General features: G+C 62.0%; 51 protein-coding genes (2 of these 51 running past the window's edge). 30 read left to right on the top strand and 21 right to left on the bottom strand.

Annotated features, from left to right (window positions below; genetic code table 11):
- The 11 genes from urtA to ureC form a co-directional block, all read left to right on the top strand.
- Positions 1–506 carry the final stretch of an urea ABC transporter substrate-binding protein gene (urtA, locus tag M1D99_RS26805; protein WP_186730036.1) on the top strand. It extends 760 nt beyond the left edge of the window, so the window shows 506 of its 1266 coding nt (coding positions 761–1266); its start codon lies off the left edge, out of view; its stop codon occupies positions 504–506.
- Positions 507–673: 167 nt separating this feature from the next.
- On the top strand, positions 674–2176 hold the full coding sequence (urtB, locus tag M1D99_RS26810) for an urea ABC transporter permease subunit UrtB (RefSeq protein WP_434572672.1): 1503 nt from the start codon (positions 674–676) through the stop codon (positions 2174–2176).
- Complete coding sequence (gene urtC / locus M1D99_RS26815; RefSeq protein ID WP_434572674.1) at positions 2176–3255, top strand: urea ABC transporter permease subunit UrtC; 1080 nt, start codon at positions 2176–2178, stop codon at positions 3253–3255. Before urtB ends, urtC begins: the two co-directional genes overlap by 1 nt.
- Positions 3252–4112 (top strand): urea ABC transporter ATP-binding protein UrtD, encoded by an 861-nt coding sequence (urtD, locus tag M1D99_RS26820; protein WP_250964081.1) that lies wholly within the window; start codon positions 3252–3254, stop codon positions 4110–4112. The genes urtC and urtD overlap by 4 nt, the downstream gene beginning before the upstream one ends.
- A gap of 133 nt (positions 4113–4245) precedes the next feature.
- Positions 4246–4944 carry an urea ABC transporter ATP-binding subunit UrtE gene (urtE, locus tag M1D99_RS26825; protein ID WP_434572676.1) on the top strand — a complete coding sequence of 233 codons (699 nt, stop codon included), beginning with the start codon at positions 4246–4248 and terminating at the stop codon, positions 4942–4944.
- A gap of 30 nt (positions 4945–4974) precedes the next feature.
- On the top strand, positions 4975–5817 hold the full coding sequence (locus tag M1D99_RS26830) for an urease accessory protein UreD (protein ID WP_434572678.1): 843 nt from the start codon (positions 4975–4977) through the stop codon (positions 5815–5817).
- Between the two features lie 196 nt (positions 5818–6013).
- Positions 6014–6316, top strand: coding sequence for an urease subunit gamma (gene ureA / locus M1D99_RS26835; protein ID WP_003186301.1), 303 nt, complete (start codon positions 6014–6016; stop codon positions 6314–6316).
- A gap of 9 nt (positions 6317–6325) precedes the next feature.
- On the top strand, positions 6326–6859 hold the full coding sequence (locus M1D99_RS26840) for a GNAT family N-acetyltransferase (RefSeq protein WP_434572680.1): 534 nt from the start codon (positions 6326–6328) through the stop codon (positions 6857–6859).
- Positions 6860–6866: 7 nt separating this feature from the next.
- Positions 6867–7400 (top strand): GNAT family N-acetyltransferase, encoded by a 534-nt coding sequence (locus M1D99_RS26845; protein ID WP_053118001.1) that lies wholly within the window; start codon positions 6867–6869, stop codon positions 7398–7400.
- Positions 7397–7705 (top strand): urease subunit beta, encoded by a 309-nt coding sequence (locus M1D99_RS26850; RefSeq protein WP_046064368.1) that lies wholly within the window; start codon positions 7397–7399, stop codon positions 7703–7705. Before M1D99_RS26845 ends, M1D99_RS26850 begins: the two co-directional genes overlap by 4 nt.
- Positions 7706–7861: 156 nt before the next feature.
- Complete coding sequence (ureC, locus tag M1D99_RS26855; RefSeq protein ID WP_063325175.1) at positions 7862–9562, top strand: urease subunit alpha; 1701 nt, start codon at positions 7862–7864, stop codon at positions 9560–9562.
- A gap of 145 nt (positions 9563–9707) precedes the next feature.
- Here ureC and M1D99_RS26860 read toward each other — a convergent pair whose 3' ends face one another.
- The 3 genes from M1D99_RS26860 to M1D99_RS26870 all read right to left on the bottom strand — a co-directional run bounded on the left by M1D99_RS26860 (position 9708) and on the right by M1D99_RS26870 (position 16346).
- Positions 9708–14756, bottom strand: coding sequence for an NEL-type E3 ubiquitin ligase domain-containing protein (locus M1D99_RS26860; RefSeq protein ID WP_434572683.1), 5049 nt, complete (start codon positions 14754–14756; stop codon positions 9708–9710).
- A gap of 111 nt (positions 14757–14867) precedes the next feature.
- Entirely contained in the window at positions 14868–15167 is a 300-nt protein-coding gene (locus M1D99_RS26865; protein WP_434572685.1) for a chaperone modulator CbpM, read from the bottom strand.
- 240 nt (positions 15168–15407) lie between these two features.
- The gene (locus M1D99_RS26870) at positions 15408–16346 is read right to left on the bottom strand and encodes a DnaJ C-terminal domain-containing protein (protein WP_434572687.1); all 939 of its coding nucleotides are present in this window, start codon (positions 16344–16346) and stop codon (positions 15408–15410) included.
- A 295-nt stretch (positions 16347–16641) separates the two neighbouring features.
- Here M1D99_RS26870 and M1D99_RS26875 point away from each other — a divergent pair, with 295 nt between their 5' ends.
- Complete coding sequence (locus M1D99_RS26875; RefSeq protein WP_434572689.1) at positions 16642–17916, top strand: Hsp70 family protein; 1275 nt, start codon at positions 16642–16644, stop codon at positions 17914–17916.
- A gap of 135 nt (positions 17917–18051) precedes the next feature.
- On the opposite strand, the gene M1D99_RS26880 is transcribed toward M1D99_RS26875, so the two are convergent.
- The 4 genes from M1D99_RS26880 to M1D99_RS26895 form a co-directional block, all read right to left on the bottom strand.
- On the bottom strand, positions 18052–19065 hold the full coding sequence (locus tag M1D99_RS26880; protein ID WP_186707795.1) for an AI-2E family transporter: 1014 nt from the start codon (positions 19063–19065) through the stop codon (positions 18052–18054).
- 233 nt (positions 19066–19298) lie between these two features.
- Complete coding sequence (locus tag M1D99_RS26885; protein WP_186707797.1) at positions 19299–19571, bottom strand: PsiF family protein; 273 nt, start codon at positions 19569–19571, stop codon at positions 19299–19301.
- Between the two features lie 205 nt (positions 19572–19776).
- The gene (locus tag M1D99_RS26890; RefSeq protein WP_458131053.1) at positions 19777–20667 is read right to left on the bottom strand and encodes an esterase/lipase family protein; all 891 of its coding nucleotides are present in this window, start codon (positions 20665–20667) and stop codon (positions 19777–19779) included.
- 118 nt (positions 20668–20785) lie between these two features.
- Complete coding sequence (locus M1D99_RS26895) at positions 20786–21424, bottom strand: FMN-dependent NADH-azoreductase (protein WP_458131054.1); 639 nt, start codon at positions 21422–21424, stop codon at positions 20786–20788.
- A gap of 138 nt (positions 21425–21562) precedes the next feature.
- Between M1D99_RS26895 and M1D99_RS26900 the strand changes: the two genes are divergently transcribed.
- Positions 21563–22504, top strand: coding sequence for a LysR substrate-binding domain-containing protein (locus M1D99_RS26900; protein ID WP_458131055.1), 942 nt, complete (start codon positions 21563–21565; stop codon positions 22502–22504).
- A gap of 57 nt (positions 22505–22561) precedes the next feature.
- Positions 22562–23092 carry a ferritin-like domain-containing protein gene (locus M1D99_RS26905; protein ID WP_186707806.1) on the top strand — a complete coding sequence of 177 codons (531 nt, stop codon included), beginning with the start codon at positions 22562–22564 and terminating at the stop codon, positions 23090–23092.
- A gap of 129 nt (positions 23093–23221) precedes the next feature.
- Here the strand turns inward: M1D99_RS26905 and M1D99_RS26910 are convergent, their stop codons facing one another.
- Positions 23222–25297 carry an AsmA family protein gene (locus tag M1D99_RS26910; RefSeq protein ID WP_458131056.1) on the bottom strand — a complete coding sequence of 692 codons (2076 nt, stop codon included), beginning with the start codon at positions 25295–25297 and terminating at the stop codon, positions 23222–23224.
- 376 nt (positions 25298–25673) lie between these two features.
- Between M1D99_RS26910 and M1D99_RS26915 the strand changes: the two genes are divergently transcribed.
- The 11 genes from M1D99_RS26915 (at position 25674) to M1D99_RS26965 (ending at position 34687) form a co-directional block, all read left to right on the top strand.
- Positions 25674–26168 carry a hypothetical protein gene (locus tag M1D99_RS26915; protein WP_186707810.1) on the top strand — a complete coding sequence of 165 codons (495 nt, stop codon included), beginning with the start codon at positions 25674–25676 and terminating at the stop codon, positions 26166–26168.
- A 157-nt stretch (positions 26169–26325) separates the two neighbouring features.
- Complete coding sequence (locus M1D99_RS26920; protein WP_434576625.1) at positions 26326–26958, top strand: TetR family transcriptional regulator; 633 nt, start codon at positions 26326–26328, stop codon at positions 26956–26958.
- A 275-nt stretch (positions 26959–27233) separates the two neighbouring features.
- Positions 27234–27764 carry a hypothetical protein gene (locus M1D99_RS26925; protein WP_434572701.1) on the top strand — a complete coding sequence of 177 codons (531 nt, stop codon included), beginning with the start codon at positions 27234–27236 and terminating at the stop codon, positions 27762–27764.
- On the top strand, positions 27761–29170 hold the full coding sequence (locus M1D99_RS26930) for a PAAR domain-containing protein (protein ID WP_458131057.1): 1410 nt from the start codon (positions 27761–27763) through the stop codon (positions 29168–29170). The genes M1D99_RS26925 and M1D99_RS26930 overlap by 4 nt, the downstream gene beginning before the upstream one ends.
- Positions 29167–29556 (top strand): hypothetical protein, encoded by a 390-nt coding sequence (locus M1D99_RS26935; protein ID WP_339478432.1) that lies wholly within the window; start codon positions 29167–29169, stop codon positions 29554–29556. The genes M1D99_RS26930 and M1D99_RS26935 overlap by 4 nt, the downstream gene beginning before the upstream one ends.
- Positions 29557–30050: 494 nt before the next feature.
- Positions 30051–30434: a DUF6124 family protein gene (locus M1D99_RS26940; protein WP_434572704.1), complete on the top strand. Its 384-nt coding sequence runs from the start codon at positions 30051–30053 to the stop codon at positions 30432–30434.
- A 488-nt stretch (positions 30435–30922) separates the two neighbouring features.
- On the top strand, positions 30923–31423 hold the full coding sequence (ureE, locus tag M1D99_RS26945; RefSeq protein WP_057448286.1) for an urease accessory protein UreE: 501 nt from the start codon (positions 30923–30925) through the stop codon (positions 31421–31423).
- A complete protein-coding gene (locus M1D99_RS26950) occupies positions 31420–32094 on the top strand; it encodes an urease accessory protein UreF (RefSeq protein WP_434572707.1) in 675 nt (224 codons plus the stop codon). Before ureE ends, M1D99_RS26950 begins: the two co-directional genes overlap by 4 nt.
- Before the next feature lie 9 nt (positions 32095–32103).
- Positions 32104–32718, top strand: a complete 615-nt coding sequence (ureG, locus tag M1D99_RS26955; protein WP_060739393.1) for an urease accessory protein UreG — start codon at positions 32104–32106, stop codon at positions 32716–32718.
- A gap of 30 nt (positions 32719–32748) precedes the next feature.
- Positions 32749–33321: a HupE/UreJ family protein gene (locus tag M1D99_RS26960; RefSeq protein ID WP_434572709.1), complete on the top strand. Its 573-nt coding sequence runs from the start codon at positions 32749–32751 to the stop codon at positions 33319–33321.
- A gap of 232 nt (positions 33322–33553) precedes the next feature.
- A complete protein-coding gene (locus M1D99_RS26965) occupies positions 33554–34687 on the top strand; it encodes an AGE family epimerase/isomerase (RefSeq protein ID WP_434572711.1) in 1134 nt (377 codons plus the stop codon).
- Between the two features lie 137 nt (positions 34688–34824).
- Here the strand turns inward: M1D99_RS26965 and M1D99_RS26970 are convergent, their stop codons facing one another.
- From M1D99_RS26970 to amaB, 8 genes are all read right to left on the bottom strand, one after another.
- Positions 34825–35589, bottom strand: a complete 765-nt coding sequence (locus M1D99_RS26970; protein WP_186707822.1) for an SDR family oxidoreductase — start codon at positions 35587–35589, stop codon at positions 34825–34827.
- Between the two features lie 852 nt (positions 35590–36441).
- Complete coding sequence (locus M1D99_RS26975; RefSeq protein WP_018606262.1) at positions 36442–37158, bottom strand: ABC transporter ATP-binding protein; 717 nt, start codon at positions 37156–37158, stop codon at positions 36442–36444.
- A complete protein-coding gene (locus tag M1D99_RS26980) occupies positions 37155–38027 on the bottom strand; it encodes an ABC transporter ATP-binding protein (RefSeq protein WP_434572714.1) in 873 nt (290 codons plus the stop codon). The genes M1D99_RS26975 and M1D99_RS26980 overlap by 4 nt, the downstream gene beginning before the upstream one ends.
- On the bottom strand, positions 38024–39304 hold the full coding sequence (gene livM, locus M1D99_RS26985; protein WP_186707824.1) for a high-affinity branched-chain amino acid ABC transporter permease LivM: 1281 nt from the start codon (positions 39302–39304) through the stop codon (positions 38024–38026). Before livM ends, M1D99_RS26980 begins: the two co-directional genes overlap by 4 nt.
- Positions 39305–39306: 2 nt before the next feature.
- Positions 39307–40221 (bottom strand): ABC transporter permease subunit, encoded by a 915-nt coding sequence (locus M1D99_RS26990; protein ID WP_053117953.1) that lies wholly within the window; start codon positions 40219–40221, stop codon positions 39307–39309.
- Between the two features lie 253 nt (positions 40222–40474).
- Entirely contained in the window at positions 40475–41611 is a 1137-nt protein-coding gene (locus M1D99_RS26995) for a branched-chain amino acid ABC transporter substrate-binding protein (protein ID WP_186707826.1), read from the bottom strand.
- A 370-nt stretch (positions 41612–41981) separates the two neighbouring features.
- Positions 41982–43265, bottom strand: coding sequence for an L-pipecolate oxidase (gene amaA / locus M1D99_RS27000; RefSeq protein WP_434572717.1), 1284 nt, complete (start codon positions 43263–43265; stop codon positions 41982–41984).
- A 158-nt stretch (positions 43266–43423) separates the two neighbouring features.
- Positions 43424–44914, bottom strand: a complete 1491-nt coding sequence (amaB, locus tag M1D99_RS27005) for an L-piperidine-6-carboxylate dehydrogenase (RefSeq protein ID WP_434572719.1) — start codon at positions 44912–44914, stop codon at positions 43424–43426.
- A gap of 179 nt (positions 44915–45093) precedes the next feature.
- Here amaB and M1D99_RS27010 point away from each other — a divergent pair, with 179 nt between their 5' ends.
- The 3 genes from M1D99_RS27010 to nadE all read left to right on the top strand — a co-directional run bounded on the left by M1D99_RS27010 (position 45094) and on the right by nadE (position 48308).
- Positions 45094–46002 carry a LysR family transcriptional regulator gene (locus tag M1D99_RS27010; RefSeq protein ID WP_411386352.1) on the top strand — a complete coding sequence of 303 codons (909 nt, stop codon included), beginning with the start codon at positions 45094–45096 and terminating at the stop codon, positions 46000–46002.
- 247 nt (positions 46003–46249) lie between these two features.
- Positions 46250–47476, top strand: coding sequence for a nicotinate phosphoribosyltransferase (gene pncB, locus M1D99_RS27015; protein WP_186707835.1), 1227 nt, complete (start codon positions 46250–46252; stop codon positions 47474–47476).
- Between the two features lie 4 nt (positions 47477–47480).
- The gene (gene nadE / locus M1D99_RS27020) at positions 47481–48308 is read left to right on the top strand and encodes an ammonia-dependent NAD(+) synthetase (protein ID WP_458131058.1); all 828 of its coding nucleotides are present in this window, start codon (positions 47481–47483) and stop codon (positions 48306–48308) included.
- Positions 48309–48570: 262 nt separating this feature from the next.
- On the opposite strand, the gene azu is transcribed toward nadE, so the two are convergent.
- Positions 48571–49017 carry an azurin gene (gene azu, locus M1D99_RS27025; RefSeq protein WP_458131059.1) on the bottom strand — a complete coding sequence of 149 codons (447 nt, stop codon included), beginning with the start codon at positions 49015–49017 and terminating at the stop codon, positions 48571–48573.
- 341 nt (positions 49018–49358) lie between these two features.
- Between azu and M1D99_RS27030 the strand changes: the two genes are divergently transcribed.
- Positions 49359–49946: an LOG family protein gene (locus M1D99_RS27030; protein WP_458131060.1), complete on the top strand. Its 588-nt coding sequence runs from the start codon at positions 49359–49361 to the stop codon at positions 49944–49946.
- A gap of 68 nt (positions 49947–50014) precedes the next feature.
- Positions 50015–50200, top strand: coding sequence for a hypothetical protein (locus tag M1D99_RS27035; protein WP_186707843.1), 186 nt, complete (start codon positions 50015–50017; stop codon positions 50198–50200).
- Positions 50201–50273: 73 nt separating this feature from the next.
- Here M1D99_RS27035 and M1D99_RS27040 read toward each other — a convergent pair whose 3' ends face one another.
- The 4 genes from M1D99_RS27040 to M1D99_RS27055 all read right to left on the bottom strand — a co-directional run.
- Positions 50274–50651: an NUDIX hydrolase gene (locus M1D99_RS27040; protein WP_434572726.1), complete on the bottom strand. Its 378-nt coding sequence runs from the start codon at positions 50649–50651 to the stop codon at positions 50274–50276.
- Between the two features lie 149 nt (positions 50652–50800).
- A complete protein-coding gene (locus M1D99_RS27045) occupies positions 50801–51694 on the bottom strand; it encodes a transglutaminase family protein (RefSeq protein ID WP_434572728.1) in 894 nt (297 codons plus the stop codon).
- Positions 51694–54180 carry a circularly permuted type 2 ATP-grasp protein gene (locus M1D99_RS27050; RefSeq protein ID WP_186707849.1) on the bottom strand — a complete coding sequence of 829 codons (2487 nt, stop codon included), beginning with the start codon at positions 54178–54180 and terminating at the stop codon, positions 51694–51696. Before M1D99_RS27050 ends, M1D99_RS27045 begins: the two co-directional genes overlap by 1 nt.
- Positions 54181–54388: 208 nt before the next feature.
- Positions 54389–57532: the 3' portion of a transglutaminase family protein gene (locus M1D99_RS27055; RefSeq protein ID WP_434572730.1), read on the bottom strand. Its footprint extends 150 nt past the window's final position; 3144 of the gene's 3294 nt are visible here — the last part of the coding sequence; its start codon lies off the right edge, out of view; it ends in the stop codon at positions 54389–54391.

Raw genomic sequence — 57532 nt, forward strand, 5'->3', positions numbered from 1 at the left:
CCGACGTACCGGTCGTGGCGTTCTCGGTGGGCGAAGAAGAACTGCGCGGCATCGACACCAAACCACTGGTGGGCAACCTGGCGGCGTGGAACTACTTCGAATCCGTGGATAACCCGGCGAACAAGAAATTCGTCGATTCCTGGAAAGCCTACGCCAAGGCCAAGAACCTGCCGGGCGCCGACAAAGCGGTGACCAACGACCCGATGGAGGCCACCTACGTCGGCATCCACATGTGGGCGCAAGCGGTGGAAAAAGCCAAGTCCACCGACGTCGACAAAGTCCGCGAAGCCCTGGCCGGCCAGACCTTCGCCGCACCGTCGGGCTACACCCTGACCATGGACAAGACCAACCACCACCTGCACAAGCCGGTGATGATCGGCGAGATCCAGGCCGACGGTCAGTTCAACGTGGTCTGGCAGACCGAAGGGCCGATCCGCGCGCAACCGTGGAGCCCGTTCATCGCCGGCAACGACAAGAAGCCTGACTATGCGGTGAAGAGCAACTGAGCCCATGGGTGTCGGGCTTGAGCATGACGCTCAGGTCCGACACAACTCCCTTGTGGGAGCGGGCTTGCTCGCGAATGCGGAGTGTCAGTCAAAGTTGTTCTGCCTGACCCACCGCCTTCGCGAGCAAGCCCGCTCCCACAAAAGAAGTTTTGCGCAAGGCCAACAATATGCCCACCGCCCTCTACCGCCTCATCCTCGCCCTGGCACTGCTGTTGCCACTGACGACCCATGCCGGCGACGCCGAAGACTTCGTCGCCGCCAACCCGACCCAGCAGGCCAAGCTCCTGGAAGCCTGGGCCGCGCAGCCGGAGCCTGAGCGTGTCGAACTGATCAACGCCCTGCAACAAGGCCAGTTGACCGTCGACGGCCAACCCAAGACCCTGCGCCTGAACAACCGCTTGCGCGGGCTGATCGAAACCGCCCTGGCCAGTCATCAATTACTCGCTGTGGATGCCCGCGTACGCCTGGCCGCCGCGCAGCAACTGCAAAAAAGCGCCCGCCCGGCGCAACTGGCGTTTCTCGATCGGCAATTGGCCGGCGAGCAGGACGAAGACGTACACGCCGCCCTGAGCCTGGCCCTGGCGAACCTGCAACTGGTGGACACCAACCCCAACGTGCGCCTGGCCGCCGTCCGCCTGCTGGGGGAAACCGGCGACCCGCTGGCCCGCACCCGCCTGGAAGGACTGCTCGAACCCGGCGTCGAAACCGATGCCGCCGTGCGCACCGCCGCTGAGACCAGCCTCAGCCAGGTCAAGCGCAAGCTCCTGGTGGGCGAATTGCTGGGCCAGGCGTTCAGCGGCATGTCCCTGGGCTCGATTTTGCTGCTCGCCGCCCTCGGCCTGGCGATCACCTTCGGCCTGCTGGGGGTGATCAACATGGCCCACGGCGAGATGCTCATGCTCGGCGCCTACTCCACCTACGTGGTGCAGATGCTGTTCCAGCGCTTCGCCCCGAACGCCATCGAGTTCTATCCGCTGATCGCTTTGCCGGTGGCGTTTTTTATCACCGCCGCCATCGGCATGGCCCTGGAGCGCACGGTGATCCGCCACCTCTACGGACGGCCGTTGGAAACCCTGCTCGCCACCTGGGGCATCAGCCTGATGCTGATCCAATTGGTGCGCCTGGTGTTCGGCGCGCAGAACGTCGAAGTCGCCAACCCAGCGTGGCTGTCGGGCGGGATCCAGGTGTTGCCGAACCTGGTGTTGCCGTACAACCGCATCGTGATCATCGCCTTCGCGCTGTTCGTGGTGGCGCTGACCTGGCTGCTGCTGAACAAGACGCGCCTGGGCCTGAACGTCCGCGCGGTGACCCAGAACCGCAACATGGCCGCCTGCTGCGGCGTGCCCACCGGGCGCGTGGACATGCTCGCCTTCGGCCTCGGCTCGGGCATCGCCGGGCTCGGGGGCGTGGCCCTGAGCCAGATCGGCAACGTCGGGCCGGACCTGGGCCAGAGCTACATCATCGACTCGTTCCTGGTGGTGGTGCTCGGCGGCGTCGGCCAGTTGGCCGGCAGTGTGTTCGCCGCGTTCGGCCTGGGCATCGCCAACAAGATCCTTGAACCGCAGATCGGCGCCGTGCTCGGCAAGATCCTGATCCTCGCGCTGATCATTCTGTTCATCCAGAAGCGTCCGCAAGGCCTCTTCGCGCTCAAAGGACGGGTAATCGACTGATGAACCAGCCCCTGATGCTCACGGCCACGCAAAAGGCCGGCCCCAAAGTCACCCTCGCCGTCGGCGCGCTGATCCTCGCCGTGCTGCTGAGCCTGCCGCTGCTGTCGCTGCTGGCGGCGGACCATCCGCTGCACGTCTCGGCCTACACCCTGACCCTGGTGGGCAAGATTCTCTGCTATGCCATCGTCGCCTTGGCGCTGGACCTGGTCTGGGGCTACGCCGGCTTGCTCTCCCTGGGCCACGGTTTGTTCTTCGCCCTGGGCGGCTATGCCATGGGCATGTACCTGATGCGCCAGGCCGCCGGGGATGGCTTGCCGGCATTCATGACCTTCCTGTCGTGGTCCGAGTTGCCCTGGTACTGGGCCGGCACCGACAGTTTCCTCTGGGCGATGTGCCTGGTGGTGCTGGCGCCGGGTTTGCTCGCCTTGGTGTTTGGTTTCTTCGCCTTCCGCTCGCGGATCAAGGGCGTGTATTTCTCGATCATGACCCAGGCCCTGACCTTCGCCGGAATGTTGCTGTTCTTCCGCAACGAAACCGGGTTTGGCGGCAATAACGGCTTCACCAACTTCCGTTCGATCCTGGGTTTTGGCATCACCGAGCCAGGCACCCGGGCGGTGCTGTTTTTCGCCACGGTGTTGCTGCTGGTGACGAGCCTGTTCATCGGCTGGCGCCTGGCCCGCAGCAAGTTCGGCCGGGTGCTGACCGCCCTGCGCGACGCGGAAAACCGCCTGATGTTCTGCGGCTACGATCCCCGGGGGTTCAAGCTGTTCGTCTGGGTCTTGAGCGCGGTGTTGTGCGGTTTGGCCGGGGCGTTGTATGTGCCGCAGGTGGGCATCATCAACCCCAGCGAAATGTCGCCGACCAACTCCATCGAAGCCGCCGTGTGGGTCGCCCTCGGCGGGCGCGGCACGTTGATCGGGCCGTTGCTGGGCGCCGGTGTGGTCAATGGCATGAAGAGCTGGTTCACCGTGGCGTTTCCTGAGTATTGGCTGTTCTTCCTCGGCGCCCTGTTCATCGTCGTGACCCTGTACCTGCCCAAAGGTGTGATCGGGCTGCTGAAGAAAAGGGGCGAACAATGAGAATCACTCCAACGGCGGATTTCATGCTCGAACCGATTCTTGAACCCAACAAAGATCAAGGCAGCAGCCGCGACGCCATCGGCCTCGGCCAGGCGGCCGGCGTGGGCCTGAACACCCGCCACGGCACCATCCTGACCCTGGAAGACATCAGCGTCAGCTTCGATGGTTTCAAGGCCTTGAACGATTTGAACCTGTACATCGGCGTCGGTGAGTTGCGCTGCATCATCGGCCCCAACGGCGCGGGCAAAACCACGTTGATGGATGTCATCACCGGCAAGACCCGCCCCAGCCACGGCAAGGCCTGGTTCGGCGAGACCCTCGATCTGACGACCATGAGCGAAGTACAGATCGCCCAGGCCGGCATCGGTCGCAAGTTCCAGAAACCGACGGTGTTCGAAGCCCTGAGCGTGTTCGAGAACCTGGAGCTGGCGCTCAAGACCGACAAATCGGTGTGGGCCAGCTTGCGGGCAAGACTGACCGGCGAGCAGCACGACCGCATCAACGAAGTGCTCGAGACCATCCGTCTCACCACCTCGGTCAACCGCGCCGCCGGGCTGTTGTCCCACGGCCAGAAGCAGTTCCTGGAGATCGGCATGCTGTTGGTGCAGGACCCGCAATTGCTGCTGCTCGACGAACCGGTGGCGGGCATGACCGACGCGGAAACCGAGTTCACCGCCGAGCTGTTCAAGTCCCTGGCGGGCAAGCATTCGCTGATGGTGGTAGAGCACGACATGGGCTTCGTCGGCGCAATCGCCGACCACGTCACCGTGTTGCACCAGGGCAGCGTGCTGGCTGAAGGGTCGCTGGAACAGGTGCAGGACAATGAGCGGGTGATCGAGGTTTACCTCGGTCGCTAGATCGACAAACACGTTCCCCCTGTGGGAGCGGGCTTGCTCGCGAATGCGCAGTGTCAGTCAAAGTTGTTCTGCCTGACTCACCGCTTTCGCGAGCAAGCCCGCTCCCACAAGGGACTTAAGGGGAATTCAAGACATGCTGCAAGTCGACAAACTGCACCAGTACTACGGCGGTAGCCACATCCTGCGCGGCCTGTCGTTCGACGCCAAGGTCGGCGAGGTGACCTGCCTGCTGGGGCGCAACGGCGTGGGCAAGACCACCCTGCTCAAATGCCTGATGGGCCTGCTGCCGGCCAAGGAGGGCGCGGTGAATTGGGAAGGCAAGGCCATCACCACGTTCAAGCCGCACCAACGGGTGCACGCCGGCATTGCCTACGTGCCCCAGGGCCGGGAGATTTTTGGGCGGCTGACGGTGGAAGAAAACCTGCTGATGGGCCTGTCGCGCTTTCCGGGTTCAGAAGCCAAGGAAGTGCCGGCCTTTATCTACGAACTGTTTCCGGTGCTGCTGCAGATGAAACAACGCCGGGGCGGTGACCTGTCCGGCGGCCAGCAACAGCAGCTCGCCATCGGCCGGGCCCTGGCCAGTCGGCCGCGCCTGCTGATCCTCGACGAGCCCACCGAAGGCATCCAGCCGTCGGTGATCAAGGAGATCGGCGCGGTGATCAAGAAACTGGCGGCCCGGGGCGACATGGCGATTTTGCTGGTGGAGCAGTTCTACGACTTCGCCGCCGAGCTGGCCGATCATTACCTGGTGATGTCCCGGGGCGAGATCGTGCAGCAGGGGCGCGGAGAAAATATGGAAGCCGAGGGTGTGCGCGGGCTGGTTACGATCTAGTCTTAGCGTCCCGACGATCATCAGAAAATCATGAATCTACCTGTATCGCCTCAAGCCCTGTTCACCCCCAGCTGGCATGCCGAGCTGGACTTGGGTTACGCCCGATTCGGCGACTGCACACGCCCGGTACAGCGCCGCCACAAAGGCCCGTTGCGGGTGCAGAAGCACTTGTACGCCGAAGGGCCCGAGGTGTGCCAGCACATCATCGTCCACCCGCCCGGCGGGATTGCCGGCGGTGATCGCCTGGACATCTCCGCCCAGGTCGGCACGGGCGCCTGGGCACAACTGACCAGCCCCGGCGCGGCCAAGTGGTACCGCGCCGCCGGCCCGGCGTACCAGCAACTGACCCTGAGCGTGGCCTCCGGCGCGACCCTGGAATGGCTGCCCCAGGAAACCATCGTCTTCAGTGCGGCCCAGGCCGAGCTCAGCACGGGCATCGACCTGCACGGCGATGCCCGGTTGTTCTACTGGGACATGGTTGCCCTCGGCCGACCGGCCAGCGGCGAGCGGTTCGACCTGGGGCACTTTCAATCGCGGCTGGATATTCGCCGCGACGGTGAGTTGTTGTGGCATGAGCGCCAACGCATCGTTGGTGCTGATGGGCTGCTCGACTCGCCCATCGGGCTGGGCGGCGATCCGGTGTTCGCCACGTTGCTGGTGACCGGCGAGATCGACAGTGAACTGCTTGAACGCTGCCGATCCCTGGGCCATGCCGTGCGCGGCGACCTGACCCAACTGCCCGGTTTGCTCGTGGCCCGTTGCCTGGCGAGCGAGGCGCTGCTGGCGCGGGGGTGGTTGATTGAGTTGTGGCGTTTGCTCAGGCCTGCATTGCTCGGAAGAGAAGCCATGCCACCGAGAATCTGGAGTACCTGAATTTGCTTTTACCTGTGGGAGCAATGGTATGAAGCATGAGTTTCTGTGGGAGCAAAGCTTGCTCGCGATGGCCACGCCTCGGTCGACCAGAAAGACCGCGTTATCGTTCATCGCGAGCAAGCTTTGCTCCCACAGGCCTGTTCCCACTGGTAGCTGTGTTTAACGCAAAAATTTTATCTGCCCTTATGGATTGCACATGGACCTGACCCCACGCGAAAAAGACAAGATGCTGATCTTCACCGCCGGCCTCGTCGCCGAACGGCGGTTGGCCCGGGGCTTGAAGCTCAACTACCCGGAGGCCATGGCCTACATCTCCGCCGCGCTGCTCGAAGGCGCCCGCGACGGCCAGACCGTCGCCGAGCTGATGCACTACGGCACCACGCTGCTGAGCCGCGAGCAGGTGATGGAAGGCATCCCGGAAATGATTCCGGAAATCCAGGTGGAGGCGACGTTTCCCGACGGCACCAAACTGGTCACCGTCCATCAACCCATCGCCTGAGGCCACGCCATGACTGCCCACGTTCGTGACGCCCATGCCGCCGACCTGCCGGCGATCCGCGACATCTACAACGACGCCGTGCTCAACACCACAGCGATCTGGAACGAACAAGCCGTGGACCTGGGCAATCGCCAGGCCTGGTTCAGCGCCCGGCAAACCCAGGGCTACCCGGTGCTGGTGGCCGTCGACGCCGAGGACAACGTGCTCGGCTACGCTTCCTTCGGCGACTGGCGGCCGTTCGACGGCTTCCGCCACACCGTGGAGCATTCGGTGTACGTGCGCAGCGATCAACGCGGCAAGGGCCTTGGCCCGCTGCTGATGGACACGCTGATCGAACGCGCCAGGGCCTGCGACAAACACGTCATGGTCGCCGCCATCGAAAGTGGCAACGCAGCGTCGATTCGACTGCATGAGCGGGCCGGTTTCGTGATCACCGGGCAGATGCCCGAGGTGGGGACCAAGTTCGGCCGCTGGCTGGACCTGACCTTCATGCAGTTGAACCTCAACCCCGGGGCGCTACCGCCTGCCGTCAACAAGGAGTGAAACGCCAATGAACGCCGCCCAGTTGCGTCGAGTCCACGCCGAGAGCTTTGCGCATTATCGCCAGGGCCTGATCGATCTGTTGCTCGACGCCGTCGGCTACGGCGCCAGCGTAGGGTTCATGGCCGATCTCGATGCCGTCCAGGCCCGCGCCTATTTCGACGAGGTCCAGGCCAGCCTCAACCAGGGCCACCTGCTGCTGTGGGTGGTGGTCAAGGATGAACAAGTGCAGGCCAGCGTCCAGCTTGCCCTGTGCCAGAAGCCCAACGGCCTCAACCGTGCCGAAGTGCAGAAGCTGCTGGTGCGCGGCGAGGCGCGCCGCCGGGGCCTGGGCCAGCAATTGATGAGCGCCCTGGAACTCGGCGCCCGCCAGCACAAGCGTGGCCTGCTGTACCTCGACACCGAAGCCGGTTCCGAGGCCGAGGCGTTCTACCGCGCCATGGGCTACACCCGCGTTGGTGAACTGCCCGACTACTGCCAGAGCCCGGACGGCACCTACAGCCCGACCGCCATTTACTACAAGACTTTGGGGCAACCGCAATGATTCCAGGGCAATACCAGGTCCAGCCTGGCGACATCGAACTCAACGTCGGCCGCCGTACCCTCACGCTGAACGTCGCCAACAGCGGCGACCGGCCCATCCAGGTCGGCTCGCACTATCACTTTTTCGAAACCAACGACGCCCTGACCTTCGACCGCGCCGCCAGCCGTGGCATGCGCCTGAACATCCCGGCCGGCACTGCCGTGCGCTTCGAACCGGGCCAGAGCCGCGAGGTGGAGTTGGTGGACCTGGCCGGGCACCGCCGGGTGTTCGGGTTTGCCGGGCGGGTCATGGGCGAATTGGACTGAAGCGCCTCTGTGGCGAGGGAGCTTGCTCCCGCTGGGCTGCGCAGCAGCCCCAAAAACCCAGGGCCGCTGCGCGCTGGAGCGCCAGCCCGGCCCAGCGGGAGCAAGCTCCCTCGCCACAATGGACTGCATACGACTTAAGAACCTCAAGGCGAGCACATGAAGATTTCGAGACAAGCCTACGCCGACATGTTCGGCCCCACCGTCGGCGACAAGGTCCGCCTGGCCGACACCGAGTTGTGGATCGAAGTGGAGAAGGACTTCACCACCTACGGCGAAGAAGTGAAGTTCGGCGGCGGCAAGGTGATTCGCGACGGCATGGGCCAGAGCCAATTGTTGGCCGCCGAGGTCGTCGACACGCTGATCACCAACGCGCTGATCATCGACCACTGGGGCATCGTCAAGGCCGATGTCGGCCTCAAGGACGGGCGCATCGCCGCCATCGGCAAGGCCGGCAACCCGGACATCCAGCCCGACGTGACCATCGCCATCGGCGCCAGCACCGAAGTGATTGCTGGTGAAGGCATGATCCTCACCGCCGGCGGCATCGACACCCACATCCACTTCATCTGCCCACAGCAGATCGAAGAAGCGCTGATGAGCGGCGTCACCACCATGATCGGCGGCGGCACGGGTCCGGCCACCGGGACCAACGCCACCACCTGCACGTCCGGGCCGTGGCACTTGGCGCGCATGCTCCAGGCCGCCGATGCCTTCCCGATGAACATCGGCTTCACCGGCAAGGGCAACGCCAGCCTGCCGGAGCCGCTGATCGAGCAAGTCAAGGCCGGCGCCATCGGCCTGAAGCTGCACGAAGACTGGGGCACCACCCCGGCGGCCATCGACAACTGCCTGAGCGTGGCCGACCAGTACGACGTGCAGGTGGCGATCCACACCGACACCCTCAACGAGTCCGGTTTCGTCGAAACCACCCTGGCCGCGTTCAAGGGTCGCACCATCCACACCTACCACACCGAAGGCGCTGGGGGCGGACATGCGCCGGACATCATCAAGGCCTGCGGTTTCCCCAACGTGCTGCCCAGCTCCACCAACCCGACCCGGCCGTTCACCCGCAACACCATCGACGAACACCTGGACATGTTGATGGTCTGCCATCACCTGGACCCGAGCATTGCCGAGGACGTGGCGTTCGCCGAAAGCCGCATTCGTCGCGAGACCATCGCCGCCGAAGACATCCTCCACGACCTCGGCGCCTTCTCGATGATCAGCTCCGACAGCCAGGCCATGGGCCGCGTCGGCGAAGTCATCACGCGCACCTGGCAGACCGCCGACAAGATGAAAAAGCAACGCGGCGCCCTGCCCGGCGACGGCGAAGGCAACGACAATTTCCGCATCAAGCGCTACATCGCCAAGTACACCATCAACCCGGCGATCACCCACGGCATCAGCCATGAAGTGGGTTCCATCGAGGTGGGGAAATGGGCCGATCTGGTGCTGTGGCGCCCGGCATTCTTCGGCGTCAAGCCAACGCTGATCCTCAAGGGTGGGGCGATTGCCGCCAGCCTGATGGGCGATGCCAACGCCTCGATCCCGACACCGCAACCGGTGCACTACCGACCGATGTTCGCCAGCTTTGGCGGCTCGCGACATGCCACCAGCCTGACCTTCATCAGCCAGGCCGCCGCCGAGGCCGGGTTGCCGGAACAGCTTGGGCTGAAGAAAAGAATCGCCGTGGTCAAAGGCTGCCGCGATGTGCAGAAAACCGACCTGATCCACAACGACTACCTGCCGAGCATCGACGTCGACCCGCAGACCTATCAGGTCAAGGCCGACGGCGTGTTGCTGTGGTGCGAACCGGCCGAGGTGCTGCCGATGGCGCAGCGTTATTTCCTGTTCTGAACAACACCATTTTGTGGCGGGGGCGCTTCTGTGGCGAGGGGATTCAGCCCAACGGGGCGGTGCGACGTTTCGCTGAATCCCCTCGCCACAAATGAGTCCCCCACCACAGTTTTCATTCCGGCCTGAAGTGCCGGGTCAGATTCGCTTACAGATCGGTACCTGCCGTCAGCGTATCCAGCTCATCTTGAGTCAACGACTGGATCAGTTCCGCCTCCTTGATCTTGCGTTGCAAATCCAAGGCCTCGGACTGGCTGACATAAGCCGAATCTTCCAGCGTTCCGGCGGCCTTCGCCTCATCCAGTTCAATCTGGCGAGTGATGAAAGGCTCGCTCAACACCTGGAAGGACGACGCGTATGCCTGCTTCACGTAATCGACCCAGAAATCCCGGCCTGCCAACGACTGGAACTCGCTAGGTGAGTCATCCAGGGCGAGAATATCGGCCGCCGCCGTGTCGAGCATGGCCTCGGTAACATTGGCCATCTGGATAAATCGTCCGCTTTTTGGCTGCCCCGGCAACGCCAGGCGATCCTTGAGGCCCACTCGGTAAGCCAGGCGAACCTCAACCTCTTCTATCAGCCTCAACTGCTCGACCCGCTGAACGGCCGTGAGATTGCGGTTGGCATTCACCGCATCGCGACGTCCCTGAATGTCACGCAGGGCAATGCGTTCCACTTCATCGAGGCGAAACAGTCCCCTGGCCAGCCGGATCAAGGTTGCAGGCTCATCTGCCCCGGCAGTCTTGGCGTTGTGGATCATCAGTTTGATTTCAAGATAGCTGAACGATAACGATGCACGATCCTCGCACGCCGGCTCGCCGGCCAGTTCGAACAGCTGACGTCGCAGATCCGTGGATTCGCTGGCCGCTTCGAGCATTTGCCAGACACGGCCCTGGAGGTCCGAATAATTTTCCTCGCCTTGATAAGACTCGGCCAATCGGTTCAACAGCTCAAAGAACTCCAGGGATCGAGGTTCGCTCTCCAAGCTACGCCATATTGCCTGCCTGCTGCGCCGTTGATCGCCAGGCAAGTTTCGCAACCATGGCTCAACGTTGTCTGGCCTCGCCACCACGCGCGGTTCAAGCTCGAACGCGCCCGGTCGGCGCAAGATGACCCATTCGGGATGAGACTCACGGAGGTCCAACCAATAATTACGCAAGCGAGCCGCGGTGTCCTCCCCAATTGGATTACCTTGGATAAAAGTCATTCCATTGAGGCGTGCCGCGGCGTGAACCTCATCGGCCGGCGGGTCGATCAATGAGTCCGGCACGTCGAGCAACCGGTTGTCACGCAAATCAAGCAGCTCCATCGGCTGATTACGCAGCCCGGTGGGCCAGGTGTCGATGCCGGTTCCCCTCAACATCAATCCACGCAAGTCGGGCATTCTGCTGAAATCCGGCAACCGTGCCAGAGGGTTCCGGTCCAGTTGCAATATTTTGAGCCGAGTGAGGTTGCCAAGAATCTCTGTTTCGCCAGGCATCAGGCTGATCCGGTTCGATTGCAAGTACAGCCTGGTGAGACTATCCATCGTTTCCAGAGAGGGCGGGAGCTCACTTATCCGGTTGTGGGACATGTCCAACCAGCGAAGGGAGGAGAACCCAAAGAGAAAATCCTCGCTCACTTGCGACAACCTCATGCCTCGCAACTTCAACGAAGCCACGTGGCCGAAGTCAGCCGTCAGTTGCGGCAAGACGCCTACCTGGAGTCCGGAAAGATCGAGTTCGTAACCTAACCTGCTGCCATCCTGCGCGGACACGCTCGGCGCCTGACGTCTCCAGCAGCGCTTGATCCGTCGAGCCGCCTCGGCCTTGAGCTCTGCAGGTATCGGCAGAGGCCGGTCATGACCGACCTCGATCAATGTGCCAGAGGTTACCCATCGATCCAGATCCCGCTTCAGCATGTCCAGTTGCACTTTACGGCGCTGAAGCTCTGCAACGGCGCCATCACCCAATGAATCCAGCAAGGCTCGCACTTGCGCCGGCCTATAGTCCGGGTACAACTCGAGCACTCGCGACTCGGGCGATCGCACCAGTCCCAATCGCTCCCGCAGGCCGCTCATGGGATAACCCAACCTGTCCGACGCCAGGCGCATCGGCGATTGAAAAAACGGTTTGACCGGACGCTGCTTCAGCGTTTTTGCCAACACATCCCGCCCCAATGGCGCAGCGCCGATAGCCTCTTTCAAAAGCCCATCCTGATGAATGGAAGGCCTGCCCATGGCCTGGCGCTCGGCATCCGGAAGGGCGCGCTGCAAAGCCACGTAGAGGTTATCCCAATTGCTTAGGTCATTGCCGGCGTTGTCGTAAGCCTTATACAAGTTGTCGCGCTTGACCAGGGTCTTGAGCTGCGTCGACTCTTGCGGCCCGATACTGTCGATCAACGCGCCTGTAGTGCTGTTGTCGCGCAACTCGATACGCACCGTGTCGCTCCAGCCGGACAAGGTTTTCAAGGTGGCCAGGGCCAGTCGAGGCGTGTCCGGCGTGGCCAGCGTGTCCTGGTACAACCCCTCGTAGGCCCGGTTCAAACGCACCTTCTGCTGGAAATGACGCAGCTCTTCGGCGATGCGCGGTGGGATGGGTTTGGTCTGGAACGCGTCGGCGAAACTCCAGCGGGCCATCTGCTGGACTTCCACATCGCTGGCATGGTTCATCATCTGGTCGATGGCCGCTGCGGGGACCGAGGGGAACCGGGACTTGATCAGCGTGACACGCGGGTCGCTCGACACATCGCCCTTGGCGTAGTAGTCATTGAACAGCTGTGCTTTCTCACGCACCGCCACCTCGGCAAGGTTTCTTCTGAATTGCCGGACCCGGGCTGGCATATTCGTTTTCGCAATCGCCGGAGTCGTGCCGGCCAATAGATCATCACCCGCGGCATCCACCGCTTCGATCAGATTCCGGGGAAAAGACGATGTGTAGATCTTCGCGTCGGTGATAAGGACATCACGCAGCGGAGCTGCTCCGTCCGGGTCTGCGGCATGCTCCCAGAGGAGCTTGCCCGAAGGATCCACCACCTTGAGCTTCAAGCCCTTAGGCCACGGGCCGTAACTTGTCAGCAGATGTAGTTGGATCATTGGACTGGCCTGCTCATGCAGCAGCGGGTCCTCGCTGTTTATCTGCGTGACGAAATTATCCACCTGGCGGGAGATGTCGAAGCGTTTGATCGTGTCCGCCAGCGCCACAGGCAACGGTTCACCTTCGACATGCAGCCGCCGCAATACAGCTTCGGTCGTACCGCTGGCGACGCGGATCTGCTCCAGTTGCGTATCGCTGAAGCCCTTGACGCCATGGCCGAGCCGGCGCATGAGGGGCGTCCCCTCCCAGCTCTGGGGTTGTTCCAGCTCGTGGCTCCAGGCACCGCTGCCGTTGTGTGTCAGTGCGGGCTGATACGCATCGGGGCGGGAGGGATGGCGAATGCGATAACGATCGGTCGCGCGCTCCCGTTGCACCTCATAGTTCGTACCGTCCAATGGCAGGATTCGCCGGCCATTGACCCGATGCAGCCCAAGGCCATCCGGGGTCGAGGACACAGGCGGCTGCAGCTCGCTCTCGTAGCTCGCCAGGTCGGGGCGCCAGAGGCGCGATTCGCCATTGGCCAGCGTAACAGGCTCCAATTGATTCACAGTTTCCGACGGCACGATCCGGGGCAACACTTTGGCGCCTGCGGCGGCAAAGGCGACGTTGAGCGCCAGGCTCGAAAAGTGTGCCCACATTTCCTGGACCTCATCCTGCTCGAAACTTTCAATGCCTTCGAATGCCTCGTCAAGCATCTCCACCGCCCACACGGTCATCATCACCGGCCCAAGGCCTGGCACCACGAATGCGGCCATGTTGAGCACGTCCAGCAACGTGTTTTTCCAGCTGTCCAGACGCGCCATGCGGGCTTTCTTATCTTCCTCACCGGTAGGCACCGCCGTTGCGCGCGCGTCCGCCAGGATCTTCGCTATCTGCCTGTGGCGTAACGTTTCCCATAACGGGTCACGCAGTAGCGACGCCTCCATGGGGAGGCTGCGCAAATCGACCTTGGGCACAAAATCAGCGTGTAGATTGGCCTGTGGAGAAGGGCGATAAAAATGGTTGAACCGTTCGAAAAAGCCCCCTTGCTCGCGCACGGGCACGAAACGGCTAAAAAAACGACGGTACTCAACGCCGTGCAGACGGCGTCGCAGCTCCACCATGAACTCGGCGCTGGACGTGTACTCCTTGACGGGATGTTCCGGATCGTCCGGCAGGTAGGCCACCACCCGTTCGACCCGGTTGCTGCGCTCGCGCTCCGGGCCAATCAGCAAGGGGCCGACCAATTCGACGTCGAGGACTTTGAGCGACGCAACAGTCACTGCTCGGCCATCCAGCTTGACTCCGCTTTGACCGCTGATCACCTGCTGGAGCATTCGATAAGTGTCCTGGCGGATATCCGACTTCGACCAAGCGATTTCAGTGCTGATAGCCAGTAACTGTCTGTGATGCTCGCGCAGTTGCTGATCCAACTGGCTCCGGGCCGGACCATCGTTGGGTTGCAGGATTGCCTTGATATGCGCCTGATATTGTTGCCCTAAGTCCAGCTTGCGGCATAGCTTGATGAACGCTTCGGGGGCAATCGGCAAGGCTCCCGCACGGACGGACTGCAGGGTATGACTCAACGTGCCGTCGACGGACATCGGCGTCGTGGTGATGAAGTGGCAGTCATCACAGTCCAGCTTGTGCTCTTCTTCGGGTTCGAAATTGGCCAGCGCCGCGTCCAGTAGCGAGCTGCCCCGGTACTGGTAGGTATCGAACGCTTCCCCCGTCAGACGGTGGAGCAGGTCGCTGCCCAGATCGGTACGCGTCTTGAGGGCGAACTTGCGGGCGAAGTAAACCTTACGCACGTCAAGGGTGCGCTTGAAAGTCTGCTCGATAGCCACGCGAAGCAAGGGTTCGGCAAAATCCCGGATATCCCGGACACTGCCCAACGCTGCGTCGACCTGGTTCATGACCTTGCAGTACTGCTCATGGCTACGCTTGAGGCCGGCCCTGGCCTGGTGGGTGGCTTTCAAATACCAGTCTGGTATTTGCAACGAATGGTTGCCCAGCGCCACTTGCCGCTGAAGGCTGGCTGCGATGTAACAGGGGGAAACGCGGTTCTTGAGCAAATCGTAATGCTCACCGCGCGTTTCGGAAGACGAAGTCTTTTCGGGGCTGATAACAATGGTTTCAGGCATACCGGATCATCCTTGATGTGGAAAACCCGAAGCCTAGCCAGTGCCCTGGCGACGAATGTGGTAGCTATTTACCGCATGTGCGACAGGACATGACATGCAAGACACATGTCGTCAGTCCACCCAACGCCCCAGTTGCTGTCGCAGCCTGCGGTTCTCGCTACGCAGTTGTTGCACTTCTTCCAGCAAGTCCAGCGCCAGGGCGACGCCGTCCCATTCCAACTCCAACTCGCGCCGCAGCTTCGCCGCGCGTCGCGCCAGGACCAGTTCGTAATCGGTAAAACGCCAATCCGTCGGGGCCGCGCCGTGGGGCTCGAGGATTCCATGCTCGACGATTTCGATCACATGGACATCGGCCAATGCGGCGGCTTCGCAGAATTCCAGCAGGTTCAGTTCAATGATCGGGGTGTTCATGGTCTGCTTCTCCCAATGCTTTAACTGTCGAGTCTAGCCAGGATTGTGGCAAGGCTGGCTGTGGCTGTGGCTGTGGCTGTGGCGAGGGAGCTTGCTCCCGCTCGGCTGCGCAGCAGTCGTAAAACCTGCCTACCGGTTTTTCCTGGCGCACCGTGTCGAATGGTTCTGGGGCTGCTTCGCAGCCCAGCGGGAGCAAGCTCCCTCGCCACGGGGTTGTGTTGCCAGGCCTGTGATTACCGGTCAGAAATTCTCCCGCGGGTCGAACGCGGCTTTCTTCGCCAATTCAGCCCACAGCGCCTTGACCGCTTCGTCGCCGGCCTTGGGCATCACGGCCTTGAGTTGCACGAACAGGTAGCCGCGCTCGCCGGCCTTGTTGCGCAGGCCGTGGCCCTTGGCGCGCATGCGCTGGCCGTTCTGGCTGCCGGCCGGCACCTTGAGGTTGATCTTGCCGGTGAGGGTCGGCACCGCGACCTCGGTGCCCAGCGCCAATTCCCATGGCGCCAGGGGCAAGGTGATGATCAAGTCCTGGCCTTCGACGTCGAACTTGGGGTGCGGCGCGAAACGAATGGTCAGGTACAAGTCACCATTGGCGCCACCACCGATTCCCGGCGCGCCCTGGCCCTTGAGGCGGATACGCTCGCCATCGGTCACGCCCAGCGGGATCTTCACGTTCAGGCTCTTGCTGGTGTTGCTCACGTGCTGGCCCGCCGCGTTGTATTGCGGCACCTGGAAGGTGACCTTCTTCGACTCGTTCGACAGGGTTTCTTCCAGGAAAATCGGTAATTCCATTTCCACGTCTTGCCCTCGACGGCCGGCGCTGCGACCTGACTGTCCGCCGCCGAAACCCGGCCCGCGATTACCGAAAATCGAACTGAAGAAGTCCGAGAAATCCCCCGTGTCCTGGCCACCGAAACCGCCCCGGCTCTGCCAACCCGGCGGGCCCTGGAACGGCTGGCCATGCTGGCCATAGCGGCGCAGGTCGTCGTACTCGGCGCGCTTGTCGGCGCTTTTCAGCGCTTCATAGGCTTCGGAGACGTCCTTGAACTTGGTCTCGGCGTCTTTTTCCTTGCTCACATCCGGGTGGTACTTGCGCGCCAGCTTGCGGTAGGCAGCCTTGATCGTGCTGTCATCCGCCGTCGGCTCAACACCCAGGATCTTGTAATAGTCTTTGAAGTCCATCTAAGCATCACCATCCGTTATCGATGTCGCACCGCCACGCACAGCTTGCCCGGATGACCGGACAGCGGGTTGACCGACCTCAAGATTGGGACCGGGCGGCACGTCAGAAGTTTATCGGCAGCCGGTGGCGGTTCTTGTGCCCACCCTGTGGCTACCAGGCTCATGCCAGCAAGTTTGGGGGTGCAACGCTGTCTTTCAAGGCCAACGATTGCGAATTAGCAGATAACCGGCCTTCGAATCCGCGCCGCACTGACATACACTGCGCGGCCGTTTTTTCAACTGGAACCCGAAAGACATGAAAAACGCATCCCCGGCCCGTGCCTGCGGCATCGACTTTGGCACGTCCAACTCCACCGTCGGCTGGCTGCGCCCCGGCATGGAAACGTTGATCGCGCTGGAGGACGACAAGATCACCCTGCCCTCGGTGGTCTTTTTCAATCTCGAGGAACGCCGCCCGGTGTACGGCCGCCTGGCCCTGCACGAGTACCTGGAAGGCTACGAAGGCCGGCTGATGCGCTCGCTCAAGAGCCTGCTGGGTTCCAAGCTGATCAAGCACGACACCAGCGTGTTGGGCACGGCCATGCCGTTCAAGGATCTGCTGGGGCTGTTCATCGGCCAGTTGAAGCAACGCGCCGAAGCCGCCGCCGGTCGGGAATTCGAAGAAGTGGTGCTGGGGCGCCCGGTGTTTTTCGTCGACGACGATGAACTGGCCGACCAGGAAGCGGAAAACACCCTGGTGGACGTTGCCCGTGCCATCGGCTTCAAGGAAGTCTCCTTCCAGTACGAGCCTATCGCAGCGGCCTTCGATTATGAATCGACCATCGAGAAAGAAGAGCTGGTGCTGATCGTCGACATCGGCGGCGGGACCTCGGACTTCTCCCTGGTGCGCCTGTCGCCCGAGCGGCGTATGCATGACAACCGTCACGCTGACATCCTCGCCACCGGTGGCGTGCACATCGGCGGGACCGATTTCGACAAGCAACTCTCCCTGGCCGGCCTGATGCCGCTGTTCGGCTACGGCAGCCGCATGAAAAGCGGTGCCTACATGCCCACCAGCCACCACATGAACCTGGCGACCTGGCATACCATCAACGCGGTGTACTCGCAAAAGTCCACCCTGGCCCTGGGCAGCATGCGCTACGACATCGAAGACACCGGCGGCATCGACCGGCTGTTCAAGCTGATCGAACAGCGCGCCGGGCACTGGCTGGCGATGGAAGTGGAAGAAACCAAGATCCAGCTGACCCACGCCGACCAGCGCCATTTGCTCCTGGACCGGATCGAGCCGGGCCTGAGCGTGGACCTGAGCCGGGCGATGTTCGAGTCGGCCATCGACGGCCTGCTGGAGCGGGTGCGCGGCAGCGTCACGCAGTTGCTCAACGACGCCAACGTGCGGGTCGATAAGGTCGACACGGTCTTCTTCACCGGCGGTTCCAGCGGCATCCCGGCGCTGCGCAACAGCGTCTCGGCGATGCTGCCCCAGGCGCGGCATGTGGAAGGCAATATCTTCGGCAGCATTGGCAGCGGGTTGGCGATCGAGGCGATGAAGCGGTATGGGAGCCAGGTCTGATCCGAGACCGAGGCGCCCCCTTCGCGAGCAAGCCCGCTCCCACAGTTTGACCGAGTTCTTTCAGAAGAAATGCGATCGAACTGTGGGAGCGGGCTTGCTCGCGAAAGCGGTAGATCAATCAACACAACTTCCGGATCAAACCATCCCCACCTGCTTCAACTCGCTCTTGAGGTACGCATAATAAATCGGCCCCGCCACCACCCCCGGCAAGCCGAACGCGGCTTCGAACACCAGCATCGCCATGAGCAATTCCCAGGACTTGGCGCTGATCTGCCCGCCAACGATACGGGCGTTGAGGAAGTATTCGAGCTTGTGGATCACGATCAGGTAACCCAGCGCCGCCACCGCCACCCAGATCGACAACGACAAGGCGACGATGGTGATCAGGGTGTTGGACATCAGGTTGCCAATCACCGGCAGCAGCCCCAGCAGGAACGTCATCACGATCAGGGTCTTGGTCAGCGGTAGCTGGATGCCGAACAGCGGCAGCACCACCGCCAGGAAAATCCCGGTGAAGAACGTGTTGAGCAGGGAAATCTTGATCTGGGCGAAGACGATGTTGCGAAACGCCTTGACCAGCAGGTTCAGGCGATCGAACAGCGCTGCGGCCAGGGGCTTGCGCTTGGTCAGGTCGGGAATGCGCTGCAGGGCAACGATGGCCCCCAGCACCATGCCGATCAGCAATGTCACGAACATGTGGGCAGCGTCCTTGCCCACCAGTTGCAGGTCGCTCAGGTGCTTGCTCACCCAGTCGCCGATTGCCACTCGGAACTCGGCAGCGCTGGCCGGTAGGTAGGCGTCGATGAACGGCGGCAATTGTCCACGGGCGCGGTCGACCACCGTCATGAACTTGTCCAGGGACGCGCCTGGGTTTTCTGCTTCATGGAGCAGGAAACTGAAGGCCCCGGCGAAAATCAATGAAAGCACGCTGACCACCAGCGTGCCGAGCAACGCCACTGCCAGCCAGCGGGCACGACGGCCTTCGATCAGGCGCTGCAACTGCGGGGTGAGCATGTTGACCAGTTCGAACACCAGCAGCCCGGCCAGCAAGCTCGGCAACAGGCGCAGCGGCAGCACCAGCAACAACCCACCAAAAATGATCACCCAACTGATCACCAACAACACATGACGCTGAGAAAACGTTGGCATACAGCCTCAGGACAAAACGGCGTGAAAGGATCGGCAGTCTGCCAGCGATCCGCTGGCAGCACTAGGGATTGTGTCGGCCGACCTTCGTCGCAGTTCAGGGCTTTTTTGTAACTTTTGCGTCGGCCCCATCGCGAGCAGGCTCGCTCCCACAGTGGATCGGCGTTGGCCTGTCCATGTGGGAGCGAGCCTGCTCCGGGCGGCGATCCGACGATGGGGCCCCACAGATCCAACACTTATTTTTTCTTCAGGCACTCACTCATGAACGCCTTTCGCGCATCGCCCTTCAGCGCCTGCTCGGTGGCGGTGGCGTTGCAGCTCTTCATGCGCTCCTGCGGGGTAGCCTTGAGGCAATTGCTCATGAACGCCTTGCGCTCGTCGCCCTTGAGCGCCTTGGCGGTGGCGTCGGCATTGCAGGTGGTCATCTTGCTCTGCTGCGCCGTCTCGGCGAAGCCCTGGGAACACAGCAGCAAACCGATCATCAACAAAGGCACACGAAGCATCTTCATGGTGTTTCTCCTGGCTGCCACACGAGGGGGTGGCGATGGGTGGAGTGTAGACAACGCCTGTTACACCTCCCAAGAGATTCTCGGCGCCTGAACAACCGCTTTCGCGAGCAAGCCCGCTCCCACATTCGATCGAGTTTCTTCAGAAAGAATGCGGTCAATGTGGGAGCGGGCTTGCTCGCGAAGAACGATAACGCGGTCCAACGGGCTACACCCCGGCAGCCTTCAACCGCTCGGCATGCTCGACAAACAACCGAATCGGCTCGGCCCCCTTGCCCACCAGCCCCAGCGACTGGTTGACGATGTCGAAGTGGTCCAGCGGATAGTCGTCGCCGATGACCGTGCCCAGGTGGGAGCTGTAGCGTCCGACCAAGCCGTCGCATTGCCCCGCTTCCCGGACAAAGGTGCGGGCAAATAAACGGCACGTGCGGTTGGTGCCGTCGAACAGGTTGCGCCCTTTATCGGTGATGCCCGGCTGCAAGGTGCCGGACCACGAGTAATAGCGCACGCCATTGACCTCTTCCGGCCCCTGCCCGCCCCAAGTGAGCGGCAGCCCCTGTGGATGACGTTGGTTGAACAGCGCCACGCCAGCAGTGGTCAGCGAGACGTGGGACGCGTGAATGTCTACCGGCAGCTTCGGCCCGCGATAGCCGGTGTCCAGCAGGCTCATCAGGGCGTTGATCAGGCGTAGCACGGCACTGAGCATGCGGCCCTTGGCGCTGTCGGCCGGGTAATGGCGCTGCAGGTAATCAGCCAGTTCGGAGCCGTGGTTGGGGCCGGCCACCGACGTGACCGACGCCACCAGGTCCGGACGCTTGGCGGCGGCATAACGGGCGGTGAGGCTGCCCTGGCTGTGGCCGATCAGGTTGACCTTCTGCGCACCGGTTTGCCGCAGGATGTCGTCGATCACTGCCAGCAACTGCTCGCCGCGCACCTCGGACGAATGCAACGGCGAAACCTTTACCGCCACCACCACGGCCCCACCGCGACGCAACGCCGAGACGATTCCATACCAGTACGGATATAGCACCAGACGGATGAACCCGAGCATGCCTGGGACCAGCACCAGAGGGTAACGAGTGGCGCAGCGTTGCGACATGGCGACATCCTTGATCAAGAGGGGTCAGCATCGGTACTGATGATGACCAGTCTATGACACCCGGATGAATCCGTGGCGAGGGCGCTTGCTCCCTCTGGGCTGCGCAGCCGCCCCTTTCTCAAAACGTCCGCGCCAGCGCCAGCAAACGCTCCTCGGCCTCGGCGCAGGACAACGCAAAACTGCGCTCGGCCGACTCTTCGCCTTCGGCGGCCACCACCGTCACATCGGTGATGCCGATGAATCCCAGCACGGTGCGCAACAGCGTGTCGGCGTGGTTCATGCCCTCCAGTTGGCCGCCGGGGCCGAAACCGAAATCGCCGCGGCTGGTCACGATCAGCGCCTTCTTGCCCAGCACCAGCGGCTCGTAGTGCGACACGCCGTTATCCAGGCTGTGATTGAACGTCAGCCCGATGCGCACGATCTGGTCGATCCAGGCCTTCACGCCGCTGGGCACGCTGAAGTTGTGCATGGGCGCGGCGATCACCAATCGGTCATGGGCTTGCAGCTCATCGACCAAGGCGTCGCTCAGGGCCAGGTCCGCCTGCATGATCAACGGTCGATTCTGGGGCTCGGGGTAGAACGCCGCCGCGATAAAGGCTTCGTTGACCGGCGGTATCACCGTCCGTCCGACCTCGCGGCGGGACAATTGGGATTGCGGGTTCGCGGCCTGCCACGCCGAAACAAACGCCTCGGCCAGGCGCCGGGAATGAGAACGCTCGCCACGGGGACTGCCATGCACCACAAGAATCTTGCTCATCTGAATCTCCTTTTATGCGGCTACAATCAACACTGCTTGTGCGGCGCAGATTGAAGCCCGATGCTGCCAGCAGACAAATGAGCGTTAGTTCATCTGGATGAGTTAATTTCATCCGTAGCGTTTTTCAGGAGAATCCGGATGTTCGCCAACTTGCCGCTCAACGCCCTGCGCGCCTTCGAATCCGCCGCGCGGTTGCTCAGTTTCAAGGCGGCTGCGGCGGAGTTATCGGTGACGCCTACAGCGATCTCCCACCAGATTCGAGCGCTGGAGAGCTGGCTGGGGCTGGTCCTGTTCGAACGCCTGCCCCGCCAGGTTCGCCTCACCGACGGCGGGCAACGCTTGTTCCACAGCTTGCACGGGGCCTTGCTGGAAGTAGCGCAAAGCGTCGATACCTTGCGCCCGCAACGCAGCACCACCCACCTGACCCTGTCCACCACCGCCGCGTTTGCCGCCCTGTGGCTGGTGCCGCGCCTGGGGCGTTTTTACGCGCGCCACCCGAACATCAACGTGCGCCTGGACACCCATTGCGAGGTGCTCGACCTGCACCAGGACGCCAGCGTCGACCTGGTGGTGCGCTACAGCCTCGACGCCTACCCGAACCTGTACGGCATGTGCCTGTTCGATGAAAGCTTCGGGGTCTATGGCTCGCCTGAACAGGTGGCCCTGGCGGCCCGGCAGCCGCCGACGCTGATCAGCGTGCGCTGGCACAACTCCAAGCTGTACGCCCACGGTTGGGATGCCTGGTGCGCCCAGGCCGGGGAAACCTGGCTCACCCGTCAGCCGTGCATCCGCGAGTACGACGAGGAGCACTACGCCTTGCAAGCCGCGATCGCCGGGCAGGGCCTGGTGCTGGCGAGCAATATCCTCGCGTCGCAAAGCATCGCCAGCGGCTTGCTGGTGGGCTATCGCCCGGACGTCCAGGTCAATGGCGCCGGCTACAGCGCCCTGTGCGTCCCGGGCCGCGAACGCCATCCGCCGGTGCGGGCGTTCTTCCAGTGGCTAGGGGAGGAAGCACGGCTGTCCGGCTATGCGCTGAAAAACTCGGTAAAACTTTTCCAGGACCGTGTCACTCAGACTTAGAGTGATCGCGCCATCAGAGCGTGACGCTCCCACCGGATCAGCCTCCAGGAGAACGAGATGAGCGACATGCACTTATCCGATGTAACCACCCTGCGCGAACGAGCACGGCAGAACGTGCAGAACGGCGCCGTGACCGAAGGCTACGGCGCCGATCGCCAGGAGGTCATCCGCCTGCTCAACGAAGCGCTGGCCACCGAACTGGTTTGCGTGTTGCGCTACAAGCGCCACTACTTCATGGCCACCGGTCTCAAGGCCAGCGTGGCGGCCAGTGAGTTCCTCGAGCACGCGAACCAGGAAGCCGAACACGCCGACACACTCGCCGAGCGCATCGTGCAGTTGGGCGGCGAGCCGGAGTTCAACCCCGACCTGTTGACCCGCAACTCCCACGCCCAATACATAGCGGGCAACACCCTCAAGGAAATGGTGTACGAGGACTTGGTGGCCGAACGGATCGCCATCGACAGCTACCGGGAAATCATCCAATACATTGGCGAAAAAGACCCGACCACCCGGCGCATCTTCGAAGACATCCTGGCCCAGGAAGAAGAGCATGCCGATGACATGGCCGATATCCTGGCTGATCTCTGATACACCTGAGGGCCCCTTCGCGAGCAAGCCCGCTCCCACAGTTGAACCGCATTTCTCTGAAGGAACTTGGTCAACTGTGGGAGCGGGCTTGCTCGCGAAAGGGCCCTAAGCTTCATAACAATTCGCCGGCTACCGGGTCGGCTTGACCGTCACCGGCGCCTTGCCCGCCTTCATCTGTTCCAACAGCGGCGCGCACTGGTTCGGCTCTCCGCCGCTGGGCGCCACCAGCGCCAGCAACCCGGCCGCCGGCGCGGCGATCACGCCCAACGCCACCATGCCGGCACCGCGCAGCATCAGGGGCACGGCCTTGACCCCGGCGGCGGGCTTGGCGAACGTGCCCCGCACATACAAGGGCGAACGCAGGGAAATCAGGCGCCAGCCCTTGGACTCTGGAGTGATGGTCAGGTCCAACTTTTCACTCGCCATATTCGCCGTGCCGTCGATGTAGATGATCGCGTTCTCGGTATCGAACACGAACAGGCGCGTGGTCGCCAGGCCCGTCTTGATGTCGAAGTCGGCTGCCGCGCAGTTGATCTTCACTTCCTTGTCGCCAAAGATTTTCCCTACCACGTAGTTACCAACGTTCAGCCCCGCCAGCTCCATCAATTCCCGACTGATGGCGCCATCGTTGATGAGCATTTTCAGCGTGCCGTTGGAGGTGCCCAGCAACGCCGCCACCGAATTGCCGCGCCCGGCGATGTCGGCATCGCCATTCAATTCGCCGAAGCTGGTTTTCATCGGCTCGAAACCCGGGAACAATTGCTTGAGCTTGAACCCCCGCGCCGTCAGCTTCGCCTGGCCTTCCAGCGGCCGGGTGCGCCCGTTGAGGCGGATCTGTGCATCGAGGCGGCCACCGGCCACACCGAAACGCAGGGGCTCAAGACTCAACTGCCCGTCGTTGAGCACCAGATGGGTATACAGGTCGGTGAACGGCAGCTGCTCGCTATGGACAATGCGTTTGCCGGTGAACTCCACATCGGCGTCCATCACGCGCCAACGCTCGGTGCGAAACTCTTCTACGGGCAAGACCTTGCCGGTCGGCTGTTTGCTGGCGCCGCCGCGGGCCTTTTGCTCGGTGTTGGAGTCAGCACCGATCAACGGCGCCAAGTCGCTGAACAGCAGTTGATTGGAGACCAGCGCGCCACTGAGTTTGGGCCGCGGCTGACTGGCGACGTAAGCCAGGTCGCCATGGATATCGCTGTCGCCGATCTTGCCGTTGAACCCCTCATAGCGAAACAGCGCCCCACCCGGGTCATGCAGTTTGGCGATCAAGCGGCCATCGGTGGCGTAAGGCGGTGAGTCCGGCAGGGTCACGCCGGTCAGTGGGTAGAGCTGGGCGAGGCTGGTGCCCGCCAGTTTCAGGCGCAAGTCCAGGGCCCCGAGGTTCAGCGGATCGGTGAGGGTGCCCGCCAGTTCGACACGGGTGTCACCGACCTTCGCCTGGGCCTGGAGTGGAAAAGGTCGTGACGCATCCTTCAGTGCCAGCAAGCCACCGACCTTGCCGGAGCCGGTCAGGTTTTGCCCGTGATACTGCCCGTTGACCTTGAAGGCGAACGCGTAGTCCTGTGGCGTCGCGCCTTGGTCCTGGGCTTTTTTCGCGGCTTTGTCACCGACGATATCGCTGAACGGAATGGGTTTGCCCAACGGGTCGATCAACAGGTCGAGGCGGGTCTTGAGTGTCTGGTCGTCAAGGGTGACGTGCCCCTTGTCGAAACCAATGGCGCCAATGTCCACCACCCAGCTGGACGGCTCCGCGTCCGGGTCTTTCGGATCGAATTGGAAGGTCCAGTTGGCGCGACCGTCCGCCAGGCGTTGCAGATTGGCGTTGGGCTCCACCAGGTCGATGCGTGGAATCACCACTCGCCGGGCCAGCAAGGCCAGAGGCGAAACGCGCAGCTCGACACGCTTGAGCGTGACCATTTGCGGCGTTTTCGACCAATCCGGGTTACCCAGGCTCAAATCTTCGGCCACCACATGGGGCCACGGCAACCAGGCGCGCCAGCCACCTTCTTCCGGCTCACGCTGCCAGATCACCGCCAGGTTGCCGTTGATGGCGAAGGGACGATGCAATTCCTCGGAAACCTTGGCATTGAGCGGGGGCTTGATGCGGTTCCAGTCGAAGAAGGCGATGACCAGCACCAGCACCGCCAGCAGGACAACAAGGCTGGCAAAGCTCCAGGCGAGGATTTTCGAGGTGCGCGTCATGCACAAGGCTCCTGATGACAAGTCAGCGTCCGCAACCGCGGCGCTGTTTTAAATACGAACCTGCACCGGTTCGTCATGAAGGGTTGGACTGGCGAAACGGCCAACAGGTGCCGATGAACGGCACAAAAAGATGCCAGGATTCTGACTGATCGGCCAACAAACTGTTACCGCCCCCGCACATTTGCGAGGCAGCGATGGGTACAAAATACCCACCACGGTGCAAAACAGCACCTTGGAAACGCCCGTTCTAGAGCCTTCGCCGCGAACAATCAATTCCGTTGATTATTACCATTGCGTTTATGAACTTTTATATCGACTTATCGAGAGTAGCATTGCCCTCGTACCCACTTTATCGCCCTTCCAAGGAGCAACGATCATGAAACGCCAATTACTGATGAGCCTGTCCCTTTCACTGCTGGCCTCTACTGCCTTCGCACTGCCAGCCTCCGAACAAGCCACGCCACAGGTCAAGGACAGCCATTCTGTCTACAGCCAGACGGTTGCCGAAGGTGGACGTGATCGCCTGGAAGAAAAAGGCCTGGCCGAAGACGGTTATGACCGTACCAAGCAGAGTGATACCGTGGCAGCTGACGGTTCCGACCGCACTCCAGGTCAAACCCTGGCAGCTGATGGTTCCGACCGCACTCCAGGCCAAACCTTGGCAGCCGACGGTTCCGACCGCACTCCAGGCCAAACCTTGGCAGCCGACGGTTCCGACCGCACTCCGGGTCAAACCCTGGCAGCCGATGGTTCCGACCGCACTCCAGGCCAAACCCTCGCTGAAGACGGTTCTTCGCGCACTAAAATGGGCGATACCGTGGCCGAAGGCGGTGGTGATCGTGTGATCGAACGCAACAGCACCGTGAGCTGAGCCCATGGTGGCCCAGAAAAAAGCCCGATTCCTGCAATCGGGCTTTTGACTTTTCAAGCCCTTCGTTTTCCCCGCCCGATCCCCCTCTACCGTTCGACGTCGGCAAAGCCGATTTGCTAGAGTGCACCGCTCCCGTGAATCAGAAGTCAGCCTTGTGATGCTGCCCCGCGCCGAACAGAAACAACAGACACGCATTGCCCTGATGGACGCAGCCCGTCATTTGATGGAGTGCGGCCGGGGATTCGGCAGCCTGAGCCTGCGAGAAGTCGCCAGGACGGCGGGCATCGTGCCCACCGGGTTCTATCGGCACTTCGAGGACATGGACCAACTGGGCCTGGCACTGGTCAGCGAAGTCGGCCAGACCTTCCGCGAAACCATCCGCCTGGTCCGCCACAACGAATTCGTCATGGGTGGCATCATCGATGCGTCGGTACGGATCTTTCTCGATGTGGTTCAAGTCAACCGATCCCAATTCCTGTTCCTGGCCCGCGAGCAATACGGCGGCTCCCTGCCGGTGCGCCAGGCCATTGCTCAATTGCGCGAAGACATCAGCTCGGACCTGGCCGACGACCTGGCGTTGATGCCCAAGCTGCAGCACCTGGACCTGGCCGCCCTGGGCGTGATGGCCGATCTTATCGTCAAGAGCGTGTTCGCCACCCTGCCGGACATCATCGACCCACCCGCCCAAGCCCTCCCCGAACACCTCACGCCCCAGGCGAAGATGACCCAGCAACTGCGATTCATCTTCATTGGCCTCAAGCATTGGCAGGGGCTGGGCAGTACCGAATAACTGTCAGCATGCCTCCTTTGTGGGAGCGAGCCTGCTCGCGATAGCGGCGTCTCAGCCCCCTGATTGCTCACCTGGCACACCGCCTCCCGAAAAACCACGCAACAGATACTTTCGATGTAGGAAAAGGTGCATCTTGGCCTACGAACTTTCCTATTCGCTGCAAATGCGCCCCACGCCGGGATTGCCCGCTATCAGCGGCTCATCGTCTTATTCATCGCTTCCAAGACCTGTCAACGCGGCCTTGCGTACGACGTCTTTGTATAGGAGCCATGAAAATGACTGCACCCTTGCTATCCCACCACACCAATGAAGCCTCTCTTGAATACCTGAGCCATCTCGACGATCCCTACTTTGAGCCGGATCGGTTGGAGGGTTGCGTCGAAGAAGTCGCGACACTGCTTAGACAACAACAGGCTTACGTCAAAGCCCATCCGCCACTCGGTATTTACCGACTGGCCGCCGAGGGTAGTCAGACCCGGGACGGCGGAACGATCCAACATGCTTCATCACCGTTTGAATTCAAGATGGATGGCCGCACGCTACGCGCCGCCCAGAAAGGCGATCACGTCGTGTATGCCGATGGCAGCACGGCGCGGATCGTCACCGGGGCCGGTGAAAGCAACAGCGATGTTGCACTGGTCGGCAGCCGTCTGAGCAACGGCGACGAAATCATCAATACGCCCCAAGACATAGCGGTTCTCATCGTCCGCAAAGGCGTGTCGAACGCAGAAGATTTTTTGCCCGCAGTAGGGCCAGCTGAGGGCCGCCGTCTGCGCCGGAATGAGATGAAGGAGAACATGCAATGACCGAGGGTTACTTCATCGGTCAGGGCGACAAGACCTCTTGCGGCGGGAAAGTGCTGGATGGCGATGACAGGGTCAACATGTTTGGCCTGCTGCATGCCCGCGAAGGTGACCGCGTCTCGTGTGGAAAGGACGGGAAAACTTATCAGATCAAAGGTGGCATCGGGCACATTGTCAGCCATGGCAAACACATGGCCGGAACGCTCGATAGCCATAGTACCTGCCCCTGCAAAGCGCAACTGATCCCTTCGGTATTCTGGGCCACCTATGAAGGTGCGAATTCTGCACCGCAAGCCAGCCGAGCCGCTCAGCCGGCTCCACAGCCCGCGACCAGCGCTCCAACTGCTTCACGCCAATCGTTTTCAGCCCCATCAATCAACCCTCCGCCCCCAACATCTACCCGCGTAGAACCCCAGGAACCGGGATTCTACGTTGTGCCCAAAAGCGTGACCCGCGAAGCGCTGGAGGCCACGTTGTTCCCGTCACCCGACCCGGCGGTGATGCGCAAATTCCGCGCATTGAATCCTTATCGCGATGTGGTCAAGGCCGGTTCGATGATCGTGCTGAGCGATCCGAACAATCACCTATGCACCCGCGAAGAGGCGCAGGTGATGGCGGCGGCGCAAACAGTGAATACCGCGCTCGATGACCTGACCGCCGAGCAAGCCGACTTCATGCACCGCCACGCGGCTGAGATCGCCAGCTTCACCGGCCAGACCTCTACTTGGCTTGGCGTAAGCGCGGTGATGATGGAAAAACACCTGACCAGCTTGCGCGACACGCTGCAAGCCATGGAACGCTTGCACCAGGAAAGCTATCGCCAACACGGCCACCTCAAATCAGCGCAGTTTTTCACCGAGCGTAAGCTCCTGCTCGCCCAGCTGGATGCCCACCTGCTGAACTCCACCCGCCTGCGCGGCCATACGACCCTGGGCGACCATCCCAAACTGAAAACCGCCCTGGGCATTTCGAGCCGTAGCTTAGTGCACCACTGGAACAAGGCCGGAGCACCGGGGCAGATACCGGGGTATGCGACCCACGTCGAGAGCACCAGCCGAGCAGCGAAATATATGCAGATGGGCGGGTATATCGGGATTGGAGTTGGTGGGGTGTCTTCGATATTAGCTGTTCAGGACGTGTGTAACGGAGGCTCTGAGGCGGCTTGTGAGAGAATTAAGTTCACTGAAGGAGGAAAATTCGGCCTATCTACCGTTGGTGGCGCTTGGGGTGGAAATTTAGGTTTATCAGCCAGCGGGCCGCTTTGCTTGGCGCTTGGAGCCTCTACTGGTATCGGAGGTGTGATTTGTGTCGCGGCCGTAGTGGGCGTTGGTGCTTGGGCGGGTACAGCTGTTGGAAGTATGGGAGGCGAAAAAATAGGTGACGTTATGTACGAGATAGCTTTGCCATGACGCTGGGGGAGTTCTGGAACTCTTCGCTGTCTGACTGGATTGTGTTGGCTATGATCCCTATGAACCTTGCGTGCTTGACATTCAGTTTGTACCTAATTCGCCATCATTTGAACCCCATGATGGATGCCTTGAAAAACAGCCGCTTCATATACCTTTGGGCTCCCGCTTGGCGAAATCGAGGCTACTTTGGGGGATTTGTGCTGCTGAGTAAAATTGCCGGGATGGTGATTTTTTCAAATGCGTATATCCGCATCGGGGATGTGGACCCCGTTGATGTCAAACATTTCCCACCCTATCTGAAACGTCTTCTCATCATTGATAGAACGTTGATGGCTTTTACTTTGGCATGGATGGGCATCGTAGCCGTGCTGATCAAGCTCAGATAACACCTGGGTTCCAAGTCGAACCAAGCTCAATCTCGATCCACATTCACTGTGAGAACGAGTTCCCATAGTTGATGGCTACTTGCCCCCTCGCTCCACCAGACATTCAAAATCGCAACTTTCGGCAGCCCCTACGCAATTTCTGTAGGAGCTGCCGACGGCTACGATCTTCCGGTGCTTTTCCCCGCCAAACCCTCGGACATTTCCTTCAACACGCGGGGCTGTTCATGAACTAGGCAGCGCTCTATGGCGCGGCTAACCTCTGTTCGTCATCGCAAAAACGGTGATACGGACGTGCAAGTCCGGTCTAGGAGCGTATTCGTTATGGCTATTCGCCGAGCATTTTTCTATGCTCGCTGACTATTATGGCGGCTGCGCGTGGGAGATCTTCGGGTCTGCCGGGTTCCTGGACCGGTCTTGCACACCTACGTACAGCTGCCACCCATTTTTCGACGTGCAATCGGAGGGTGCCGGCTCCACTTCCAGGAATTTTCACTATGTTCAAAGCAACTCCGAATCCGCCAAAAAGCGGCCACAAATCCCGCGTCCAAGCGCAGGAAGAAAAAAAGCTCGATGACGCCGCCACCCGCGCCCTCGACTACTACCTCAAGCCCAAGCCCACCTCACCGCCCGAACCCGATAAAAACCAGCTCTTCATCGTGTCCCCTCACATAGACACCGAAACCCTGCTCGCCAACGCCTCCGAAGACCTGCTCTCCATCAGCACCATCGCCGCCGACCTGGCCGACGACGTGGACGACTCACGCCGCTGCGTCGCCTTGGCGATCAGTCGCATGGCCGATGGGGTGCAGTTGCTGGTCGAGCGGGCGTTGGATCATCTGGAAACCAAGGAGATGGCGGCGCCTGGGGCCAAGGGATAGCGCCTTGCTTTGATGCGAGCTGGGCCGACGCCATCGCGAGCAAGCTCGCTCCCACAGGGTTTTGTGTAGAGCCGAATATCAAGTTCAACACCAATCCATTGTGGGAGCGGGCTTGCTCGCGAAAGCGGTGGATCAGACATATTGATGTCGACTGACACGCCGCCTTCGCGAGCAAGCCCGCTCCCACAGGGTTCTGAGTCGAACCGAATCTCAAGCTCAACACCAATCCATTGTGGGAGCGGGCTTGCTCGCGAAAGCGGTGGATCAGACATATTGATGTCGACTGACACGCCGCCTTCGCGAGCAAGCCCGCTCCCACAGACGCTTTTGTGTTGGTCGCAAAATGGTGCACAGCCCCACGACGCGCACCAACATGGCACGCAATCCGCCCCATCCTGAAACGCCATCCCCAGATATTTCCTACACCCCCTTCGATTGGCAAGCCCCTTGCTCTAAACACAGCACCGTTCATTGCTGGAAGCACTCCGATGCTGGTGATTCACCGCAGAATCGACACTCAACCGCGCTGGGACGCAGAGCTGCACCTGACCTTCGACGCCCGCAGCAAAAGCCGTCTGCGCTGTTTCAGTGCCGAAGGTGAAGACGTCGGGTTGTTCCTGGAGCGAGGCCAGCCGCCGCTGTACGACGGTGAGTGCCTGCAGGCCGAAGATGGGCGCATCGTGCGCGTTTGCGCCCGCGCCGAACAATTGCTGCATGTCACCTGCGCCAATGCCTTCGAACTGACCCGCGCCGCCTACCACCTGGGCAATCGCCACGTGGCCCTGCAAGTGGGCGATGGCTGGTTGCGCCTGCTGGACGATTACGTGCTCAAGGCGATGCTCGAACAACTGGGCGCCCGCGCCGAAGCCATCGAAGCCCCGTTCCAGCCGGAACACGGCGCCTATGGCGGCGGCCATCATCATTCCCGGCACGGCGACGAAGACTTCAACTACGCGCCGCGCCTGCATCAATTTGGCGTGCGCACATGAACCCGGCCTGGGCGCTGCTGCGTCTGGCCAGCCCGCAGTTGCCGATTGGCGGCTACAGCTACTCCCAGGGTCTGGAAATGGCGGTGGACAACGGCCAGGTGAAAAAACCCGACGATGCGCGGCGCTGGATCAGCGACCAATTGCTGTTGAACCTGGCACGCTTCGAAGCGCCCCTGCTGCTGGCACACTGCACCGCAGCCGCCGCTAACGATTGGGACACGCTGCGGCAACGCTGTGAAGAGCACCGCGCCAGCCGGGAAACCCGCGAGCTGTACCAGGAGAGCCGGCAGATGGGCTACTCGTTGCAACAATTGCTCGCGGGCCTGCCGGAACTCGACCGCGCCGCGCGAGGCTTTCTCGAACAGCACAGCGAACCGCACCTGGCACTGGGCTGGGCCCTGGCCGCCCGCGCCTGGCAGATCGCCCCCCAGGATGCCCTCGCCGCCTGGCTGTGGAGCTGGCTGGAAAACCAACTGGCGGTGCTGATGAAAACCCTGCCCCTGGGCCAGCAAGCGGCCCAGCGCCTGACCAGCGAACTGCTGCCGCTGTTGCAACAGGCCCAGCACGACGCCTCGAACATCGACCCCGACCATTACGGCAGCGCCGCGTTTGGCCTGTCCCTGGCGTGCATGGCCCATGAGCGCCAGTACAGCCGTCTGTTCCGTTCCTAGGAGACACACATGAACACACAACCTCTGCGCGTCGGTATCGGCGGCCCGGTGGGCTCCGGCAAGACCGCCCTGACCCTGGCCCTGTGCCTGGCTCTACGTGAACGCTACAACCTGGCGGTGGTCACCAACGACATCTACACCCGCGAAGACGCCGACTTCCTGGTGCGCAACGAAGCCCTGGCGCCGGAGCGGATCATCGGCGTGGAAACCGGCGGCTGCCCGCACACGGCGATTCGCGAAGATGCCTCGATCAACCTCGAGGCGGTGGACCAGTTGAACCGGCGCTTTCCGGGCTTGGACCTGATTCTGGTGGAGTCGGGCGGCGACAACCTGTCGGCGACCTTCAGCCCGGAGCTGTCGGACCTGACGATCTATGTGATCGACGTTTCCGCCGGGGACAAGCTGCCGCGCAAGGGCGGGCCGGGCATTTGCAAATCCGACCTGCTGGTGATCAACAAGATCGACCTGGCGCCGCTGGTGGGCGCGTCCCTGGAGATGATGGACAGCGACACCCGGCGGATGCGCAACGGCAAGCCCTTCGTGTTCAGCAACCAGAAGACCGGCCAGGGCCTGGACGACATCATCGCCTTCATCGAGCGCCAGGGTCTGCTGAGCGCCGCCTGATTTTCCGACTGACCACAAGGAAGCTTATCCATGACCTTCAAACGCCTCTTCGGTGCTCTTGCCCTGCTGCTGACCCCGGCCCTGGCCTTCGCCCACCCCGGCCACGGCGACAATGGCCTGATCGCCGGCCTCGGCCACCCCATCGGCGGGCTCGACCATTTGCTGGCGATGCTGGCGGTCGGCTTGTGGGCCGCACAACAACAAGGCGCCGCGCGCTGGGCGCTGCCCTGCACCTTCGTGGGTACGATGCTGCTGGGCGGCCTGCTGGGCTTTGAAGGCCTGAACCTGCCGGCGCTGGAAAGCGGGATCGCCGCCTCGGTGTTGGCCCTGGGCCTGGCGGTGGCACTGGCGGTACGTCCACCGTTGAGCCTGGCGGTTGGCGCGACGGCGTTGTTTGCACTGTTCCACGGTGTGGCCCATGGCTTGGAACTGCCGGACATGTCGAGCCCGTGGGCCTATGCGGTGGGCTTCGTCGCAGCCACGGCGGCGCTGCATGGCGCCGGGTTTGCACTGGTGCGGGTGCTGCCACGCGCGGCGACGCCATTGGTTCGGTTGGCTGGAGCAGCTTCGGCGGGGGCTGGGGTGTGGTTGTTGGCGGGTTGATTCTTTAGCGCCTTCGAAGACGCCTTCGCGAGCAAGCCCGCTCCCACAGTTAGGTCGGTGTACGCCGCCTCCTGTGGGAGTGAGCCTGCTCCCGCAGCTTGATCGCTGTACACCGTACCCTGTGGGAGCGGGCTTGCTCGCGAAGGCGGCCTGATAGCCACCCCATCTCCCCAGGCCTGCCACTCTGCTACCATGTCGCGCAATCGCCCCCAAGCCGTGACGACGTCCGCCCATGCCTGATGCTTCCCGCCCCGCTCCCCCGCCTGAATTGACCGCCCTGTTCGCAACAGTGCGGCAGCATTTTCACGACGTGATCGTGCCGATGTGGCAAGGCCCGGGCTGGAATGCCGAACTGGCGCTGCCCTATGAATCCCTGGATGCCGAACATGCGCCGCTGCCGCCCCAGCGCTACCGGGCCATGGCCTGTGCGCGACAACTGTATGTGTTTGCGAGCCTGATTGGCGAAGTGCCCCAGGCCGAGGAACGGGCCAGCGCACTGTTCCGCTCGCTCCAGCGTCATTTCCACGATGCCGAACATGGCGGCTGGTTCTACAGCATCGACCCGCGAGGCGCGCCGCTGGACACCGGCAAGGACCTCTATACCCACGCGTTTATCCTGTTCGCCTGCGCCCATTACTGGGGCAAGGTCCGCGAACCGCTGGTGGAATCGGTGCTCAACGCGAGCCTGGAAGTCATCGCCCGGCGCTTTGCCAGCGTCGACGGTCTCTACGAAGCCAGCCTCAAGCGCGATTGGTCGACGACGGGTTCCGGCCCTTTGCAAAACCCGTTGATGCACCTGGCCGAAGCGTTTCTCGCCACCCTCTCGGTCCGCGAAGATGCCAACGTCCGCCAGGCGTTGCTGGACTTGTGCGACGGGATGGCCAAGCACTTCATCGATCCGCAGCAGCGGGTCATGATGGAAAAACCGCTCAAGGCTGTGGATAACTGGTTCGAGCCGGGCCACCAGTTCGAATGGTATTACTTGCTGGCCTCATCGCCGCTGTTGCGCAACGGCAAGTTGCACACCGCCCTGGAGCGCAGCTTCGGCCATACCGAACAACGCGGCGTCGATCCGGATTCCGGCGCGGTGTGCGCGATGCTGGCGGTGGACACACAAGCAGGCCCACGGGATGCCACCCAACGCATCTGGGCCCAGGCGGAATACCTGCGGGCGCTGACTTTGCGCCCGGACAATCAGGGGGCATTGCTACATCAACTACAGGCGTTGCGGCAACAATTCCTGCATGGCAAAGGCTGGAACGAATGCCTCGACGCCGACGGCATTGTCAGCCGCCGGGACATGCCGTCCACCACGCCGTATCACCTGCTGACCTGCTATCGCGGGCTGGCCGATTATCTGGCTTGACCCCCACTGTGGCGAGGGAGCTTGCTCCCGCTGGGCCGCGCAGCGGCCCTAAAAAGCTTACGACTGCTTCGCAGCCGAGCGGGAGCAAGCTCCCTCGCCACAAGGGCTCAACATTTCCAGCTCAAGTACGTCAGCGGTCAGGCCTTGTTACGCTCAATCGCAAACCCAGCCCAGGTCTGGCTCACCGGCATCAGCTCCAGGCTGTTGATGTTGATGTGCGCCGGCGTGTTGAGCACCCAGAAAATCGTGTCGGCGATGTCTTGTGGCTGGATCGGCTCGGCGCCGGCATAGGTCGCGTTGTAACGCGCCTGGTCGCCACCGAAGCGCACCAGGGAGAATTCGCTTTCGCACAGGCCCGGCTCGATGTTGCTCACTCGCACGCCCGTGCCTTGCAGGTCGCAACGCAGGTTCAGGGAGAACTGTTTGACGAACGCCTTGCTCGCGCCATACACATGGCTGCCCGGATACGGGTAGTTGCCGGCAATGGAACCCAGGTTGACGATCCCGGCGCCACGGCCGTGGGCGATCAGGCGCGGCAACAGCAGGCGGGTGCTGTAGATCAGCCCTTTGACGTTGGTGTCGACCATGGTGTCCCAGTCATCGAGGTCGCACTTGGGCGCCGGGTCGACGCCCAGGGCCAGGCCGGCGTTGTTGATCAGCCCGCGCAACGTGGCGAAGGACGGCGGCAGGTTGGCGATGGCCTCTTCCATGGCCTTGCGATCGCGTACGTCCAGGACCAGGCCATGGACTTCGGTCTGCTTCGACAGCTCGGCACAAAGGGCATTGAGGCGTTCTTCACGACGACCGGTCAGCACCAGTTTCCAACCGGCCTCGGCAAAACGTCGGGCACAGGCTTCACCAAAACCGGATGTCGCGCCGGTGATAAACAGAGTGTCAGACATCGTGTTCTCCTTGTTGGAACTTCAAAAGCCGTTGAATGGAATCGGCCCACAGCATGCCCGGCCTGATACGTCGGGGGCAAGGTTTGCACACGTGCTTTTGGCCCACATCTGCTCATAAAACAACCAATCCGCGCCAGACCTTGCCCAGCAAGGCCCGCAGCCGGTTGCCCGCACCTTATCCACAGGCACGTCCACAGTAATCGGGGGCAAGTGCAAACCCCACAGGCCGCTGTGCATAAGGCTTTGCGGGGTATTTGGAAAATTTTTTCGCTTGACCCTGCAACTCAGGTTGTGCAACGCAAGTTATCTGCTATAAGTCAGCGCCCCAGAGGCGATGGCTCCAAGCCAGTAACCACGGCCCTCAGCGCGGTCTTTCCAGAGTTTAATCACAGACTTATCCACAGGATTACCGATAGACTTCCGGGCCCATTCCAGTGCTCACAAAACTGTTGACAACTGCCGCTCACGCTTGACCGAAAACGCCTGATCAAAAAACGATCACAGCCCTGCAAGCCACGTAATCAAAGGCTTTCAGCCAGCTACTCCCACGTTACCCACAGCCAGTTCCACAGCAAACGGGGACAAGTCAAAACCGTGACAAAACAACTGTTTGCGGCGACTTTATGTCGCGGTTTCGCAGGGGCTCAGGATTGTTGTCCACAATTCCTGAAACCATACAAATTCCCCCTGTGGGAGCGGGCTTGCTCGCGAACGCGGCGTGTCAGTCGACATCAATATGTCTGATCCACCGCTTTCGCGAGCAAGCCCGCTCCCACAGAGGGATGGTGGTGTTTGGGAGAGATAAAAAAACCGGCGATTCACTCGCCGGTTTTTTTCATTGCTTCAACCGCCTCAATGCCCACCCAGGTACGCGTTGCGCACCTCTTCGTTGGCGAGCAGTTCCTTGCCGGTGCCGGTCAGGCGGATTTCACCATTGACCATCACATAAGCCCGGTCCGACAGCCTGAGGGCGTGGTTGGCGTTCTGTTCCACTAGGAAAATGGTCATCCCGGTGGAGGCCAGTTCACGCAGGGTGGCGAAGATCTGTTTCACCACGATCGGCGCCAACCCCAGGCTCGGCTCATCGAGCAACAACAACTTCGGCCGGCTCATCAATGCCCGGGCGATGGCGAGCATTTGCTGCTCGCCGCCGGACATGGTCATGGCCCGCTGGTTGCGGCGCTCCTTGAGCCGCGGGAACAGCTCGAACATGCGTTGCATGTCTTCGCTGGCGTATTTGTCACCGATGGGAATGGTGCCCATCAGCAGGTTTTCCTCGACCGTCATGTCGGGGAAAACCCGCCGCCCTTCTGGCGACTGCGCGATGCCGTTGGAGGCGATGTAGTGGGAGGACTTGTGGGTGATGTCCACGCCCTGGTAGATGATCTGCCCACCCGCCGCGCGGGGCTGGCCAAAGATCGACATCAACAGCGTGGACTTGCCGGCACCGTTGGAGCCGATCAAGCTCACGGTCTCGCCTTCGCCAATGTGCATCGAGACTTTCTTCAGGGCCTGGATCGGCCCGTAGAACACGTCCAACTCCTTGAGTTCGAGGATAGGTCCACTCATACCAGTTCCTCTTCGTCGGCACCCAGGTAGGCCGCGATCACCTTCGGATCGTTGCGAATCGCCTCGGGACCACCCTCGGCGATCACGTTGCCGTGGTCCAGCACCACGATGTGGTCGGAAATGCTCATTACCATGCCCATGTCGTGTTCGATCAGCACCACGGTCAGATCATGCTCATCGCGCAGCAGCCGGATCATCGCGCTCAGCGCTTCGGTTTCCTGAGGGTTGAGGCCGGCGGCCGGTTCGTCGAGGCAGATGATCTGTGGGCGCGTGCACATGGCCCTGGCGATTTCCAGGCGGCGTTGCTGGCCGTAGGAAAGCTCGCCCGCCAGACGGTTGGCGCAATCCACCAGGTCCACCACTTCCAGCCAATAGAACGCATGGTCCAGGGCGTCGCTTTCGGCCTTGCGATAGCCCTTGGTGTTGAGGATGCCCGCCACCAGGCTGCGGTTGATCCACATGTGCTGGGCCACCAGCAGGTTTTCCAGCACCGACATTTCCTTGAACAAACGAATGTTCTGGAAGGTACGCGCCAGGCCGGCGCGGTTCACCAGGTGGGTGCCGCCGAACATCTTGTAGTACAGCCGGCTGGCGAAGGATTTCGGCGAGACGAAGTCGGTCGGGCGGAACGCTTCGCCCAACAACTTGATGACGTTGGTCTGCTCGCCGCGCACGTTGAGTTCAATCTTGCCGCCCGAAGCCTTGTAGAAACCGGTCAGGCAGTTGAACACCGTGGTCTTGCCCGCACCGTTGGGGCCGATTAGCGCGAAGATCGAGTTGCGCTTGACCTGCAGGCTGACATCGCTGAGGGCCTTGATGCCACCGAACTGCATCATCAGGTTTTCAACTTTGAGTACGACTTCGCTCATGGCGCTACCCCCTTGCGCGGCGTCACACCGGTACGGCTGATACGGATCAAGCCGCGCGGGCGCCAGATCATCATCAACACCATCAGTACGCCGAACAGCAGCACCCGGTATTCAGAGAAACTGCGCAAAAGCTCCGGCGCCACGGTGAGCACGAAGGCGGCAATCACCACGCCGACCGTCGACCCCATGCCGCCCAGCACCACGATCGCCAGGATCAACGCCGACTCGAAGAAGGTGAACGACGATGGGTTGACGAAGCCCTGGTAACTGGCGAAGAACACCCCGGCCAGGCCAGCCGTGGACGCGCCGATGGTGAAGGCCGAGAGCTTGACCAGCACATGGTTCAGGCCCATGGAGCGGCAGGCGATCTCATCCTCGCGCAGGGCTTCCCAGGCACGTCCGACCGGCATGCGGGTCAGGCGATGCTTGATGTAGAGCACCAGCAATACCGTGATGAACAGCACGATGTAGATGAACAGGAATTTGATGTTGGGGTTGTAGTCGAGGCCGAAGAACTCATGGAACGGCACCCCGCCATCTTTCGCTCGCCGGCCGAACTCCAGGCCGAAAAAGGTTGGCGACGGCACGGGCATGCCATTCGGCCCGCCAGTGAACGACAGCCAGTTGTTCAGCACCAACCGGATGATCTCACCGAACCCCAGGGTCACGATGGCCAGGTAGTCACCGTGCATTCGTAACACCGGGAATCCCAATATGCACCCCGCCATCGCCGCCGCGATGGCCGCCAGCGGCAATACGGTCCAGAAACCCAGCCCCAGGTATTGGTAGCCCAGCGCCAGGCCATAGGCACCGATGGCATAGAACGCCACGTAACCCAGGTCGAGCAGCCCCGCCAGGCCGACCACGATGTTCAGGCCCAGGCCCAGCAACACGTAGATCAGGCCGAGAATGACCACGGTGAGCACGTATTTGTTGGCGAAGAACGGAAACACGATGGCAATCACGATCAGCGCCGGGATGATCCAGCGCAGGCGCGACTTGTAGTCCGGCGGCAGCACATGCACGCCGGAGCCGGTGCTTTCGAAGCCCTGGAGAATCTTCAGTCCCTTGGGGGTTTGCAGGAACAGGCTCAAGGCAAAACGGCCGATCATCACGATCGCCACCAACCAGCCGACCCGGGCCGGTTGAAGGTTGAAGCTGTAGCCGTCGAGCACCACGCCGACAATCGGCCCGAACACGATCAGCGAGATCAGGCCGGCCAGGATCGCGTCGATGACGCTCTGTTTGATATCAAGCGGTTTATTGGCAGCAGACATACTTATACCTTCGCCACGAGTGGGCGACCCAGCAGGCCTTGGGGACGGAAGATCAGGATCAGCACCAGCAGCGAGAAACTGAACACGTCTTTGTAGTCAGAGTTGATCAGACCGGAGAACAGCGACTCGGAGATCCCGAGGATGATCCCGCCGAGCATCGCCCCAGGCAGGGAGCCAATGCCGCCGAGTACCGCTGCGGTGAACGCCTTGATGCCGATGATGAAGCCGGCATAGAAGTCGAACGTGCCGTAGTTCATGGTGATCAGCACGCCGGCCAGGGCCGCCATGGCTGCACCGATGATGAAAACGTAGGAAATCACCCGGTCGGTGTTGATCCCCAGGATCGAGGCCATCTTGCGGTCTTGCTGGGTGGCGCGGCACATGCGCCCGAGCTTGGTGTATTTGATGATGTAGGTCAGCGCGGCCATCCCGGCGAACGCAGCGACCAGGATGAAAATCTTGGTGTAGGTGAGCTGGACGAAACCGCTGCCGATGTCGACGCGCATGGCGCCTTCGAGCAGCGTCGGGATCCCTTGTTGGCGGGCGCCCTGGCTGATTTGTGCATAGTTCTGCAAGATCAGCGAGATGCCGATGGCACTGATCAGCGGTGCCAGCCGGGTGGAGTTGCGCAGGGGTTTGTAGGCGACGCGTTCGATGACCCAGCCGTATACGCCGGTGACCACGACCGTGAACACGAGGGTGCCAAGGATCATTAGCGGAAAGGATTCAATACCGAAGTAAGCCAGCAGAGCCAGACTGATTGCCGCGAGGTAAGCGGAAATCATGTAAACCTCGCCATGGGCGAAGTTGATCATGCCGATGATGCCGTAGACCATTGTGTAGCCTATGGCGATCAGACCATAGACCGACCCGAGGGTCAGGCCATTGATCAGTTGCTGCAGGAAAATACCATCCATAACGCAATCTCACGCAGTGAGACAGCACATCCCGGGGACGCGACGACGGGTTCGAAGCCCAGCGCCAAAGGATGTGCGGCTCGTAGAAAAAAACAGACGGGCCTTTGGCTAATGCCAATCAGGACAGGGTGAACACAGTCTCCGTGGCGAGGGAGCTTGCTCCCGCTGGACTGCGCAGCAGTCCCCTTTTTGGGGCCGCTACGCGCCCCAGCGGGAGCAAGCTCCCTCGCCACAGGCTAGTCATCCCTTCAAATTACTTCTGTTTTTCCAACTGGTGGTATTTGCCGTCCTTGTCCCACTGGTAGACCACGTAGTCGGAGACTTTCAGATCGCCCTTGGTGTCCCACTCCTTCTTGCCCATCACGGTCTGGACAGGGTTGGCCTTGAGCCACTTGGCCGCATCCTCGCCTTTGTTGGACTTGGCGCCGTTGAAGCCGGCGGCCAGGGCCTGGACCGAAGCGTAGGCGTACAGGGTGTAGCCTTCAGGCTCGGTGCCATTCTTGCGGAACTCCTCGACCACGACCTTGCTGTCTGGCAGCAGGCGCGGGTCGGCGCCGAAGGTCATGTACACGCCATCGACGTATTGCGCGCCGCCAGCGGTGGTGACCAGTTCGTCGGTAACGATGCCGTCATCGGACATGAACTTCACATCCTTGAGGCCTTGCTCACGCAACTGGCGAACCAGCGGGCCGGCTTCTGGGTGCAGGCCACCGAAGTAGACCACGTCGGCGCCAGCCCCACGGATCTTGGTGACCACGGCGCTGAAGTCTTTCTCGCCACGGGTCAGGCCTTCGTACAGCACCGGGGTCACGCCGCGCTTGATCAGTTGTGCCTTGGTGGCATCCGCCAGGCCTTGGCCATAGGTGTCCTTGTCATGCAGGACAACGACTTTCTTGCCCTTGAGCACGTCGACGATGTAGTCGCCGGCCACGATGCCCTGCTGGTCGTCACGACCGCACATGCGGAACATCGCGCTGAGGCCGCGCTCGGTCACGGCCGGGTTGGTCGAGCCGGGGGTGATGGCGATGATGCCGGCTTCGTCGTAGACCTCGGAGGCCGGGATGGTGTTGGACGAGCAGAAGTGCCCGACCACGCCGATCACCTTGTCCTGGTCAACCAAGCGGTTGGCCACGGCCACGGCCTGCTTGGGCTCGCAAGCATCGTCGCCGGCAACCAGTACGATCTTCTCGCCATTGACGCCACCTGCTTTGTTGATGACATCGGCCGCTGCCTGCGCACCCTTCATGTACTGCTCGCCAAATGCAGCGTTGGCGCCGGTCATCGGCCCCGCCACACCAAATTTCACATCAGCTTGAGCAAACGCAGAAACACCCAATGCAGCTGCCACTGCGAGGGCCAGGAAACCTTTCTTGTAAAACGTCTGGGACATGAGGTGGTGCTCCAAGGTTTTTTTTAGTTGGCACTGCGACTTCATTTCACTGAAAAGCTCAGAGCAAGGGCCGTGCCATCGGTTTTTTATTCTGAAAAAAGTCGCTGCTTTATTGTTATTTCGACTGTTTCGAGCCCTTTTTCATGGGGCGTGCAACCGTCTAAACCGCACGAGGTGCAACCTTTTATTTAAATGGGTGAAACCCTCCGTGAGCCATCATTGCAACCATCACACGAAACGGCGTGCAACCACTGTGTAACAACCCACGTCACCGAACTGCACACTGTCGGTGCGCGACTGCTACAAGCCGCACCATAACAGGCTAGACGCTACGCCGGAAAACGCGGGTTCCAGCAACAATTTTCAACACTCAAATGACGATCCGCAGGCACTGGCCCGCGTGATACAGCGAAAAACCGGCCTCATACAGGCAACTGCGCAACCCCACCCCGGCCAGTGGCTGCATGGGCGCGAACGGGATCGGCAGGGCCTGGGCGTTACCATGGCAGAGGTAATCGGCGAACGCCTTGCCGACCACCGTACCGGTGGTCACGCCTCGGCCGTTGTAGCCGGTCACGGCCACCAGCCCGGGGGCCGGCTCGAACAGGCGCATCAGATGATCGGGGGTGAAGGCGATGCAACCGGTCCAGGTGCATTCCCACTCCACCGGCTTGAGATAAGGAAAATAGTGTTGCTGTACTCGGTCGGCCCAGGCCTTGAGGAACCAGGTCGGCTTGCGGTTGCCGTTGCCCAGGCTGCCCAGCAGCAAGCGGCCGTCCTTGTCCCGGCGGATGCTGCTCAGCACCTGGCGGGTATCCCACGAACCCTGGCCGCCTGGCAGGATGCGGCGGGCGGCCTCGTCGGTCAGCGGGACCGAGGCGACCTGATAGTAATAGCCAGGGAAAAAATTGCGCCGCAGCTCGGTCCAGTCGCCCTCGGTGTAGGCGTTGGAGGCAATCACCACCTGCTCGGCCAGCACCGAACCCTGGGCGGTTTGCACCGACCAGCGCTGGCCTTGGCGTTCCAGGCGGGTCACCGGGGAATGGTCGAACAACTGGCCGCCCAGGTCCGTTGCGGCCTTGGCCAACCCGCTGGTGTAGGCCATCGGGTTGAGCGTGCCGGCGCGGCGGTCGAGTAATGCCGCAGCGATTTTCGAGGTGCCGGTCGCCTCCGCGCAGGCCTGGCCGGTGAGCAACTCCACCGGGGCGCCACGGCGTTTCCATTGTGCTTCGCGACTGCGCAGGTCGGCCTCGCCCCGGGCGTTATGGGCCATGTGCAGGGTGCCTTCGCGACGCAACTGGCAATCGATGCTGTATTTATCGATGAGACTGAACACCAAGGCTGGCGCAGCCCCCAGCATGCGGTTGAGCTGGCTGCCCACCGCCTCGCCGAACCCGGCCTCGATGTCATCCGGCGGGATCCACAGCCCGGCGTTCACCAGGCCGACGTTGCGTCCCGACCCGCCCTGCCCGGCCCGATGGGCTTCCAGCACAGCCACGCGCTTGCCTTGTTCGAGCAAGTGCACCGCCGCCGACAGCCCGGTGAAGCCTGCGCCGATCACACAGACATCCACCGTGATTTCACCGGTGAGCGCCGTGTTTTCAGGCCTTTGCGGCGTCAGTTTTTCCCACAGACATTCTTCGCGTAACGGCATTGCCAGACTCCAAAAAAGAAACCTAACCACTACACCATTCCATTTGTGGGAGCGGGCTTGCTCGCGAAGGCAGTGGGCCTGTCGACACTAATGTTGAGTGACAGTCCGCTTTCGCGAGCAAGCCCGCTCCCACATGGGATCACCGCTTGGCTCAAGCCTTAATCGAAGGTAATCCCCTGCGCCAACGGCAACTCCAGCGAGTAATTCACGGTGTTGGTCTGGCGGCGCATGTAGCCGCGCCAGGCGTCGGAGCCGGATTCGCGACCGCCGCCGGTTTCTTTTTCGCCGCCGAACGCGCCGCCGATTTCCGCGCCGCTCGGGCCGATGTTGACGTTGGCGATGCCACAGTCGCTGCCCACGGCCGACATGAACTGCTCGGCTTCACGCACGTCGGTGGTGAAGATGCAGGACGACAGGCCTTGGGGCACGGCATTGTTCAAGTGCAGGGCCTCGGCAAAGTCCTTGTAGCCGACCACATACAGGATCGGCGCGAAGGTTTCATGGCGCACCACATCACTCTGCTCGGGCATCTCGACGATGGCCGGCGAGACGTAATAGGCATTCGGGAATTGGTCTTCAAGCTGGCGCTTGCCACCAAACACACGACCGCCTTCGCTCAAGGCCTGCTCCAGCGCGTCCTGCATGCCCTCGAAGCTGTGCTTGTCGATCAGCGGCCCGACCAGGTTGCCTTCCAGCGGATGGCCAATGCGCACTTTCGAATAGGCGGCCTTGAGGCGGGTGACGATCTCTTCCTTCACCGACTCATGGGCAATCAGGCGACGCAGGGTGGTGCAACGCTGGCCGGCGGTGCCGACGGCGCTGAACAGGATGGCGCGCACGGCCATGTCCAGGTCGGCGCTCGGCGCCAGGATCATGGCGTTGTTGCCGCCCAGCTCCAGGATGCTGCGGGCGAAACGCGCAGCGACTTTCGGCGCCACTTCACGGCCCATGCGGGTGCTGCCGGTGGCGCTGATCAACGCCACGCGCGGGTCATCCACCAGGGCTTCACCGGCATCGCGGCCGCCGATGATCACCTGGCTCAGGTACGGTGGCGCGTCGCTGAAGTTCTCCAGCACGCGCTCGAACAGCGCCTGGCACGCCAGGGCGGTGAGCGGAGTCTTTTCCGAGGGTTTCCAGATCACCGAGTTGCCGCAGACCAGGGCCAGCGTGGTGTTCCAGGCCCAGACCGCGACGGGGAAGTTGAAGGCACTGATCACCCCGACCACGCCCAGCGGATGCCAGGATTCACGCATGTGGTGGCCCGGGCGTTCGGAGGCGATGGTCAAACCGTACAACTGGCGGGACAGGCCGACGGCGAAGTCGCAGATATCGATCATCTCTTGCACTTCACCCAGGCCTTCCTGGGTGATCTTGCCGGCTTCCCAGGACACCAGTTCGCCGAGATCGGCCTTGTATTCACGCAACAGATCGCCGAATTGACGCACCAGCTCGCCGCGACGCGGGGCCGGCACCTTGCGCCACAGGTCGAAGGCATGCTCGGCACGGCTGACCTGCTGCTCGACCTCAGCGGCGCCTTCCCAGTTCACGGCACCGATACGACTGCCATCGATAGGCGAATGCACCGGCTGTGCGCCGCCCTGGTACAAGGCCGGATTGACGCCCAGACGATCAAGCAATGCAGCAACCATGGGTAACTCCTCTAAACGAGCGATAAAAGATTGGCAGGCGGGCAATTACCCTCTGCTCAGGCCTCTAGTTTTAGCTGGCTCGAGTCTTGCCAACAAACGACCATTAAGCGAGATATCATTCCGTTTATTCATGCTGCCCCTGACTCGATTTATAGAGCAACAAGAAAAAGGCCCTCGTCATGCTCAATAAGCGCTATTTACCGTCGATCACCGCCCTCCAGTGCTTCGAAGCCGTGACCCGCCACCTGAGCTTTACCCGTGCCGCCGAAGAGCTTCACCTGACCCAGAGTGCCGTCAGCAAACAGGTCGCCCAGCTCGAGGAATTGTTGCAGCACCTGCTGTTCCGGCGCGTGCGCCGTCGCTTGCAGCTGACACCGGCCGGGGATTTGTATCTGGGGGAAGTACGAAAAATCCTCACCCAGGTGGAGATGTCTACCCATTACCTGCGGTCCTACGGTGGCGACACCGAAGTCCTGCGTGTTTCCACGCCCCCGACCTTTGGGGCTCGCTGGCTGGTCCCGCGCCTGAAAGGCTGGCGCCTGCGTCATCCGAAAATTCATCTGGACCTGTGCAGCGAGCAGGAAGCCGACGACTTGCAGCAGGGGCGCAGCGACCTGGCGTTCTACTTCGGCCAGGGTTCACGTCCCGGCACCGAGTCCCTGAGACTGTTCGACGAGGAGCTGGTGCCAGTCTGCGCGCCCGGCAGCCTACCCGGCCAGCCCTTCACCGACCCGACCCAATTGGCCGAGTTGGTGCTGCTGCAAAACGCCTCGCGACCCCAGGCCTGGCACGACTGGTTCGACAGCCAGGGCTACCACACCGAACACAGCTACCACGGCCCGCGTTTCGAAACCTTCTACATGTGCATTCGCGCCGCCCAGGTCGGCTGTGGCGTCGCCCTGCTGCCACGGTTCCTGGTGGAAGAAGAACTGGCCGACGGCAAGCTGGTCATCCCCTGGCCCCACGCGATGCCCAGCACCAGCGCCTATTACCTGGCCTATCCGGAGCATTCGGCGGAAGTACCCAAGGTGCGGCTTTTCGTGGAGTGGATGCTGGAGCAGATCGCCAGCCCGGAGGTACCGCAATAACGGCACCCCACACAAAACCCGTGGCGAGGGAGCTTGCTCCCGCTCGGGTGCGAAGCACCCGCAAAAAAAGGGGAGCGCTTCGCACTCCAGCGGGAGCAAGCTCCCTCGCCACAGTAAGCGCGCTCCCGCAAAGGTCTGAGGACTGTTAAAAAATCGCTGGCAAAACCCACCACGGTTATGCGCCACTAGCCGTTCACTGAACTGCCGAACTTCGCTGCCCACGGCTGCGGCCTGTCTGGAGAACCCTATGAGCGAGAGCGTATTTGCCGATCGTATCGTGCAGAACCTGCTCGACACCGACTTCTACAAACTGACGATGATGCAGGCGGTGCTGCACAACTACCCCAACGTCGAAGTCGAGTGGGAGTTCCGTTGCCGCAACAGCGAAGACCTGCGTCCGTACCTGGCGGAGATCCGCTTCCAGATCGAGCGCTTGGCGGAGTTGAACCTGAGCGCCGACCAGCTCGGTTTCCTGGAGCGCATCAGCTTCCTCAAGCCGGATTTCCTGCGGTTCCTGGGGCTGTTTCGCTTCAACCTGCGCTACGTGCACACCGGCATCGACAACGGCGAGCTGTTCATCCGCCTGCGCGGACCGTGGCTGCATGTGATCCTGTTCGAAGTGCCGCTGTTGGCCATCGTCAGCGAAGTGCGCAATCGCTATCGCTACCGTGAAGTCGTCCTGGAACAGACCCGCGAGCAGCTGTACCGCAAGTTCGACTGGTTGAGCGCCAACGCCAGCGCCGATGAGCTGTCCGAGCTGCAAGTCGCGGACTTCGGCACCCGTCGTCGGTTTTCCTTCCGCGTTCAGGAAGAAGTGGTCAACGTCCTCAAGCACGATTTTCCCGGGCGTTTCGTCGGCACCAGTAACGTCCACCTGTCCCGGGAACTGGACATGAAACCCCTCGGCACCATGGCCCACGAGTGGATCATGGCCCATCAGCAACTGGGCCCGCGGTTGATCGACAGCCAGATCGCCGCCCTCGATTGCTGGGTGCGTGAATACCGAGGCCTGCTGGGTATCGCACTCACCGATTGCATCACCATGGACGCCTTCCTCAAGGATTTCGATCTGTTCTTCGCCAAGCTGTTCGACGGCTTGCGCCATGACTCGGGCGACCCGGTGATCTGGGCTGAAAAAGCCATTGCCCACTACCACAAGCTCGGCATCGACCCGATGAGCAAGACCCTGGTGTTCTCCGATAGCCTGACATTGCCCAAATGCCTGGAGATTTTTCGGGCGTTGCGTGGTCGCATTAATGTCAGCTTCGGTATCGGCACCCACCTGACTTGCGACATCCCGGGTGTCGAGCCCATGAGCATCGTGCTTAAAATGATCAGCTGTGCCGGGCAACCCGTGGCCAAGATTTCCGATGAGCCCGGCAAGACCCACTGCAAGGACCCGAATTTCGTCGCCTACATGCGACACGTTTTCCAAGTACCTGCCGCCCTTTCAGACGCATCAAGCAAGGAGTGAATTCATGCAAGCCGTACAGCGTGAGATTGCTGAACAGCTCAAGGTCCAGCCACCGTTCGCCAATGACGCCGCCCTCAAGGCCGAAATCGCCCGGCGAGTGAGCTTTATCCAGGATTGCCTGGTCAATTCCGGGCTCAAGTCCCTCGTGCTGGGCATCAGCGGGGGCGTCGACTCGCTGACCGCCGGGCTGCTGGCCCAACGCGCCATGCGCGAACTGCGGGAGAAAACCGGCAACGCGGCCTACAAGTTCATCGCCGTGCGCCTGCCGTACGAAACCCAGTTCGACGAACATGAAGCCCAGGCCTGCGTGGACTTCATCGACCCGGACGAGCGCCATACCGTCAACATCGGCCCGGCGGTCAAGGCCTTGGCCGAGCAAGTCGCGGCGTTCGAGGGCAAGGCGGCGGTGTCGCGGGATTTCGTGCTGGGCAATACCAAGGCGCGGATGCGCATGGTGGCGCAGTACACCATCGCCGGCGCTGAGCAGGGCCTGGTGATCGGCACTGACCATGCGGCTGAAGCGGTCATGGGTTTTTTCACCAAGTTCGGTGACGGCGCCTGCGACCTGGCTCCGTTGAGCGGCCTGGTGAAAAACCAGGTCAGGGCCATCGCCCGGGATTTTGGCGCGCCGGAATCGCTGGTGGAAAAAGTCCCCACCGCCGACCTTGAAGACCTGTCGCCCGGCAAGCCGGATGAAGCCTCCCACGGCGTGACCTACGCCGAGATCGATGCGTTCCTGCACGGCCAACCGATTCGCGAAGAGGCGGCAAAAATCATTTGTGATACCTATCGCAAGACCGAGCACAAGCGCGTGATGCCGTACGCCCCGTAACCACCGCGACGGTGTGACAATCCCTGTGGGAGCGAGCCTGCTCGCGAAGGCGTCGCATCAGCGACATCATTGCTGACTGACACACCGCTTTCGCGAGCAGGCTCGCTCCCACAGGGGGCTTCATCGAATACAAGAGTTGTGTCGGATCAAGTTTAAAATGTGGGAGCGGGCTTGCTCGCGATAGCGATGGGTCAGCTTGCATTGATATGGAATGCGCTGACGCCATCGCGAGCAAGCTCGGCTCCCACAGGATAGGCGGTGGTTACTTCAGGGTAACGGTGCCCTTCATCATCGAGATGTGGCCCGGGAACGAGCAGAAGAAGCCGTACTTCTCGGAAGCACTGAGTTTCGACACGTCGAAGGTCACCGAGTCGGTTTCCTTGGCCCCAATGAGTTTGGTGTGGGCGATGACACGAGCATCACCGTCCTTGAGGTAGTTCTTGTCGATACCGGCGCTCAGACCATCGGTGGCGATCGGCTGCATGTCAGCCTCCTTGCTCAGCACCCAGTTATGGCCCATGACGTTTTTTGGCAAATTGCCCGAGTGCGTCAGCTCAACAGTGAACGTCTTGCAGCTCTTGTCGATCTCGATGGCCTTGGTGCTGAAGGACATCTGGTCGGTCGAGTCGATGGTGGTCTTGCACTCCGCTGCCATCAGTTGGCTGCTGGCCAGTGTCAACAGGGATACTGCTACAAGTTTGGCAAACATCGTGAATCTCCAAGGCATGGTTAACAAAATTCCGTCAAAGGAAAAGACTGCCTGATTTTCCGGCAAGTTCCTATGACCTGAGTCAAAGATTGTATACAACTTAAGCCTATCAGCCTGATGGACAGAATCAACCAGCCAGAAGTATGAGGCGGCCCTATGATCAGGCCCATCATCTTCTGGAGCGATCATCATGAACGTCAACAGCCTGCTGTGCAGCTTGCTCGCCGCCTACGCCTGCGGCGCCAGCGGTACCTACGAAAAGCCCCGGCGCGAGGTTTAAGTCCTTTGCGCAACACAGGCCAGGCTTTACTCTGGCGCGGTGACTGACCACGGAGTAAAGCATGTCCATCGCGTCTGTTTGTGTATTTTGCGGCGCCAGCACTGGCACCACTCCCGCGTATCGTGAAGCGGCGCAGGCCCTCGGCCGCGCCTTGGCGGAACGAAAACTGACCCTGGTCTACGGCGGCGGCGCTGTGGGACTGATGGGGATTGTCGCGGATGCGGCCCTGGCCGCTGGCGGCGAAGTCATCGGCATCATCCCGCAAAGCCTGAAGGACAAGGAGATCGGCCACAGCGGCCTGACCCGCCTGGAAGTGGTGGACGGCATGCACGCCCGCAAGGCGCGCATGGCTGAACTCAGCGATGCCTTCATCGCCCTGCCCGGCGGCCTCGGCACGCTGGAGGAGTTGTTCGAAGTCTGGACGTGGGGCCAGCTCGGCTACCACGGCAAACCGCTGGGGCTGCTGGAAGTGAACGGTTTCTACGGCAAGCTCACCGCTTTTCTCGATCATATCGTCGGCGAAGGCTTCGTCCGCACGCCCCATCGTGACATGCTGCAAGTGAGCGAATCCGCGCAGAACCTGCTCGATGCCCTGGACGAATGGCAACCGTCCGTGCAGCCAAAGTGGGCCGAACAAAAACCCAGCTAACGGCTCGGCCCCGATACAGGGCAGAATATGCGCCGCTCAACCTCACCTTCGACCCCAGAGGATCGCCCATGGCCAAACCCAATTATTCCTTCGCCAAACGTCAGAGAGACTTGGCCAAGGAGCAGAAGAAAGAGGAAAAGCTCCAGCGCAAGAAAGCAACCGCCGATGAAGCAGCACTGAACCCCGATGCCGAGGGTGAAGTGGCGGCAGACGATGATGTCGATGCACCGAAAGATCAGGCTCCCGACGCCTGACTCCTCCAGGGCCCGATGATCCGATCCGGCCCCCCGGTTTTGTGTCCAGGACCGGCAGCCTCGCTGCCGGCCCTCACAACCTCAGCGCCTTGATAATCGACAGGCGATAACCCGCAGGCAGGTTCACCGGCAATTGGTCCGGCGCGAACAGCCCGATCTCCTTGTGCTCATGACTGATGGTCGGCACGAAACCGCCCAGCAACTGGCAGCGGTACGTGGAGATGAAGACGTGCTTGCCGGCAATGACCTCGAACAGGTACGAATCCAGCGGCTCCCCCACACTCACCTCGACCGCCAGCTCCTCGGCGATCTCCCGCGCCAGGCATTGCGGCGCCGTTTCGCCCAGCTCGATCCGCCCGCCGGGCAGCTCCCACTCATCCCGCTCGTTGAGCATCAGCACAACCAGGCCTTCGAGGGATTGCAGCACGCCTTTGATGGATACCGGGAACATAACGGGACTCGCTGTTAATGAGTGTTTCCTGTGGCGAGGGAGCTTGCTCCCGCTGGGCCGCGTAGCGGCCCCCCAGGTATTTGAGCGGTTGCTGCGCAACCAAGCGGGAGCAGGCTCCCTCGCCACAGGTATTTCACTGGGCAATTGATTCATGACTCCAACGGCATCACCGTCACCCGCACTTCGGGATCATGCGTACCGCCCCCCAAGATCACCCCGCGCAACGGCGACACATCGGAAAAATCCCGGCCCCAGGCCAAGGTGATGTGTTCCAGCGCCGGCTGTACGTTATTGGTCGGGTCGAAATCCACCCAACCCAATACCGGGCAATACACCGAGACCCAGGCATGGGACGCATCGGCGCCAATCAGCCGGGGCTGGCCGGGCGGTGGCTGGGTCAGCAGGTAGCCGCTGACGTAACGTGCCGCCAAGCCGCGAGAGCGCACGCAGGCCAGCATCAAGTGGGCGAAGTCCTGGCAAACCCCCCGTCGCCGCTCCAGCACCTCCACCAACGGCGTCGCCACCTGGGTCGCCTCGGCATCGAAGGTGAATTCCTCGAAGATCTTTTCCATCAGCGCTCGAACGCCCATCATCAACGGTCGCCCTGGCGCAAAGCAGCTTTCGGAGAATTCGACGAAGCTGCGCTTGAGGTGCACGTAGGGTGACTCGAAACGGTAACGGCACGCCTCCAGCAATGGCGCCGCCAATGGCCGGCCCGTGTAGGTCAGCGCGTTACAAGTCGACTCCCAGGCCGGGGACAGGTTGAAATCCAGCTCAGGGCGGGCCAGCACCTCGACGCTCAGGCGCGCATTGACCAACAATTCATCATGGGGCCGCTCGAAGGCCAGGCGGGTCAGCGGATTGCCGAACACATCCTGTTCATCGCGCCGGGTCGTCGGTTCCGGACTGATGAGTAACTGCCGCTCAGTACAACGCTGCCAATCACAGGCCCGTGGCCACAGATGGGCAAGCTGCTGGGCCAGGGACACCGGGCTGTCGTAGTGGTAATGGGTGTCGTGGAGAATCTGGTAACGAGCGTTCATCAGACGGACACCGTGCGTTGGCTGACATCATCGACATGGGCGAAATGACGCAAGGCCAGGCGATCGGACACCTGGCCGCTGACATCGGCCACTTCCTGCAACAGGTCGGCCAGCCCATCGAGTGCGGCGCGCAGGCTGGCTTCACCGAACAACGGGTTCTCCAGGCAACGCAGGTCAAAGCGCGACAGGCGTGCGACCAACTCCGGCAAGGCGGTTTCCCGGGGCGCGGCGAAATCATCGTTCAAGCGCTTGAGGGTGCGGGTCACCAGTTTCAATTGGAAAAGCACCGCGTGGGGGTTCTGTTCGTCCAGCAGCAGCAAGTCCAGCACCGGGATCAGCTGGGCCACCGCCAAATAGCGCGAGCGGTAGGTGATGCTGCTGTTACCCAGTTCCAACAACCACTCCAGCCCGGCCTGGTCGAAGACCGCATCGCTGCGAAGGAACGCCGCCAGGCTGCTGCTGAGAAACTGCAGGCGCTCCAGGCGCCGACCGATCATCAGGAAGCGCCAGCCTTCGTCGCGGGTCATGTCGTCCAGGGCGAAGCCGGACAGCGCCGCCAGGGACATCACCAACCGATTGAGGAAGTCCAGCAACTCGCCGAAATCCGCCTCCTCGGTTTCCAGCTCCATGGCTTCGCGCTGCAATTCCACCAGCGCCTGCCAGTTCTCCCGGGACAGCTTGCCGCGCACCTGCGAGGCGGCCCACTGCAAGCGCTGCAGGTTGGAACGCAGGCTGAACGACCAGTCGTCCCCCAGCAGCGCCGCCAGCAAACGCTCGGGCAATTCGCCCTCTTCGGGCAGCAGCATCAGGCTTTCGCCCAAGGCCACCGCCGATTCCAAGGCCTGTGGATCATCGCCGTCGACATAACGCGCCAGCATGATCCGCAGCAACCGCGCGCTGCCATCGCAACGCTCGCAGTAGCGGCCGAACCAGAACAGGTTTTCCACCACCCGCGAAGGCAGATACGGATCACGTCGAACCAGGTCATGAACCCCTACGGTTCGCTGGGCCTTCCATTGTTCACCGCCGGGGGCCTGCTCACTCAGCACCCAGGTGTCCTTGCTGGCGCCGCCGCGCTGCATCGACACCACTTCGGCGTCGGCCTCGGCGGCCACCCGGGTCAGGCCACCCGGCAGGACCCGATAATCGTCTTTCCCGGACACGGCATACATGCGCATGCCGATTGCCCTCGGCTGGATCTGGCCATCTTCGGCCTGCCACACCGGCGCCTGGGACAGCTGCGCCAGTTCCTGGGCGACATAGGCATAGGGCCGTGCCTGCATGCGCGCCGCCAGTTGGGCGCGCTGCGCCTCGCTCAGGTCGCGACCGAACACCGGGCTGAAACTCTGGGAGGGAAACGCCGGCTTGATCAACAAGTGCGGCAATTTTTCCAGGGCCTGGGCCAGCACCGGCGGCTCGCCGCACCACCAGGTGGCGATGGACGGCAGCAGCAGTTCTTCGCCGAACAGGTACTGGTTGATCTTCGGCAGGAACCCCAGCAGGCCCGGCGATTCCAGCACGCCACTGCCCAGGGCATTGGCCACCAGCACCCGGCCCTGGCGCACCGCTTCGAGCAAGCCCGGCACGCCGAGGGCCGAATCGGTGCGCAGCTCCAAGGGGTCGCAGAAATCGTCGTCGAGCCGGCGCATGATGGCATGGACCCGGCGCAGGCCGCTGAGGGTCTTGAGATAGACCGTGGCGTCGCGGACGGTCAGGTCGCCGCCTTCCACCAGCGGATAGCCCAGTTGGCGCGCCAGGTAAAGATGCTCGAAATAGCTTTCGTTGAACCGCCCCGGTGTCAACAGCACCACCAGCGGCGACTCGCCGTCGCTGGGCGCTTGTCGCGCCAGGGTTTCCTGCAAGGTGCGGAAAAAACCGGACAGGTGCCGCACCTTGAGGTCGCGGTACAAGTCGGGGAAGGCGCGGGAAACGATCGTGCGGTTTTCCAGCGCGTACCCGGCCCCCGAAGGCGCCTGGGTCCGGTCCGCCGTGACCCACCAGCGACCATCGGGCGTGCGTGCCAGATCCACCGCGTACAAGTGCAGGAAGCTGCCGTCCGGTGGCGCGATGCCCTGGCAAGGCCAGAGGAAATTGTTGTGCCCGAAGACCAACTCCGCCGGCAACAACCCTTCACTGATCAGCCGCTGCGGCCCATACAGGTCGGCCAGCACCGCATTGAGCAGTCGCGCACGCTGGGCAATCCCAGCTTGCAGATGTTTCCATTCCTGCGGGTCGATCACGTGGGGCAGCAGGTCCAGTTCCCATGGCCGGTCGGCGCCTTTCGGATCGGCGTAGACGTTGTAGGTCACGCCGTTTTCCTGGATCTGCCGGGCCAGCAGGGCCTGACGCTGCAGCAGTTGGGCCGGCGTGCTGCGCTGCAACTGGTCGAACAGCCGCCGCCAGTGCGCACGCACCGCACCGCTGTCGTCCAGCAATTCGTGATAGGTGCCCGTCGTCAGCGGGTAACGGTCAAGCAGGTCAGGCATGGAAAGCTCGGCAGACAGCAATGAAAGGTGAGACTAGCGCAAGCGCATGACGCCCGGATAGGTGTGTTTGTGTTGGATCCGACCTGGGCTTTGAGACTGCAATCATTGTGGCGAGGGAGCTTGCTCCCGCTGGGTTGCGCAGCAGCCCCAAGATTTTACGGTCGCTGCGCAACCGAGCGGGAGCAAGCTCCCTCGCCACAAGGTCCACCTAGCGCTTTGGCGCCCCTGGAAAACGTCGCAGATCGAGCGTGAGCGGAAACTCGTCATCCACCGCCAGGCTCGGTATCGGCAGTTTCCCCGGTGTATGTCCGAGCCGGAAGAAACGCGCCATGCGCCGGCTCTCGGCCTCGTTGGCGTTCACCGGCAGGCTGTCATAGTTGCGCCCGCCCGGATGGGCCACGTGATACTGGCAGCCGCCCACGGAACGTTGCATCCAGGTGTCGAGCACGTCGAAAACCAACGGCGCATGCACCGGGATGGTCGGTTGCAGGCAGTTGGCCGGTTGCCAGGCACGGAACCGCACCCCGGCGACGAACTCGCCGACTCGACCGGTCGGTTGCAACGGCACCGCAACGCCGTTGCAGGTCAGCAGGTAGCGTTGCGGCGCCAGGCCGCTGAGCTTGACCTGCAAACGCTCCAGGGACGAATCCACATAACGCACGGTGCCGCCCACCGCGCCCTCTTCTCCCAGCACATGCCAAGGTTCGAGGGCTTGGCGCAATTGCAGCTCGATGCCGCTGACCGCGTAATCGCCCACCTTGGGAAAACGGAACTCCAGGTGCGCGGCGAACCACTCGGCCCGCAGCGGGTAGCCGACGGCGTTCAGTTCGTGGATGACGTCGGCAAAATCCTGCTCGATAAAGTGCGGCAACAGGAAGCGGTCATGCAGCTCGGTGCCCCAACGCGCCAGTTTCTCCGGCGCATACGGCTCGCGCCAGAACCGCGCCACCAGTGCCCGCAGCAGTAACTGCTGGGCCAGGCTCATGCGGGCGTGGGGCGGCATCTCGAACGCACGCAACTCCAACAGGCCGAGACGCCCGGTGGCGCCGTCCGGTGAATAGAGCTTGTCGACGCAGAATTCGGCACGGTGGGTGTTGCCGGTCACGTCGATCAACAGGTTGCGCAGCAAGCGGTCCACCAACCACGGCGGGCATTCCTCGCCGGACTGGGGCATTTGCGCGAAGGCGATTTCCAGCTCGTACAACGCGTCGTTGCGCGCCTCGTCCACGCGGGGCGCCTGGGACGTCGGGCCGATGAACAATCCGGAAAACAAGTAGGACAACGACGGGTGGTTATGCCAGTAACTGATCAGGCTGCGCAGCAGGTCGGGACGCCGCAGGAACGGTGAATCCGCCGGTGTCGCGCCACCCAGTACGAAGTGGTTACCGCCACCGGTGCCGGTGTGCCGGCCATCGATCATGAATTTCTCGGTGGTCAGCCGGGTCTGTCGCGCTTCTTCGTACAAAAACTCAGTGCGTTCGACCAGTTCATCCCAGCTCGCCGAGGGCTGCACGTTGACCTCGATCACACCAGGGTCGGGGGTGATGCGGAAATTGCTCAGGCGCGGATCGCTTGGCGGCTCGTAGCCCTCCAACAGCACCGGACAGTGCAACTCCTCAGCCGTCGCCTCGATGGCACTGACCAGCTCCAGGTAATCCTCGACCCGCTCCAGCGGCGGCATGAACAAGTAAAGCCGGCCTTCGCGGGCCTCGGCACAAAAGGCGGTGCGGGTCAGCCAGTCGGCGGATTTGTCGATCTCCGGGACACGTTCCTGCTCGGCCGCCGGCTCGCCGTGACGCGCCAACTGCTCGGTGCCGGGCAGTTCGGGCAAGTCCTGGTTCGGGTCGGTGGGATGGATGAACGGGTACTCGGCCGCCGTCACCCAAGGCTGGGACGCCAGCGGCAAGCGATAGCCCAGGGGCGAATCCCCCGGCACCAGGCGACAGTGGTTGTCCCGCAGGTACCAGCGACCGCTTTGCCATTGATCGCCCTTGGCGGTGCGGGCCAACGGCAGGACCTGGCCGATGACCTTGTCCAGGCCCTGGCTGAAGACCTTGCGCAACCGCGCACGCTCCAAGGCATCCTCCAGGCGCGGGTCTTCGGCCGTGACGTTCGACGGCAACGCACCCTCGCGCCAGAGGTAATAGAAATTATCTTCGTAGGCAGGAAACACGAACCGCGCAGGGATTTTCAAACGCTCGGCAACGCTTGCCAGGAAGCGTCCAGCGAGTTCGCCATCGGCGCCGTAATCTTGCTGCTCGTCGGCGATCAACGCGCTGTTGTGCCAGATCGGCACCCCGTCACGCCGCCAATAACAGTTCAGCGACCAGCGCGGCAATTGCTCGCCGGGGTACCACTTGCCCTGGCCGAAATGCACCAGCCCCTTAGGCGCATAGTGGTTGCGCATGCGCTGGAACAGCTCGGCGGAGAGCCGACGCTTGTCCGGCCCAAGTGCCGCGGTGTTCCACTCGGCGCCATCCGGGTCATCGATGGAGACAAAGGTCGGTTCGCCCCCCATGGTCAGGCGCACGTCGCCCTCCAGCAGGTCGGCATCGATCTGCCGCCCCAGGGCCTGGATCGCCAGCCATTGGGCATCGGTGTAAGGCTTGGTTACCCGCGGCGCTTCCCAGACACGCTCGACGGACATTTCGTGGCTGAACTCGCACTCGCACGGCTCCACCAGGCCGCTGATCGGTGCCGCCGAGGACGGATCGGGACTACAGGCCAACGGGATGTGGCCTTCACCGGCGAACAACCCAGAGGTCGCATCCAGGCCGATCCAGCCGGCACCGGGCAGGTAGACCTCGCACCAGGCATGCAGGTCGGTGAAATCCACGTCGGTGCCGGACGGGCCATCGAGGCTCTTCACGTCGGCGGTCAACTGGATCAGGTAACCGGAGACAAACCGCGCGGCCAAGCCGAGGTTTCGCAGCAACTGGACCAACAGCCAGGCCGAGTCGCGGCACGAGCCGGACGCGTGCTCAAGGGTGTGCTCCGGGGTCTGGACACCGGGCTCCATGCGGATCAGGTAGTTGATGTCTTCGCTCAGGCGCTGGTTGAGCGCCACCAGGAAATCCACCGCCGGCAACGGCGTGCGGTCGATGCCCTCCAGATAGGCCTGGAACTTCGGCGTCAATGGCAGGGTTTCCAGGTAAGGCGCCAGCTCCTTGCGTTCGTCAGCCGCGTAGGTGAACGGAATCTTCTCGGCGTAGGGCTCGAGGAAGAAGTCGAACGGATTGAACACCGCCATTTCCGCCAGCAGGTCGACTTCGATCCGCATCTCCCGGGTTTTCTCGGGAAACACCAACCGCGCCAGGTAATTGCCCTGGGGGTCCTGCTGCCAGTTGATGAA

It is taken from the genome of Pseudomonas sp. R3-41, from assembly GCF_054161485.1.

Coding starts and splice junctions, on each gene's coding strand:
- livM (WP_186707824.1), bottom strand. CDS start 39,304: ATGTCTGCTGCCAATAAACCGCTTGATATCAAACAGAGCGTCATCGAC.
- M1D99_RS26995 (WP_186707826.1), bottom strand. CDS start 41,611: ATGTCCCAGACGTTTTACAAGAAAGGTTTCCTGGCCCTCGCAGTGGCA.
- azu (WP_458131059.1), bottom strand. CDS start 49,017: ATGTTTGCCAAACTTGTAGCAGTATCCCTGTTGACACTGGCCAGCAGC.
- M1D99_RS27035 (WP_186707843.1), top strand. CDS start 50,015: ATGGCCAAACCCAATTATTCCTTCGCCAAACGTCAGAGAGACTTGGCC.
- M1D99_RS27040 (WP_434572726.1), bottom strand. CDS start 50,651: ATGTTCCCGGTATCCATCAAAGGCGTGCTGCAATCCCTCGAAGGCCTG.
- ureG (WP_060739393.1), top strand. CDS start 32,104: ATGAACACACAACCTCTGCGCGTCGGTATCGGCGGCCCGGTGGGCTCC.
- urtE (WP_434572676.1), top strand. CDS start 4,246: ATGCTGCAAGTCGACAAACTGCACCAGTACTACGGCGGTAGCCACATC.
- M1D99_RS27045 (WP_434572728.1), bottom strand. CDS start 51,694: ATGAACGCTCGTTACCAGATTCTCCACGACACCCATTACCACTACGAC.
- M1D99_RS26990 (WP_053117953.1), bottom strand. CDS start 40,221: ATGGATGGTATTTTCCTGCAGCAACTGATCAATGGCCTGACCCTCGGG.
- nadE (WP_458131058.1), top strand. CDS start 47,481: ATGCAAGCCGTACAGCGTGAGATTGCTGAACAGCTCAAGGTCCAGCCA.
- M1D99_RS26895 (WP_458131054.1), bottom strand. CDS start 21,424: ATGAGCAAGATTCTTGTGGTGCATGGCAGTCCCCGTGGCGAGCGTTCT.
- M1D99_RS26870 (WP_434572687.1), bottom strand. CDS start 16,346: ATGGACTTCAAAGACTATTACAAGATCCTGGGTGTTGAGCCGACGGCG.
- urtC (WP_434572674.1), top strand. CDS start 2,176: ATGAACCAGCCCCTGATGCTCACGGCCACGCAAAAGGCCGGCCCCAAA.
- M1D99_RS26915 (WP_186707810.1), top strand. CDS start 25,674: ATGAAACGCCAATTACTGATGAGCCTGTCCCTTTCACTGCTGGCCTCT.
- M1D99_RS26860 (WP_434572683.1), bottom strand. CDS start 14,756: ATGCCTGAAACCATTGTTATCAGCCCCGAAAAGACTTCGTCTTCCGAA.
- M1D99_RS26910 (WP_458131056.1), bottom strand. CDS start 25,297: ATGACGCGCACCTCGAAAATCCTCGCCTGGAGCTTTGCCAGCCTTGTT.
- M1D99_RS26845 (WP_053118001.1), top strand. CDS start 6,867: ATGAACGCCGCCCAGTTGCGTCGAGTCCACGCCGAGAGCTTTGCGCAT.
- M1D99_RS26900 (WP_458131055.1), top strand. CDS start 21,563: ATGTTCGCCAACTTGCCGCTCAACGCCCTGCGCGCCTTCGAATCCGCC.
- M1D99_RS26885 (WP_186707797.1), bottom strand. CDS start 19,571: ATGAAGATGCTTCGTGTGCCTTTGTTGATGATCGGTTTGCTGCTGTGT.
- urtD (WP_250964081.1), top strand. CDS start 3,252: ATGAGAATCACTCCAACGGCGGATTTCATGCTCGAACCGATTCTTGAA.
- M1D99_RS27030 (WP_458131060.1), top strand. CDS start 49,359: ATGTCCATCGCGTCTGTTTGTGTATTTTGCGGCGCCAGCACTGGCACC.
- ureE (WP_057448286.1), top strand. CDS start 30,923: ATGCTGGTGATTCACCGCAGAATCGACACTCAACCGCGCTGGGACGCA.
- M1D99_RS26850 (WP_046064368.1), top strand. CDS start 7,397: ATGATTCCAGGGCAATACCAGGTCCAGCCTGGCGACATCGAACTCAAC.
- M1D99_RS26830 (WP_434572678.1), top strand. CDS start 4,975: ATGAATCTACCTGTATCGCCTCAAGCCCTGTTCACCCCCAGCTGGCAT.
- M1D99_RS26840 (WP_434572680.1), top strand. CDS start 6,326: ATGACTGCCCACGTTCGTGACGCCCATGCCGCCGACCTGCCGGCGATC.
- M1D99_RS27050 (WP_186707849.1), bottom strand. CDS start 54,180: ATGCCTGACCTGCTTGACCGTTACCCGCTGACGACGGGCACCTATCAC.
- M1D99_RS26975 (WP_018606262.1), bottom strand. CDS start 37,158: ATGAGTGGACCTATCCTCGAACTCAAGGAGTTGGACGTGTTCTACGGG.
- M1D99_RS26905 (WP_186707806.1), top strand. CDS start 22,562: ATGAGCGACATGCACTTATCCGATGTAACCACCCTGCGCGAACGAGCA.
- M1D99_RS26960 (WP_434572709.1), top strand. CDS start 32,749: ATGACCTTCAAACGCCTCTTCGGTGCTCTTGCCCTGCTGCTGACCCCG.
- M1D99_RS26920 (WP_434576625.1), top strand. CDS start 26,326: ATGCTGCCCCGCGCCGAACAGAAACAACAGACACGCATTGCCCTGATG.
- M1D99_RS26965 (WP_434572711.1), top strand. CDS start 33,554: ATGCCTGATGCTTCCCGCCCCGCTCCCCCGCCTGAATTGACCGCCCTG.
- M1D99_RS26875 (WP_434572689.1), top strand. CDS start 16,642: ATGAAAAACGCATCCCCGGCCCGTGCCTGCGGCATCGACTTTGGCACG.
- pncB (WP_186707835.1), top strand. CDS start 46,250: ATGAGCGAGAGCGTATTTGCCGATCGTATCGTGCAGAACCTGCTCGAC.
- M1D99_RS26980 (WP_434572714.1), bottom strand. CDS start 38,027: ATGAGCGAAGTCGTACTCAAAGTTGAAAACCTGATGATGCAGTTCGGT.
- M1D99_RS26930 (WP_458131057.1), top strand. CDS start 27,761: ATGACCGAGGGTTACTTCATCGGTCAGGGCGACAAGACCTCTTGCGGC.
- ureC (WP_063325175.1), top strand. CDS start 7,862: ATGAAGATTTCGAGACAAGCCTACGCCGACATGTTCGGCCCCACCGTC.
- amaA (WP_434572717.1), bottom strand. CDS start 43,265: ATGCCGTTACGCGAAGAATGTCTGTGGGAAAAACTGACGCCGCAAAGG.
- M1D99_RS26865 (WP_434572685.1), bottom strand. CDS start 15,167: ATGAACACCCCGATCATTGAACTGAACCTGCTGGAATTCTGCGAAGCC.
- amaB (WP_434572719.1), bottom strand. CDS start 44,914: ATGGTTGCTGCATTGCTTGATCGTCTGGGCGTCAATCCGGCCTTGTAC.
- M1D99_RS26925 (WP_434572701.1), top strand. CDS start 27,234: ATGACTGCACCCTTGCTATCCCACCACACCAATGAAGCCTCTCTTGAA.
- M1D99_RS26970 (WP_186707822.1), bottom strand. CDS start 35,589: ATGTCTGACACTCTGTTTATCACCGGCGCGACATCCGGTTTTGGTGAA.
- M1D99_RS26935 (WP_339478432.1), top strand. CDS start 29,167: ATGACGCTGGGGGAGTTCTGGAACTCTTCGCTGTCTGACTGGATTGTG.
- M1D99_RS26950 (WP_434572707.1), top strand. CDS start 31,420: ATGAACCCGGCCTGGGCGCTGCTGCGTCTGGCCAGCCCGCAGTTGCCG.
- M1D99_RS27010 (WP_411386352.1), top strand. CDS start 45,094: ATGCTCAATAAGCGCTATTTACCGTCGATCACCGCCCTCCAGTGCTTC.
- M1D99_RS26940 (WP_434572704.1), top strand. CDS start 30,051: ATGTTCAAAGCAACTCCGAATCCGCCAAAAAGCGGCCACAAATCCCGC.
- M1D99_RS26890 (WP_458131053.1), bottom strand. CDS start 20,667: ATGTCGCAACGCTGCGCCACTCGTTACCCTCTGGTGCTGGTCCCAGGC.
- M1D99_RS26880 (WP_186707795.1), bottom strand. CDS start 19,065: ATGCCAACGTTTTCTCAGCGTCATGTGTTGTTGGTGATCAGTTGGGTG.
- urtB (WP_434572672.1), top strand. CDS start 674: ATGCCCACCGCCCTCTACCGCCTCATCCTCGCCCTGGCACTGCTGTTG.
- ureA (WP_003186301.1), top strand. CDS start 6,014: ATGGACCTGACCCCACGCGAAAAAGACAAGATGCTGATCTTCACCGCC.